This window comes from Vreelandella lionensis (genome assembly GCF_002087295.1).
GTDB lineage: Bacteria > Pseudomonadota > Gammaproteobacteria > Pseudomonadales > Halomonadaceae > Vreelandella > Vreelandella lionensis.
This window is the reverse complement of record NZ_MWVI01000097.1, coordinates 1-54,521: the sequence shown is the minus strand read 5'-3', so window position 1 is coordinate 54,521 and position 54,521 is coordinate 1. Positions and strand designations below refer to the sequence as shown.

At 55.9% G+C, this 54,521-nt stretch carries 56 protein-coding genes, 22 pseudogenes, 1 CRISPR repeat array and 1 riboswitch (1 of these 80 running past the window's edge); of the genes and pseudogenes, 55 read left to right on the top strand and 23 right to left on the bottom strand.

All coding sequences use genetic code 11. The features are described 5' to 3' along the window. From fusA to B4967_RS15370, 32 genes and pseudogenes are all read left to right on the top strand, one after another. Positions 1-2,094: pseudogene (gene fusA / locus B4967_RS15525) on the top strand (elongation factor G); it begins 30 nt to the left of the window's first position. Between the two features lie 29 nt (positions 2,095-2,123). Continuing rightward, positions 2,124-3,318, top strand: a pseudogene (gene tuf, locus B4967_RS15520) (elongation factor Tu). A gap of 159 nt (positions 3,319-3,477) precedes the next feature. Beyond that, positions 3,478-3,789, top strand: coding sequence for a 30S ribosomal protein S10 (gene rpsJ, locus B4967_RS15515; protein ID WP_083026211.1), 312 nt, complete (start codon positions 3,478-3,480; stop codon positions 3,787-3,789). Positions 3,790-3,940: 151 nt separating this feature from the next. Next, positions 3,941-4,579 (top strand): annotated as a pseudogene (gene rplC / locus B4967_RS15510) (50S ribosomal protein L3). A 15-nt stretch (positions 4,580-4,594) separates the two neighbouring features. Beyond that, positions 4,595-5,201 (top strand): annotated as a pseudogene (rplD, locus tag B4967_RS15505) (50S ribosomal protein L4). Then, entirely contained in the window at positions 5,198-5,494 is a 297-nt protein-coding gene (gene rplW / locus B4967_RS15500) for a 50S ribosomal protein L23 (protein WP_083026210.1), read from the top strand. Before rplD ends, rplW begins: the two are co-directional and overlap by 4 nt. Before the next feature lie 17 nt (positions 5,495-5,511). Then, positions 5,512-6,341 (top strand): annotated as a pseudogene (gene rplB / locus B4967_RS15495) (50S ribosomal protein L2). A gap of 33 nt (positions 6,342-6,374) precedes the next feature. Next, complete coding sequence (gene rpsS / locus B4967_RS15490; protein ID WP_083026208.1) at positions 6,375-6,650, top strand: 30S ribosomal protein S19; 276 nt, start codon at positions 6,375-6,377, stop codon at positions 6,648-6,650. Between the two features lie 18 nt (positions 6,651-6,668). Next, on the top strand, positions 6,669-7,001 hold the full coding sequence (gene rplV, locus B4967_RS15485; protein WP_083026206.1) for a 50S ribosomal protein L22: 333 nt from the start codon (positions 6,669-6,671) through the stop codon (positions 6,999-7,001). 11 nt (positions 7,002-7,012) lie between these two features. Next, positions 7,013-7,716, top strand: a pseudogene (gene rpsC, locus B4967_RS15480) (30S ribosomal protein S3). 15 nt (positions 7,717-7,731) lie between these two features. Then, positions 7,732-8,145, top strand: a complete 414-nt coding sequence (gene rplP / locus B4967_RS15475) for a 50S ribosomal protein L16 (protein WP_007112000.1) — start codon at positions 7,732-7,734, stop codon at positions 8,143-8,145. Next, positions 8,145-8,336 carry a 50S ribosomal protein L29 gene (gene rpmC / locus B4967_RS15470; protein WP_062373720.1) on the top strand — a complete coding sequence of 64 codons (192 nt, stop codon included), beginning with the start codon at positions 8,145-8,147 and terminating at the stop codon, positions 8,334-8,336. The genes rplP and rpmC overlap by 1 nt, the downstream gene beginning before the upstream one ends. Position 8,337: 1 nt before the next feature. Then, a pseudogene (gene rpsQ, locus B4967_RS15465) lies at positions 8,338-8,599 on the top strand (30S ribosomal protein S17). 50 nt (positions 8,600-8,649) lie between these two features. Then, positions 8,650-9,022 (top strand): annotated as a pseudogene (gene rplN, locus B4967_RS15460) (50S ribosomal protein L14). Between the two features lie 14 nt (positions 9,023-9,036). Then, entirely contained in the window at positions 9,037-9,351 is a 315-nt protein-coding gene (gene rplX, locus B4967_RS15455; protein WP_083026204.1) for a 50S ribosomal protein L24, read from the top strand. Between the two features lie 18 nt (positions 9,352-9,369). Further along, entirely contained in the window at positions 9,370-9,909 is a 540-nt protein-coding gene (gene rplE / locus B4967_RS15450) for a 50S ribosomal protein L5 (RefSeq protein WP_083026202.1), read from the top strand. A 10-nt stretch (positions 9,910-9,919) separates the two neighbouring features. Further along, a pseudogene (gene rpsN / locus B4967_RS15445) lies at positions 9,920-10,223 on the top strand (30S ribosomal protein S14). Positions 10,224-10,255: 32 nt separating this feature from the next. Next, positions 10,256-10,649, top strand: a pseudogene (rpsH, locus tag B4967_RS15440) (30S ribosomal protein S8). 9 nt (positions 10,650-10,658) lie between these two features. Beyond that, positions 10,659-11,189 (top strand): 50S ribosomal protein L6, encoded by a 531-nt coding sequence (rplF, locus tag B4967_RS15435; RefSeq protein ID WP_083026201.1) that lies wholly within the window; start codon positions 10,659-10,661, stop codon positions 11,187-11,189. A 9-nt stretch (positions 11,190-11,198) separates the two neighbouring features. Next, positions 11,199-11,549 (top strand): 50S ribosomal protein L18, encoded by a 351-nt coding sequence (gene rplR, locus B4967_RS15430; RefSeq protein ID WP_044628825.1) that lies wholly within the window; start codon positions 11,199-11,201, stop codon positions 11,547-11,549. A gap of 11 nt (positions 11,550-11,560) precedes the next feature. Beyond that, the gene (gene rpsE, locus B4967_RS15425) at positions 11,561-12,061 is read left to right on the top strand and encodes a 30S ribosomal protein S5 (RefSeq protein WP_083026199.1); all 501 of its coding nucleotides are present in this window, start codon (positions 11,561-11,563) and stop codon (positions 12,059-12,061) included. A gap of 6 nt (positions 12,062-12,067) precedes the next feature. Beyond that, the gene (gene rpmD, locus B4967_RS15420; RefSeq protein ID WP_009723888.1) at positions 12,068-12,250 is read left to right on the top strand and encodes a 50S ribosomal protein L30; all 183 of its coding nucleotides are present in this window, start codon (positions 12,068-12,070) and stop codon (positions 12,248-12,250) included. 3 nt (positions 12,251-12,253) lie between these two features. Then, positions 12,254-12,688, top strand: coding sequence for a 50S ribosomal protein L15 (rplO, locus tag B4967_RS15415; RefSeq protein WP_083026198.1), 435 nt, complete (start codon positions 12,254-12,256; stop codon positions 12,686-12,688). Next, positions 12,689-14,014, top strand: a pseudogene (gene secY / locus B4967_RS15410) (preprotein translocase subunit SecY); the annotation flags it as partial. Between the two features lie 34 nt (positions 14,015-14,048). Beyond that, positions 14,049-14,162, top strand: coding sequence for a 50S ribosomal protein L36 (gene rpmJ / locus B4967_RS15405; RefSeq protein WP_083026196.1), 114 nt, complete (start codon positions 14,049-14,051; stop codon positions 14,160-14,162). 121 nt (positions 14,163-14,283) lie between these two features. Beyond that, complete coding sequence (gene rpsM / locus B4967_RS15400) at positions 14,284-14,640, top strand: 30S ribosomal protein S13 (RefSeq protein WP_083026194.1); 357 nt, start codon at positions 14,284-14,286, stop codon at positions 14,638-14,640. Positions 14,641-14,692: 52 nt separating this feature from the next. Then, positions 14,693-15,080 (top strand): annotated as a pseudogene (gene rpsK / locus B4967_RS15395) (30S ribosomal protein S11). A gap of 12 nt (positions 15,081-15,092) precedes the next feature. Beyond that, positions 15,093-15,713, top strand: a complete 621-nt coding sequence (gene rpsD / locus B4967_RS15390) for a 30S ribosomal protein S4 (RefSeq protein ID WP_083026188.1) — start codon at positions 15,093-15,095, stop codon at positions 15,711-15,713. 125 nt (positions 15,714-15,838) lie between these two features. Beyond that, positions 15,839-16,833 (top strand): annotated as a pseudogene (locus B4967_RS15385) (DNA-directed RNA polymerase subunit alpha). A gap of 39 nt (positions 16,834-16,872) precedes the next feature. Beyond that, the gene (gene rplQ / locus B4967_RS15380) at positions 16,873-17,259 is read left to right on the top strand and encodes a 50S ribosomal protein L17 (RefSeq protein WP_083026186.1); all 387 of its coding nucleotides are present in this window, start codon (positions 16,873-16,875) and stop codon (positions 17,257-17,259) included. Positions 17,260-17,479: 220 nt separating this feature from the next. Continuing rightward, positions 17,480-18,839: pseudogene (locus B4967_RS15375) on the top strand (D-alanyl-D-alanine carboxypeptidase). A gap of 108 nt (positions 18,840-18,947) precedes the next feature. Beyond that, a pseudogene (locus B4967_RS15370) lies at positions 18,948-19,821 on the top strand (DMT family transporter). A 3-nt stretch (positions 19,822-19,824) separates the two neighbouring features. On the opposite strand, the gene B4967_RS20510 reads toward B4967_RS15370, so the two are convergent. From B4967_RS20510 to B4967_RS15345, 7 genes and pseudogenes are all read right to left on the bottom strand, one after another. Beyond that, positions 19,825-20,208, bottom strand: a complete 384-nt coding sequence (locus B4967_RS20510; protein WP_279384722.1) for a dioxygenase family protein — start codon at positions 20,206-20,208, stop codon at positions 19,825-19,827. Beyond that, positions 20,208-20,564, bottom strand: a complete 357-nt coding sequence (locus B4967_RS20505; protein ID WP_279384721.1) for a dioxygenase family protein — start codon at positions 20,562-20,564, stop codon at positions 20,208-20,210. Before B4967_RS20505 ends, B4967_RS20510 begins: the two co-directional genes overlap by 1 nt. 75 nt (positions 20,565-20,639) lie before the next feature. Next, positions 20,640-21,254 carry a thiamine phosphate synthase gene (gene thiE / locus B4967_RS15360; protein WP_083026184.1) on the bottom strand — a complete coding sequence of 205 codons (615 nt, stop codon included), beginning with the start codon at positions 21,252-21,254 and terminating at the stop codon, positions 20,640-20,642. Then, positions 21,244-22,053 (bottom strand): hydroxyethylthiazole kinase, encoded by an 810-nt coding sequence (gene thiM, locus B4967_RS15355; protein WP_083026182.1) that lies wholly within the window; start codon positions 22,051-22,053, stop codon positions 21,244-21,246. The genes thiE and thiM overlap by 11 nt, the downstream gene beginning before the upstream one ends. A gap of 24 nt (positions 22,054-22,077) precedes the next feature. Continuing rightward, a riboswitch (TPP riboswitch) is annotated at positions 22,078-22,169 on the bottom strand. Positions 22,170-22,232: 63 nt separating this feature from the next. After that, the gene (locus B4967_RS19815) at positions 22,233-22,436 is read right to left on the bottom strand and encodes a hypothetical protein (protein ID WP_243470638.1); all 204 of its coding nucleotides are present in this window, start codon (positions 22,434-22,436) and stop codon (positions 22,233-22,235) included. Beyond that, on the bottom strand, positions 22,423-22,578 hold the full coding sequence (locus tag B4967_RS19810) for a hypothetical protein (protein ID WP_243470637.1): 156 nt from the start codon (positions 22,576-22,578) through the stop codon (positions 22,423-22,425). The genes B4967_RS19815 and B4967_RS19810 overlap by 14 nt, the downstream gene beginning before the upstream one ends. A gap of 139 nt (positions 22,579-22,717) precedes the next feature. Beyond that, positions 22,718-23,092 (bottom strand): annotated as a pseudogene (locus B4967_RS15345) (DUF2237 family protein). 206 nt (positions 23,093-23,298) lie between these two features. Here B4967_RS15345 and gloA point away from each other — a divergent pair. Together gloA and B4967_RS15335 are read left to right on the top strand one after the other, a co-directional pair. Then, positions 23,299-23,832, top strand: a complete 534-nt coding sequence (gloA, locus tag B4967_RS15340; RefSeq protein ID WP_083026180.1) for a lactoylglutathione lyase — start codon at positions 23,299-23,301, stop codon at positions 23,830-23,832. Between the two features lies 1 nt (position 23,833). After that, positions 23,834-24,199 carry a DUF6164 family protein gene (locus B4967_RS15335; protein WP_083026179.1) on the top strand — a complete coding sequence of 122 codons (366 nt, stop codon included), beginning with the start codon at positions 23,834-23,836 and terminating at the stop codon, positions 24,197-24,199. Here the strand turns inward: B4967_RS15335 and B4967_RS15330 are convergent. From B4967_RS15330 to B4967_RS15310, 6 genes and pseudogenes are all read right to left on the bottom strand, one after another. Beyond that, the gene (locus B4967_RS15330) at positions 24,180-24,872 is read right to left on the bottom strand and encodes a cupin domain-containing protein (protein WP_083026177.1); all 693 of its coding nucleotides are present in this window, start codon (positions 24,870-24,872) and stop codon (positions 24,180-24,182) included. The genes B4967_RS15335 and B4967_RS15330 overlap by 20 nt on opposite strands. Positions 24,873-25,004: 132 nt before the next feature. Continuing rightward, a complete protein-coding gene (locus tag B4967_RS15325; protein WP_083026175.1) occupies positions 25,005-26,084 on the bottom strand; it encodes a metal ABC transporter solute-binding protein, Zn/Mn family in 1,080 nt (359 codons plus the stop codon). A gap of 44 nt (positions 26,085-26,128) precedes the next feature. Next, positions 26,129-27,020 (bottom strand): annotated as a pseudogene (locus tag B4967_RS15320) (metal ABC transporter permease). Continuing rightward, a complete protein-coding gene (locus B4967_RS15315) occupies positions 27,004-27,738 on the bottom strand; it encodes a metal ABC transporter ATP-binding protein (RefSeq protein WP_083026173.1) in 735 nt (244 codons plus the stop codon). Before B4967_RS15315 ends, B4967_RS15320 begins: the two are co-directional and overlap by 17 nt. Then, positions 27,735-27,884 (bottom strand): hypothetical protein, encoded by a 150-nt coding sequence (locus tag B4967_RS18170; protein ID WP_192859219.1) that lies wholly within the window; start codon positions 27,882-27,884, stop codon positions 27,735-27,737. The genes B4967_RS15315 and B4967_RS18170 overlap by 4 nt, the downstream gene beginning before the upstream one ends. Before the next feature lie 202 nt (positions 27,885-28,086). Continuing rightward, entirely contained in the window at positions 28,087-28,755 is a 669-nt protein-coding gene (locus B4967_RS15310; protein ID WP_083026171.1) for a hypothetical protein, read from the bottom strand. Positions 28,756-28,972: 217 nt separating this feature from the next. Between B4967_RS15310 and cas3 the strand changes: the two genes are divergently transcribed. Further along, positions 28,973-31,591, top strand: coding sequence for a CRISPR-associated helicase Cas3' (gene cas3, locus B4967_RS15305; RefSeq protein ID WP_340638798.1), 2,619 nt, complete (start codon positions 28,973-28,975; stop codon positions 31,589-31,591). Positions 31,592-31,596: 5 nt separating this feature from the next. On the opposite strand, the gene B4967_RS15300 is transcribed toward cas3, so the two are convergent. Then, complete coding sequence (locus B4967_RS15300) at positions 31,597-32,028, bottom strand: DUF29 domain-containing protein (RefSeq protein WP_016915813.1); 432 nt, start codon at positions 32,026-32,028, stop codon at positions 31,597-31,599. Between the two features lie 90 nt (positions 32,029-32,118). On the opposite strand from B4967_RS15300, the gene casA reads away from it, so the two are divergent. The 16 genes and pseudogenes from casA to B4967_RS15240 all read left to right on the top strand — a co-directional run bounded on the left by casA (position 32,119) and on the right by B4967_RS15240 (position 42,596). Beyond that, a complete protein-coding gene (gene casA, locus B4967_RS15295; RefSeq protein WP_083026169.1) occupies positions 32,119-33,819 on the top strand; it encodes a type I-E CRISPR-associated protein Cse1/CasA in 1,701 nt (566 codons plus the stop codon). Beyond that, a complete protein-coding gene (locus B4967_RS19805; protein ID WP_243470636.1) occupies positions 33,819-33,965 on the top strand; it encodes a hypothetical protein in 147 nt (48 codons plus the stop codon). Before casA ends, B4967_RS19805 begins: the two co-directional genes overlap by 1 nt. Before the next feature lie 24 nt (positions 33,966-33,989). Beyond that, a complete protein-coding gene (gene casB, locus B4967_RS15290) occupies positions 33,990-34,484 on the top strand; it encodes a type I-E CRISPR-associated protein Cse2/CasB (protein ID WP_279384731.1) in 495 nt (164 codons plus the stop codon). Positions 34,485-34,635: 151 nt separating this feature from the next. After that, on the top strand, positions 34,636-34,851 hold the full coding sequence (locus tag B4967_RS19800; protein WP_243470634.1) for a type I-E CRISPR-associated protein Cas7/Cse4/CasC: 216 nt from the start codon (positions 34,636-34,638) through the stop codon (positions 34,849-34,851). A gap of 140 nt (positions 34,852-34,991) precedes the next feature. Continuing rightward, a complete protein-coding gene (gene cas7e / locus B4967_RS19795) occupies positions 34,992-35,525 on the top strand; it encodes a type I-E CRISPR-associated protein Cas7/Cse4/CasC (RefSeq protein WP_243470633.1) in 534 nt (177 codons plus the stop codon). A 118-nt stretch (positions 35,526-35,643) separates the two neighbouring features. Then, positions 35,644-36,393 (top strand): type I-E CRISPR-associated protein Cas5/CasD, encoded by a 750-nt coding sequence (gene cas5e / locus B4967_RS15280; protein ID WP_083026167.1) that lies wholly within the window; start codon positions 35,644-35,646, stop codon positions 36,391-36,393. Then, on the top strand, positions 36,393-37,082 hold the full coding sequence (cas6e, locus tag B4967_RS15275; RefSeq protein ID WP_083026165.1) for a type I-E CRISPR-associated protein Cas6/Cse3/CasE: 690 nt from the start codon (positions 36,393-36,395) through the stop codon (positions 37,080-37,082). Before cas5e ends, cas6e begins: the two co-directional genes overlap by 1 nt. 8 nt (positions 37,083-37,090) lie before the next feature. Then, complete coding sequence (locus B4967_RS19790; protein WP_243470632.1) at positions 37,091-37,246, top strand: hypothetical protein; 156 nt, start codon at positions 37,091-37,093, stop codon at positions 37,244-37,246. Continuing rightward, positions 37,247-38,011, top strand: a complete 765-nt coding sequence (gene cas1e / locus B4967_RS15270) for a type I-E CRISPR-associated endonuclease Cas1e (RefSeq protein ID WP_243470631.1) — start codon at positions 37,247-37,249, stop codon at positions 38,009-38,011. Continuing rightward, positions 38,012-38,305, top strand: a complete 294-nt coding sequence (cas2e, locus tag B4967_RS15265; RefSeq protein WP_083026163.1) for a type I-E CRISPR-associated endoribonuclease Cas2e — start codon at positions 38,012-38,014, stop codon at positions 38,303-38,305. Positions 38,306-38,830: 525 nt separating this feature from the next. Further along, positions 38,831-40,060, top strand: coding sequence for a glycosyltransferase family 4 protein (locus B4967_RS15260; protein WP_083026161.1), 1,230 nt, complete (start codon positions 38,831-38,833; stop codon positions 40,058-40,060). Positions 40,061-40,096: 36 nt separating this feature from the next. Further along, positions 40,097-40,606: a phosphatase PAP2 family protein gene (locus tag B4967_RS15255; protein WP_243470630.1), complete on the top strand. Its 510-nt coding sequence runs from the start codon at positions 40,097-40,099 to the stop codon at positions 40,604-40,606. 833 nt (positions 40,607-41,439) lie between these two features. Then, positions 41,440-41,571: an entericidin A/B family lipoprotein gene (locus B4967_RS15250; protein ID WP_044628799.1), complete on the top strand. Its 132-nt coding sequence runs from the start codon at positions 41,440-41,442 to the stop codon at positions 41,569-41,571. Positions 41,572-41,577: 6 nt separating this feature from the next. Then, positions 41,578-42,104, top strand: a pseudogene (locus B4967_RS15245) (YqiA/YcfP family alpha/beta fold hydrolase). Positions 42,105-42,199: 95 nt separating this feature from the next. Continuing rightward, positions 42,200-42,367 (top strand): DUF6435 family protein, encoded by a 168-nt coding sequence (locus B4967_RS17945; RefSeq protein ID WP_139794523.1) that lies wholly within the window; start codon positions 42,200-42,202, stop codon positions 42,365-42,367. A 4-nt stretch (positions 42,368-42,371) separates the two neighbouring features. After that, positions 42,372-42,596, top strand: coding sequence for a hypothetical protein (locus B4967_RS15240; RefSeq protein WP_074211171.1), 225 nt, complete (start codon positions 42,372-42,374; stop codon positions 42,594-42,596). Here B4967_RS15240 and ntrC read toward each other — a convergent pair. The 4 genes and pseudogenes from ntrC to glnA all read right to left on the bottom strand — a co-directional run bounded on the left by ntrC (position 42,593) and on the right by glnA (position 47,340). Then, positions 42,593-44,020, bottom strand: a pseudogene (gene ntrC / locus B4967_RS15235) (nitrogen regulation protein NR(I)). The gene B4967_RS15240 and the pseudogene ntrC sit on opposite strands and share 4 nt — an antisense overlap. Continuing rightward, positions 44,017-45,074 (bottom strand): annotated as a pseudogene (gene glnL, locus B4967_RS15230) (nitrogen regulation protein NR(II)). Before glnL ends, ntrC begins: the two co-directional pseudogenes overlap by 4 nt. Positions 45,075-45,280: 206 nt before the next feature. Then, positions 45,281-45,814 carry a DUF4124 domain-containing protein gene (locus B4967_RS15225; protein ID WP_083026294.1) on the bottom strand — a complete coding sequence of 178 codons (534 nt, stop codon included), beginning with the start codon at positions 45,812-45,814 and terminating at the stop codon, positions 45,281-45,283. Positions 45,815-45,933: 119 nt separating this feature from the next. Further along, positions 45,934-47,340: a glutamate--ammonia ligase gene (glnA, locus tag B4967_RS15220; RefSeq protein WP_074211174.1), complete on the bottom strand. Its 1,407-nt coding sequence runs from the start codon at positions 47,338-47,340 to the stop codon at positions 45,934-45,936. A 555-nt stretch (positions 47,341-47,895) separates the two neighbouring features. Here glnA and B4967_RS15215 point away from each other — a divergent pair. Then, positions 47,896-48,519, top strand: coding sequence for a glycosyltransferase family A protein (locus tag B4967_RS15215; RefSeq protein ID WP_083026159.1), 624 nt, complete (start codon positions 47,896-47,898; stop codon positions 48,517-48,519). Between the two features lie 53 nt (positions 48,520-48,572). Here B4967_RS15215 and B4967_RS15210 read toward each other — a convergent pair. Continuing rightward, positions 48,573-49,601, bottom strand: a pseudogene (locus B4967_RS15210) (acyltransferase family protein). 102 nt (positions 49,602-49,703) lie between these two features. On the opposite strand from B4967_RS15210, the gene B4967_RS21105 reads away from it, so the two are divergent. Both B4967_RS21105 and B4967_RS15205 read left to right on the top strand, forming a co-directional pair. Further along, positions 49,704-50,054 (top strand): alpha/beta hydrolase-fold protein, encoded by a 351-nt coding sequence (locus B4967_RS21105; protein ID WP_340638792.1) that lies wholly within the window; start codon positions 49,704-49,706, stop codon positions 50,052-50,054. Continuing rightward, positions 50,027-50,623, top strand: coding sequence for an alpha/beta hydrolase-fold protein (locus B4967_RS15205; RefSeq protein WP_340638791.1), 597 nt, complete (start codon positions 50,027-50,029; stop codon positions 50,621-50,623). The genes B4967_RS21105 and B4967_RS15205 overlap by 28 nt, the downstream gene beginning before the upstream one ends. Here B4967_RS15205 and B4967_RS20500 read toward each other — a convergent pair. From B4967_RS20500 to B4967_RS18090, 4 genes and pseudogenes are all read right to left on the bottom strand, one after another. After that, on the bottom strand, positions 50,600-50,839 hold the full coding sequence (locus tag B4967_RS20500) for a diguanylate cyclase domain-containing protein (RefSeq protein ID WP_279384730.1): 240 nt from the start codon (positions 50,837-50,839) through the stop codon (positions 50,600-50,602). The two genes, B4967_RS15205 and B4967_RS20500, sit on opposite strands and share 24 nt — an antisense overlap. Before the next feature lie 58 nt (positions 50,840-50,897). Further along, a pseudogene (locus tag B4967_RS20495) lies at positions 50,898-51,389 on the bottom strand (diguanylate cyclase domain-containing protein); the annotation flags it as partial. 25 nt (positions 51,390-51,414) lie between these two features. Continuing rightward, on the bottom strand, positions 51,415-52,035 hold the full coding sequence (locus B4967_RS15195; protein WP_161491531.1) for a PAS domain-containing protein: 621 nt from the start codon (positions 52,033-52,035) through the stop codon (positions 51,415-51,417). Continuing rightward, positions 52,001-52,237, bottom strand: a complete 237-nt coding sequence (locus tag B4967_RS18090; protein ID WP_161491530.1) for a PAS domain-containing protein — start codon at positions 52,235-52,237, stop codon at positions 52,001-52,003. Before B4967_RS18090 ends, B4967_RS15195 begins: the two co-directional genes overlap by 35 nt. Positions 52,238-52,380: 143 nt before the next feature. Here B4967_RS18090 and B4967_RS15190 point away from each other — a divergent pair, with 143 nt between their 5' ends. Continuing rightward, positions 52,381-52,662 carry a hypothetical protein gene (locus tag B4967_RS15190; RefSeq protein ID WP_340638790.1) on the top strand — a complete coding sequence of 94 codons (282 nt, stop codon included), beginning with the start codon at positions 52,381-52,383 and terminating at the stop codon, positions 52,660-52,662. 1,213 nt (positions 52,663-53,875) lie between these two features. Continuing rightward, positions 53,876-54,145: direct repeats of the CRISPR family, unit length 29 nt; unit sequence CGGTTCATCCCCGCAGGCGCAGGGATCGG. Positions 54,146-54,521: the final 376 nt, after the last annotated feature.

Sequence of the window (54,521 nt, the reverse complement as noted above, 5' to 3'; positions counted from 1 at the left end):
CGCAATATCGGTATCGTCGCTCACGTTGACGCGGGTAAAACCCACGACAACTGAACGCGTACTGTTCTACACCGGTCTTTCCCACAAGGTGGGTGAAGTACACGACGGTGCAGCGACCATGGACTGGATGGAGCAGGAGCAGGAGCGTGGTATCACTATCACCTCAGCTGCAACTGCCTGTTTCTGGCAGGGCATGAGTAAGCAGTTTGATGAGCACCGCATTAACATCATCGACACCCCCGGGCACGTTGACTTCACTATCGAAGTTGAGCGTTCGCTGCGTGTTCTTGATGGCGCGGTCGTTGTACTGTGCGGCTCCTCCGGCGTTCAGCCGCAGACCGAACAGTATGGCGTCAGGCTAACAAGTATGAAGTTCCGCGCATGGTCTTCGTCAACAAGATGGACCGTACCGGCGCTGACTTCTTCATGGTTGTTAACCAGCTGAAAGAGCGTCTCAACGCTAATGCTGTGCCCATTCAGATCAACTGGGGTACGGAAGAAGACTTCAAAGGAGTTATCGACCTGATCGAGATGAAAGCCATCTTCTGGGACGAAGAGAGCCTGGGCATGAACTTCGACCTCGTCGATATTCCGGCTGAACTGCAAGAAACAGCTGAGAAGTATCGCGAAGAGATGGTTGAAGCTGCCGCTGAAGGCTCTGAAGAGCTGATGGACAAGTACCTTGAAGAAGGCGAGCTAACCGTCGCTGAAATCAAGGCTGGTCTGCGCGCGCGTACCCTGGCCAACGAAATCGTTCTGGTTACCTGTGGTTCTGCGTTCAAGAACAAAGGTGTTCAGGCGGTTCTGGACGGCGTTATCGAATACATGCCTTCGCCGACGGAAGTTAAGGCGATTGAAGGTGGGTTGGACGATAAAGACGGCACCATTGCTACCCGTGTGGCGGATGACAGTGCGCCGTTTGCGGCGTTGGCTTTTAAAATCGCCACCGACCCCTTCGTTGGTACGCTGACCTTTATTCGCGTTTATTCGGGCGTTCTGAAATCTGGTGACGGCGTTTATAACTCTGTTAAGCAGAAGAAAGAGCGTGTTGGTCGTATCGTTCAGATGCACGCCAACTCCCGCGAAGAGATCAAAGAAATACTGGCAGGCGACATCGCCGCTTGTATCGGTCTGAAGGACGTCACCACCGGTGACACCCTGTGCGATATCGACAACAAGATCGTTCTCGAGCGCATGGAGTTCCCGGATCCGGTAATCTCGGTTGCCGTTGAGCCGAAGTCCAAAGCTGACCAGGAAAAAATGGGCGTTGCACTGGGTAAACTAGCCCAGGAAGATCCCTCTTTCCAGGTTAAGACCGACGAAGAAACCGGCCAGACCATTATTTCTGGTATGGGTGAGCTGCACCTGGACATCATCGTTGACCGTATGCGTCGCGAGTTCAAGGTAGAAGCGAACATCGGTAAGCCGCAGGTTGCCTACCGCGAAACGATTCGCGGCAGCGTCGAGCAGGAAGGCAAGTTCGTACGTCAGTCCGGTGGTCGTGGTCAGTACGGTCATGTGTGGCTGCGTATTGAGCCGCTGACTGCAGAAGAGAAGGGGGAAGGCGAAGACGAAATTTTCTTCAAATTCAACTCTGAGATCGTAGGTGGTGTGGTTCCGAAGGAATACGTGCCTGCGGTTGAGAAGGGTGCTTATGAGCAGCTCAAAAACGGCGTCATCGCGGGTTACCCGATGATCGACGTTAAAGTGTCGCTGTTCGATGGCTCCTTCCACGACGTGGACTCCAACGAGACTGCGTTCAAGATTGCTTCTTCTATGGCAGTGAAAGAAGGTGCCAGGAAGGCCAAGGCCGTGCTGCTGGAGCCGGTGATGAAGGTCGAAACCGTGACCCCCGAAGAGTTTATGGGTGACGTCATGGGCGACCTGAGCCGTCGTCGCGGTCTGGTGCAGGGCATGGATGACTCTTCTTCTGGTCAAGTCCTTCGTGCAACGGTGCCACTGGGTGAGATGTTCGGTTACGCAACCGATCTGCGCTCACAGACCCAGGGCCGTGCGAGCTACTCTATGGAGTTCGCGAAGTACGAGGAGGCGCCCTCCAGCGTCGTTGAAGCCGTCATCAATCAAAACGGTTAACCGTTAGCTAGCGTAAAGAGGTTATAGCAGTGGCTAAGGAAAAATTTGAACGTTCCAAACCGCACGTCAACGTCGGCACCATCGGTCACGTCGACCACGGTAAAACGACTCTGACAGCGGCCCTGACCCGTGTGTCTGCTGAGGTTTTCGGCGGCGACTGGCGTGAGTTTGATACCATCGATAACGCTCCGAAAGAGCGTGAGCGCGGTATCACCATCGCTACATCTCACGTTGAGTACCAGTCTGAAGAGCGTCACTACGCTCACGTTGACTGCCCGGGACACGCTGACTACGTCAAGAACATGATCACCGGTGCTGCCCAGATGCACGGCGCGATCCTGGTATGTTCTGCCGCTGACGGCCCCATGCCGCAGACTCGCGAGCACATCCTGCTGTCTCGCCAGGTTGGCGTTCCGTTCATCGTTGTGTTCCTGAACAAAGCGGACATGGTTGATGACGAAGAGCTGCTCGAGCTGGTCGAGATGGACGTTCGTGAACTCCTCGACGAGTACGACTTCCCGGGCGACGACACGCCGATCATCACTGGTTCTGCCCTGATGGCGCTGAATGGTGAAGACGAGAACGGCATGGGTACTACTGCGGTAGCTAACCTGATCAAAGCTCTGGATGAGTACATCCCTGAGCCGGAGCGTGCTATCGACCAGCCGTTCCTGATGCCGATCGAAGACGTATTCTCTATCTCTGGCCGTGGTACTGTTGTTACCGGTCGTGTAGAGCGCGGTATCGTTAAGAGCCGGTGAAGAAGTGGAAATCGTGGGTATCCGCGACACCACCAAAACCATCGTTACTGGCGTTGAAATGTTCCGTATGCTGCTCGACGAAGGTCGTGCGGGTGAGAACGTTGGCGCCCTGCTGCGTGGTACTAAGCGTGATGACGTCGAGCGTGGTCAGGTTCTGGCCAAGCCGGGCACCATCAACCCGCACACTACCTTCGAAGCAGAAGTATACGTACTGTCCAAAGAAGAAGGTGGTCGTCACACGCCTTTCTTCAAGGGCTACCGTCCGCAGTTCTACTTCCGTACCACTGACGTAACTGGTACTTGTGAACTGCCGGAAGGCGTTGACATGGTAATGCCGGGCGACAACGTGAAAATGGTTGTTACCCTGATCGCTCCGATCGCTATGGACGACGGTCTGCGCTTCGCTATTCGCGAAGGTGGTCGTACCGTTGGTGCTGGCGTTGTGGCCAAGATCGTTAAGTAATCTGATTACTTGATGATGAGAGGGGGCTCTTGTGAGCCCCCTTTTCTGCGCACCAATCGCAAATGTATGACATGTGCTTTTGGCGTGCCTATAATGCGCATCCTTTGAATGCGTGGGTAGACGGCTCGCGCCGTCGACATCCATTGGAGTTTAGGGCAAATGCAGAACCAAAAGATTCGCATTCGGTTGAAAGCGTTCGACCATCGCCTGATCGATCAGTCCACAGCGGAGATCGTTGAAACCGCTAAGCGTACTGGTGCTCAGGTTCGTGGGCCGATTCCGCTGCCAACCAACCGCGAGCGCTATACCATTCTGATTTCACCGCACGTCAACAAAGATGCGCGTGATCAGTATGAGATTCGTACTCACAAGCGTGTGCTCGACATCTTTGAGCCGACCGAGAAAACTGTTGATGCGCTGATGAAGCTCGATCTCGCCGCTGGCGTAGACGTGCAAATCAAGTTCGACTAATACACTAGACACTTCGCGGCCCAGCGCTCACCGTTTTTAGTATGTGAGCAGCAGCCGCCGCGCCGTGAGGCGCCACACAATGTGCTAGTGGAATGCTCTGGAAAGGGCAGCCATAGCGGGTGATAGCCCCGTACACTATAGGAGACTGAGTATGACTATCGGTTTAGTCGGTAAAAAGGCCGGGATGACCCGTGTCTTTACCGAAGATGGCGCATCCGTGCCCGTGACCGTTATTGAAGTTGATCCTAACCGTGTAACGCGCGTTAAGACCATTGAGTCTGACGGCTACGCAGCGGTTCAGGTGACTACAGGTTCTCGTAAAGCCAAGCACCTCACCAAAGCGCAAGCTGGACAGTTTGCCAAGGCGGGTGTTTAGGCTGGTCGTTCACTGATGGAATTCCGTCTTGCAGAAGGCGAAGAAGCTCCTGAAGTGGGTGGCGAACTCACCGTATCCCTCTTCGAAGCTGGTCAAATGATCGACGTGACCGGCACCTCTAAGGGTAAAGGCTTCCAGGGTGCTGTTAAGCGCTGGAACTTCCGTACCCAAGACAACAGCCATGGTAACTCCCTGTCGCATCGCGCGCCGGGTTCTATCGGCATGTGTCAGACACCTGGTCGCGTATTCAAAGGCAAGAAAATGGCCGGTCAAATGGGTAACACCCGTTGCACCGTACAGAGCCTTGAGATCGTCCGTGTCGACGCCGAGCGTAACCTGCTGCTGATCAAAGGCGCAGTACCGGGTGCTACCGGTAGCGACGTTATCGTTCGCAGCGCCGTGAAAGCTGGCTGAAGGGGATAATTACCAATGAATCTGAATCTTGCTGCAGGCACGGGTACCGTTGAAGTAGCCGACGCCACTTTTGGCAAAGAATTCAACGAAGCGCTGGTGCACCAGGTCGTTACCGCCTACTTGGCTGGTGGCCGTCAGGGTACACGCGCTCAAAAGAACCGTTCCGACGTACGTGGTGGTGGTAAGAAGCCGTGGCGTCAGAAGGGTACCGGTCGTGCACGTGCCGGTACTATTCGCTCTCCGCTGTGGCGCAGTGGCGGTGTTACTTTTGCGGCGCGTCCTCAGGGACTTCAGCCAGAAAGTTAACCGCAAAATGTACCGCGCGGCGATGCGTTCCATCCTGTCTGAGCTGGGACGTCAAGAGCGTTTAGTCGCTATTTAAGAGTTCAGCGTAGAAGCGCCGAAGACCAAGCAGGTAGCTGCCAAGCTGAAAGAGCTCAACCTTGAGAAAGTGTTGATCGTCACTGAAGAAGTTGACGAAACGCTCTATCTGGCCGCACGCAACCTTCCCCACGTCGATGTGGTGGATGTCGCTGCAGCTGATCCGGTGAGCCTGGTTGCCTTTGATAAGGTCCTGGTCACCGTCTCCGCCCTGCGTAAATTCGAGGAGAAGCTGGCATGAACCAGGAACGCGTATTCAAGGTTCTGCTTGGACCGCACGTGACCGAAAAGGCCGCGATGGCAGCCGAGCGCAACCAGTACGTTTTCAAGGTGGCAAGCGATGCTACCAAGCCCGAGATCAAGAAAGCCGTTGAAGCACTGTTCGGCAAGAAGGTCGGCAGCGTTCAGGTGCTGAACGTTAAGGGTAAAACAAAGCGTACTGCTCACGGCGTTGGCCTGCGGAAGGGTTACCGCAAAGCGTATGTGCCCCTGGCTGCGGGTGAAACGCTCGAAGACTTCTCTGGCGCCGAATAAGGGCAGGAGTACGGATAATGGCAATCGTCAAGACCAAACCCACAGCCTCCGGTCGTCGCCACGTCGTCAAGATCGTTGGTGAGGAACTGTACAAGGGCCGTGCTTATGCACCGCTTTTGGAAAAACAGTCCAAGTCCGGTGGCCGTAACAACTACGGTCGCATCACCACCCGCCACGTGGGCGGTGGTCACCGTCATCACTATCGGTTGATCGACTTCAAACGCACCAAAGATGGCATTCCTGCCACTGTTGAGCGTCTGGAGCACGACCCGAACCGCAGTGCGCACATTGCGCTGCTGAAGTATGCCGATGGCGAGCGTCGTTACATCCTTGCCCCGAAAGGTGTCAGCGCGGGTGACGTGCTGGAATCTGGTGTTAACGCGCCCATCAAGAAAGGCAATGCCTTGCCTCTGCGTAACATCCCGCTGGGTTCTACCGTTCACGGTATCGAACTGAAGCCGGGTAAAGGCGCGCAGATTGCTCGCAGTGCCGGTACTAGCGCTCAGCTGGTTGCTCGTGAAGGTAATTACGCCACCCTGCGTCTTCGCTCTGGCGAAATGCGCAAGGTTTTGGCTGAATGCCGCGCAACCTTGGGTGAAGTGAGCAACTCCGAGCACAGCCTGCGTCAACTTGGCAAGGCCGGTGCGAAGCGCTGGAGAGGGTGCGTCCGACTGTTCGCGGTGTCGCGATGAACCCGGTGGATCACCCGCACGGTGGTGGTGAAGGCCGCACCAGTGGTGGTCGTCACCCGGTATCCCCATGGGGCGTGCCGACTAAGGGTCACAAGACGCGTAAGAACAAGCGCACCGACAAGCTGATCGTTCGTCGTCGTAATAAGACACGTTGATCTAAATTGCCAAGACATTAAGAGGTAACGGCTGTGCCACGTTCACTAAAGAAAGGTCCCTTCATTGACCTTCATCTTTTGAAGAAGGTAGAGGCTGCAGTGGAGAAGAACGACCGTAAACCGATCAAGACTTGGTCGCGTCGTTCGATGATCCTGCCAAACATGGTAGGCCTCACAATCGCTGTCCATAACGGTCGCCAACACGTCCCGGTGCATGTTTCCGAGGACATGGTTGGTCACAAGCTGGGCGAATTCGCTGCTACTCGCACTTATCGCGGGCATGCGGCGGACAAGAACGCCAAACGGTAAGCCAGAGAGGATTAAGAGATGGAAGTCACAGCTAAGCTGAGTGGCGCTGCTTTAGCCGCACAGAAGGCCCGTTTGGTGGCTGACCAGGTGCGCGGTAAACCGGTCGCCGAAGCTCTTGACCTGCTGACCTTCTCCCCGAAGAAGGCTGCCAAACTGGTCAAGAAAGTGCTTCAGTCCGCCATCGCGAATGCGGAAGAAAACAACGGCATGGACATCGACGAGCTGCGTGTCTCGACCATCTGCGTCGATGAGGGCATGACGCTTAAGCGTATCAAGCCGCGCGCCAAAGGCCGTGCGGATCGTATCTTGAAGCGCACCTGCCACATCACCGTCAAGGTAGCCGAGAAGTAGGAGTCGACCAGATGGGTCAGAAAGTCAATCCAACAGGCATTCGACTGGGCATCGTCAAAGACCATGCTTCTGTCTGGTATGCCGAGCGCGGCGCCTATGCCGATAAGCTCAACAACGATCTCGAAGTGCGCAGCTTCCTGGAAGAGCGTTTGAAAAACGCCTCCGTAAGCCGCATTCACATCGAGCGTCCGGCTAACAATGCCCGCATCACCATTCACACTGCCCGTCCGGGTATTGTGATTGGTAAGAAAGGTGAAGATGTCGACCGTCTGCGTCGCGATCTCACCGAGATGATGGGTGTTCCGGTTCATGTGAACATCGAAGAAGTTCGCAAGCCGGAGCTGGATGCCAAGCTGGTTGCTGCTAACGTAGCAGGTCAGCTTGAGCGTCGCGTTATGTTCCGTCGTGCGATGAAGCGCGCGGTACAAAACGCAATGCGTCTTGGCGCTGGCGGCATAAGATTCAGCTGTCAGGTCGTCTGGGTGGTGCCGAAATCGCACGTACCGAATGGTACCGCGAAGGTCGCGTTCCGCTGCACACTCTGCGTGCGGACATTGACTACGCCACTTACGAAGCTCACACCACCTACGGCGTCATCGGCGTCAAAGTGTGGATCTTCAAGGGTGAAATCCTCGGCGGTATCGAGGAAGTACGTGCCAAGGCTAAGCAACAGCAGCCTGCCGGCAACGCGCCCAAGAAGAAAGGTTCCAGGTAAGGGGAGAGCGAGTCGATGTTACAGCCCAAGCGTATGAAATTCCGCAAGATGATGAAAGGCCGCAACCGTGGCCTGGCGCATCGCGGAAGCAAGATCAGCTTCGGGGAATACGGTCTCAAAGCAACTGGTCGTGGCCGCATTACTGCGCGCCAGATCGAAGCAGGCCGTCGTGCGATCACACGTCACGTTAAGCGTGGCGGTAAGATCTGGATCCGCGTTTTCCCTGACAAGCCGATCTCCAAGAAGCCGCTCGAAGTTCGTATGGGTAAGGGTAAAGGTTCAGTTGAGTACTGGGTAGCCCAGATCCAGCCGGGTCGGGTTCTGTATGAAATTGAAGGTGTATCCGAAGAGTTGGCCCGTGAAGCATTTGAACTGGCCGCCCAGAAGATGCCCCTGTCCACCACCTTTGCGAAACGGACGGTGATGTGATGAAAGCCCAGGAAATTCGTGAAAAGTCCGTAGGAGAGCTCAAAGAGCAGCTCCTCGAGCTCCTCCGCGAGCAGTTTAACCTGCGCATGCAGAAGGCCACAGGCCAACTGAGCCAGACTCATCTGCTCAAGCAGGTCCGTCGGGATATCGCCCGCGTTAAGACTATGCTCAACGAGAAGGCAGGTGATTGAGATGGCCGAAGAGAAGAAAACACGTACGCTGACCGGCAAGGTGGTCAGCGACAAGATGGATAAGTCCATCGTCGTTATGATCGAGCGTCGTGAGCGTCACCCGATCTACGGAAAATACGTTAAGCGCTCCACCAAGCTGCACGCCCAATGATGAGGCGAACCAGGCAAAGGCAGGCGATACGGTTTCCATTCAGGAGTGCCGTCCGCTTTCCAAGAAGAAAGCCTGGACGCTGGTCGAGGTGGTCGAGCAGGCTAAAGGTTAATTCCTAGGTCTGTCCAACCAGTGCAGTCAGATTAGGTTTGGAGAAAACCGATGATTCAGACTCAGACAATGCTGGATGTCGCCGACAACAGCGGAGCGCGCCGGGTGCAATGCATCAAGGTGCTAGGCGGTTCACACCGTCGTTACGCCCGCGTTGGTGACGTCATTAAAGTAACGGTGAAAGAAGCTTATTCCGCGCGGTAAGGTCAAAAAAGGCCAAGTGCTGAAAGCGGTAGTAGTTCGCACCCGTAGTGGCGTCCGTCGTAGTGACGGTTCGCTGATCCGTTTCGATGGAAATGCGGCAGTTTTGTTGAACAACACCAACGAACAGCCGATCGGCACGCGTATCTTCGGGCCGGTAACTCGTGAACTTCGTAATGAGAAGTTCATGAAGATCATTTCCCTAGCGCCTGAAGTGCTGTAAGGAGCGAGGCGGATATGCAAAAGATCAAACGTGACGATGAAGTCATCGTGATCGCCGGTAAGGATAAAGGCAAGCGTGGCACTGTTAAGCGGGTATTAGAAAACCGCTTCGTGGTGTCCGGTGTGAACATGATTAAACGTCACACCAAGCCTAATCCCATGGCGGGTAATCAGGGCGGTATCGTCGAGCGTGAGGCTCCGATTCACGCGTCCAACGTGGCCATCTTCCATTCGGAGACCGGTAAGGCGGATCGCGTCGGCTTCCAAGTTAAGGAAGACGGTACCAAGGTACGTATCTACAAGTCGACGCAGACGCAGATCGACGCCTAACGCGAGTCGGGTAGCAAAATGGCGAACTTGAAAGAACGTTATCAAAACGAGGTGGTGGCTCAACTCAAAGAGCAGTTCAGCTACGCCAACGTAATGCAGGTACCCCGGATCACGAAAGTGACTCTGAACATGGGTATAGGCGAAGCGGTCAGCGATAAAAAGCTGATCGACAATGCCATCGGCGACCTGGAGAAACTCTCTGGTCAAAAGCCGCTGGTGACCAAGGCACGCAAGTCCATCGCGGGCTTCAAGGTGCGCGAAGGTTGGCCAATCGGTATCAAAGTAACGCTGCGCTCCGCGCGCATGTGGGACTTCCTGGACCGCTTGGTAAACATTGCGATGCCTCGCGTGCGTGACTTCCGTGGTCTCAATCCGAAGTCTTTTGACGGTCGCGGCAATTACTCTATGGGTGTGCGTGAGCAGATCATCTGCCCAGAGATCGAGTATGATAAAATCGATCGCGTACGGGGGCTGGACGTCACTATCACTACTACCGCCAACACCGACGAGGAAGGTCGTGCGCTATTAGCTGCACTGAACTTCCCGTTCAAGAAATAAGGGTTGGATCATGGCTAAGAAAAGTATGGTAGAGCGTGAGCTCAAGCGTACTCAGCTAGTCGAGAAGTATGCGGCTAAGCGCGCAGATCTCAAGAAAATCATCTCGGACGTGAACGCTTCTGAAGAAGATCGTTTCGAGGCGACGCTGAAGCTGCAGCAACTGCCGCGCGACTCAAGCCCGGTGCGTCAGCGTAACCGCTGCCGCGTGACTGGCCGTACGCACGGTTTTTACAACAAGTTCGGTCTCGGCCGTAACAAGCTGCGTGAAGCCGCTGCGTGGCGACGTCCCTGGTCTGAAAAAGTCCAGCTGGTAACGCCACGTAGAATCATCAGGAGCGCACATTAAATGAGCATGCAAGACACTCTGGCGGATATGTTTACCCGTATCCGCAATGCGCAGATGGCCACCAAGGAGACGGCTACCATGCCGTCCTCCAAGCTGAAAGTTGAAGTGGCCCGAGTGCTAAAGGAAGAAGGCTACATTACCGACTTTACGGTGGCTGAAGGCGTTAAACCCGAGCTCACCGTGACTCTCAAGTATTTTGAGGGCAAGCCGGTTATTGAGCACATTCAGCGGGTTTTCCAAGCCGTCTCTGCGCCAGTACAAGGGCAAGGACAACCTGCCTAAGGTCGCCGATGGTCTGGGTATCGCGATTGTCACCACCTCTAATGGTGTCATGACCGATCGTGCCGCGCGCCAAGCAGGCGTCGGTGGCGAAGTCATCTGCACCGTATTCTAGGAGGCTGGAATGTCCCGCATAGCGAAATATCCGGTTAAAGTGCCTGCCGGCGTTGAGGTTAAAATCAATGCCGACCAGCTGACCGCCAAAGGCGGCCAGGGCACACTATCTATGACTGTTCACCAAGACGTGGTGATCGGTCAGGAAGATGGTCAGCTGACCTTCGCCCCGAGTGAGTCTGCCAAGAGCTGGGCAATGGCCGGTACTACCCGCGCCTTGGTTCAGAACCTGGTAACGGGCGTATCCGAGGGTTTCACAAAAACTCTCGAAATTGTTGGCGTCGGTTATCGTGCCCAAGCTAAGGGCCAGACGCTCAATCTTTCACTGGGCTTCTCGCACCCGGTCGACTACGAACTGCCTAAGGGTGTTACAGCGGAAACGCCGAAAAACACCGTGATCGTGCTGAAAAGCGCGGACAAGCAGATGCTCGGTCAGTGCGCCGCGGAAATCCGCGCCTTCCGTCCGCCTGAGCCGTATAAAGGCAAGGGTGTTCGGTACGCCGACGAGCAGGTGCGTCGCAAAGAAGCCAAGAAGAAGTAAGGCAGGGTTATGAACGCGAAGAAAGAATCTCGTCTCCGTCGTGCCCGCCGCGCTCGCGCCAAGATCCGCGAGCTGGGCGTGTATCGCCTGTGCGTCAACCGTACCCCGCGTCACATCTACGCGCAGATTATCTCGCCGGATGGTGGCAAAGTGCTAGCCAGTGCTTCTACGCTGGACAAAGCACTGCGCGAGGGTGCGACCGGCAACACAGACGCGGCCTCTAAGGTCGGTGCTCTGATTGCTGAGCGAGCTAAAGAAGCAGGCATCACCCAGGTGGCCTTCGACCGTGCTGGCTTTAAGTATCACGGTCGCGTCAAGGCTCTGGCCGACGCCGCTCGTGAAGGCGGCCTGGAATTCTAAAGGGTTTTACGATGGCGAAGAACGAACAGCAAAGCGGCGATCTGCAAGAGAAGTTAGTGCAGGTCAACCGCGTCGCCAAGGTGGTCAAAGGTGGTCGTATTTTCGGCTTCACCGCACTGACCGTCGTTGGTGATGGTAAAGGTCGTGTCGGTTTCGGTCGTGGCAAGGCGCGTGAAGTGCCGGTCGCAATCCAGAAAGCGATGGACCAAGCTCGTCGCAACATGGTCAAGGTTAACCTTGCAGGCCACACACTGCAGTACCCGGTAAAAGCCCGTCATCGCGCTTCCAAGGTGTACATGCAGCCGGCCTCTGAAGGTACCGGTATCATCGCCGGAGGCGCCATGCGCTCTGTACTAGAGCTAGCCGGTGTCCACGATGTACTGGCCAAGTGCTACGGTTCCACCAACCCGGTTAACGTGGAACGGGCGACTGTCAAAGGTCTCTCCTCCATGCAAGCACCGGAAGACGTGGCCGCTAAGCGCGGTCTGTCTGTCGAAGCGATCACGGGGTAAGGCACCATGGCAGCAACGATCAAGGTTACCCAGATCCGCAGCACCATCGGCGTTTTGCCCAAGCACAAGGCTACTATGAAAGGCCTGGGTCTGCGTCGCATCGGTCATACGGTTGAGCTGGAAGACACCCCTGCCGTGCGCGGCATGATCCACAAGGTTAACTACCTTGTGCGCGTTGAGGGAGAGTAATCCATGAAACTCAATACCCTGAGCCCGGCACCGGGCTCCAAACCCGCTGAAAAGCGCGTTGGCCGTGGTATCGGTTCCGGTCTTGGTAAGACCGGCGGCCGTGGCCACAAAGGTCAGAAATCTCGCAGTGGCGGTAGCGTCAAGCCTGGTTTCGAAGGCGGTCAGATGCCGCTGCAGCGTCGTTTGCCGAAGTTTGGCTTCACGTCTGCTAAGTCGCTGGTATCTGAAGAAGTACGCCTGGCTGAGCTTGCCAAAGTTGCCGGAGACGAAGTCACTATGGAAACTCTGAAGCAAGCCAACGTGCTGAAGGATGCTACGCAACACGCGAAGATCATCCTTTCTGGCGAACTGAATAAGGCGGTTACCGTTCGTGGTATCAAGGTCACCAAAGGTGCCCGTGAAGCGATCGAAGCCGCTGGCGGCAAGGTAGAGGACTAAATGGCCAAGTCAGGAAATATGCCGGCGATGGGCAGCGGTCTGAGTGAACTGTGGGCGCGTTTGCGCTTCGTGCTCCTCGCCATCGTGGTGTACCGTATTGGTGCCCACATTCCCGTTCCCGGTATCAATCCTGACCAGCTTGCTGCCTTGTTTAGGGAGCAACAGGGCACCATCCTAGGCATGTTCAACATGTTCTCGGGTGGCGCCCTGGAGCGCATGAGCGTCCTCGCCTTGGGCATTATGCCTTATATATCGGCGTCGATTATCATGCAGCTTATGACTGCGGTCTCCCCTCATCTTGAACAGCTCAAGAAAGAGGGCGAGGCTGGCCGCCGCAAGATCAGCCAGTACACCCGCTACGGCACGGTGATACTGGCACTTGTCCAGGCTACCGGCATGTCCGTGGGTCTGGCTAGCCAAGGCATCGCTTACAGCGCTGACTTCAGCTTCTATTTCACTGCGATCATCACATTTGTGTCAGGCGCGGTGTTTATGATGTGGCTAGGTGAGCAGATCACTGAGAAGGGTATCGGCAACGGCATATCGCTGCTGATCTTCGCAGGGATCGTCGCTGGGCTGCCCAGTGCCGTGGGGCAAGCGTTTGAGCTTGCTCGCAATGAAGGGGCCTGGAATGTTCTTCCGCTGTTAGCGCTGTCAGTGCTAGGTATTGCCACCGTTGCGTTTGTGGTGTTCATTGAGCGCGGTCAGCGCCGCCTTAAAGTGAACTACCCGCGACGCCAGGTCGGCAATAAGATGTATGCAGGCCAAAGCAGCTACTTACCTTTGAAAGTAAACATGGCGGGTGTTTTTTCCAGCTATTTTTGCTTTCGTATTCTTCTCTTCCCGGCCTCTATCGGTCAGTGGGTGGGTGCTGGTGAAGGGATGGAGTGGTTGTAGCGTGCATCACAAACGTTAGGCCCCGGCCAACCGCTTTACATCTTGCTTTTCGCGGCGGCAGTGGTATTCTTCTGCTTCTTTTACACAGCGCTGGTCTTCAACCCCAAGGATGTGGCTGACAATTTGAAAAAGTCAGGCGCCTTCCTGCCGGGCATTCGCCCCGGCGAGCAGACCGCTCGCTATATCGACCAGGTGATGACTCGTCTCACTCTGTTCGGTGCCTTGTATATCACTGCGGTTTCCTTGATGCCCCAGTTCCTGATCGTAGCGTGGAACGTACCGTTCTTCTTCGGCGGAACGTCGCTTCTGATCGTGGTAGTGGTCATCATGGACTTCATGGCCCAGGTGCAGTCGCATCTCATGTCGCATCAATATGACTCAGTGATGAAGAAGTCCAACCTGAAAGGCTACGGTAGCGGCGGCATCATGTGCCGAGGCGCGCCGTTGCGAATTGGAGAGAACGATGAAAGTTCGAGCTTCCGTAAAGAAGATGTGCCGTAACTGTAAGATTATTCGTCGCAATGGCGCTGTTCGCGTCATTTGCATCGAACCGCGGCACAAACAGCGTCACGGCTAAACCTGGGCTGTATTAAGCCGGTGCCGGCATACCCCTTGCCTTAGGGCTCTTAAAGGGGTATGCTGTTGCGCCTTTTGTAGATGAATAAACGAGCAAGCCGCTCAAATTTCGGAGTAAGCTGATGGCGCGTATTGCAGGCGTCAATATCCCGGACAACAAGCATGCGGCGATCTCGCTGACCTATATCTTCGGGATTGGCCGTACTCGCGCTCAGCACATCTGTGCTGCTGCCGGTATCGCGCCGACTGCCAAGATCCAGGATCTGTCTGGCGACGAGCTGGATACCCTGCGTTCTGAAGTTGGTAAGTTTACCGTAGAAGGCGACCTTCGTCGTGATGTCACGCTTAACATCAAGCGTCTCATGGACTTAGGCTGCTACCGTGGTCTGCTTCATCGTCGTAGTCTTCCGCTGCGTGGTCAGCGGACTAAGACTAACGCGCGTACCCGTAAGGGCCCGCGTAAGCCGATCCGCAAATAACACGCAGGCTCTTTAATAGAGAGCTGACGTTAAGACAGGAATAGACATCAACATGGCTAACCCGCGTACTAACCGTAAACAGGTTAAAAAGCAGGTAGTGGACGCCGTAGCGCACATCCATGCCTCTTTTAACAACACGATCGTGACGATCACAGACCGCCAGGGCAACGCTCTCTCTTGGGCAACAGCCGGTGGTTCGGGTTTTCGTGGTTCTCGCAAGAGCACCCCGTTCGCTGCTCAAGTAGCAAGTGAACGTGCAGCGACTGCTGCAGCCGAGTATGGTGTGAAAAACGTAGACGTGCTGGTCAAAGGCCCCGGTCCCGGCCGTGAATCCGCCGTGCGCGCACTGAATGCCGCCGGCTTCCGCGTGCAAAGCATCGTAGACGCGACGCCCATTCCCCATAATGGCTGCCGTCCGGCCTAAGAAACGCCGCGTTTAAGGAGACAGATTCATGGCTCGTTATATTGGACCTAAGTGCAAATTGTCTCGTCGTGAAGGCACCGACCTCTTCCTGAAGAGTGGCGTGACTCCCTTCGAGAAAAAGTGTAAATCCGAGCAAATCCCGGGTGTACACGGCCAGCGTCCGCACCGTCTTTCCGACTACGGCTTGCAGCTTCGTGAGAAGCAGAAAGTACGCCGTATGTATGGCGTACTCGAAAAGCAGTTCCGCAAATACTACAAAGAAGCCGCTCGCCTGAAAGGTGCGACCGGTGAAGTATTGCTGCAACTGCTTGAATCCCGACTGGACAACGTCGTCTACCGCATGGGCTTCGGCTCGACTCGCTCTGAAGCGCGTCAGCTGGTCAGCCACAAGGCGATTTCCGTGACAGGCCGCACCGTTAACGTTGCTTCCTACCAAGTGAAGCCCGGTGACGTTGTTGCTATCCGTGAAAAGGCGAAGAACCAAGCCCGTATTCAAAACGCGTTGAGCATTGCTGCCAACCGTGGCGACATCGCTTGGATCGAAATCGACGCCAAGAAGATGGAAGGCACTTTCAAGGCTCTGCCTGAACGCGGTGACCTGTCTGCCGACATCAACGAAAACCTGATCGTCGAGCTGTACTCCAAGTAAGCAGTTTGATTTACGTTTCTGCTTCTGTAGGCCTGGGCGGGATAGCAAAGCTAACCGCCCAGATGCTCTTGAGTATTGTGCTTTAGAGTACTCAGTATCCGTTTGGCAGCCTGAAAGGTGTTCATATGCAGCGTTCAGTGACAAAGTTTCTTCGTCCTCGCGACATCAAGGTCGAAGAAATCAGCGCACATCATGCCAAAATCGTTCTCGAACCGTTCGAGCGCGGCTTTGGTCACACCCTGGGGAATGCACTTCGTCGCATTCTGCTTTCATCCATGCCCGGCGCTGCCGTGGTAGAGGCTGAAATTGCCGGTGTAGAGCACGAATACAGTGCGCTCGAAGGGGTGCAGGAAGATGTCATCGAAATCCTCCTGAACTTGAAAGATGTTGCGATCAAGATGCACAGCCGCGATGAGGCGGTGCTCTCGCTGAACAAGCAGGGCCCAGCCGTCGTCACCGCTGGCGCCATTGCGCTTGATCATAGCGTCGAAATCGTCAACCCGGACCACGTCATTCACACGTCAATGAAGGTGCCGAGCTGAAAATTCAGCTTAAGGTATCGCTGGGTCGTGGTTACGAACCGGCTGACGCTCGTGGCTCTGATGAAGAGACCCGTGCTATTGGCCGCCTGCAGCTGGATGCCACCTTCAGCCCTGTTCGCCGCGTTTCCTACTCGGTCGAAGCCGCTCGTGTTGAGCAGCGTACCGACCTCGATAAGCTGATTATCGACCTGGAAACTGACGGTACCCTGGATCCGGAAGAGGCTATCCGTCGCAGTGCGACCATTCTGCAAGAGCAGCTGGCCGCCTTCGTCGACCTGGAAGCTGACAAAGAGCAGGAAGTCGACGAGGAAGAGGATCACGTTGATCCTATCCTATTGCGCCCCGTAGACGATCTTGAGTTGACCGTACGCAGCGCTAACTGCCTAAAAGCCGAGAATATTTACTACATCGGTGATCTGATTCAGCGCACAGAAGTGGAGCTGTTGAAGACCCCGAACCTCGGTAAAAAGTCTTTGAATGAAATCAAAGATGTATTGGCGGCGCGTGGCTTGTCCCTCGGTATGCGGCTGGAAAATTGGCCACCCGCTAGCCTGAAGGACGACAAGGCCTCCGCGTGAGTGTCGACTTGAGTCCCAGTTTGGTAAGGAATCACAACCATGCGTCATCGTAAGAGTGGTCGTCATCTGAATCGTACCAGCTCGCACCGTCAGGCCATGTTCAAGAACATGTCTGTCTCGCTGGTCGAACATGAAGTTATCAAGACAACCCTGCCTAAGGCCAAGGAACTGCGTCGCGTTATCGAGCCGCTGATCACCCTGGGTAAGCAGGATAGCGTTGCAAACCGCCGTCTGGCGTTTGCTCGTACGCGCTCCAAAGAAGCCGTCGGCAAACTGTTCAACGAGCTGGGTCCGCGTTACGCCGAGCGTCCGGGTGGTTACATCCGTATTCTCAAGTGCGGTTTCCGCACTGGCGACAACGCCCCGATGGCTTACGTTGAGCTAGTAGACCGTCCGGTAGCTGAAGAAGAAGCTGTAGCTGAGTAAGGCTATCCCTTCTTTTTTAGCAAAATGAAAACCGACCCTTTTGGGTCGGTTTTTTTTATGCTTCTACGCTGGAAATACCTAGGCTTATGAGTGTTAATCAAACATGTGCAGATCAATTTATGCAGTAGGCATGCTAGGCTAAAGCAGCAGCCGTAAGAGCGGTAAACGGCATCGCGGCGTGTTCAATCAGCAAGAGGTCGGTATGGCAACAACACGGAGAATGGGCGCAGCGTCTTGGGTAGCTCAATGGCTGTTAATAGTGCTCGTCGTGACGTTCGTTGGCAGCGCTAGTGCCCAGGGAAACCCGCGTTATGCAGGCATTGTGGTCGATCTGGAGAACGGCGAGGTAATGTACGCTGAAAATGCTGATGAGCCGCGCTACCCCGCATCGCTAACCAAAATGATGACGTTATATTTAACGTTTGAAGCGCTGGAAAATGGCACGCTGAGCCTCAATCAGCCGCTGTCCGTCTCGGCCCAGGCAGCGGCCATGCCCGCGACCAAACTATGGCTCTCGGCAGGTAGCTCTATCCCGGTGGATACGGCCATTCGCGCCTTAGCAGTGCGTTCTGCCAACGATGTGGCGGTCGTGGTGGCAGAGGCACTAGGAGGCAGCGAGCAACGCTTTGCGAACCTGATGACGGCGACGGCGAGTGAGTTGGGCATGAATGCCACTACCTTCCGCAATGCTTCGGGCTTACCGGATGATCTGCAAATCACCACCGCGCGAGATATGTTGACGCTCTCGGTGCGGGTGATGCAGGACTTTCCCCAGTATTACCACTATTTCGGTTTGCAGGAGTTCACCTACCGCGGTACTCGCCATACCAGCCACAACCGATTGGTGCGTGACTACCCAGGGGCCGATGGCTTAAAAACTGGTTTCATTCGCGCCTCAGGCTTTACCGTGGCCACCACTGCTGTCCATTATGGCCGCCGTATGGTAGCCGTAGTGATGGGTGGATTCAGTTCCTCTTCCCGTGATACCCATATGGCAGATCTGCTAGACCGCAGCTTTATGCGTGCGTCGCTAAGAGATCAACGCTCATGGCTTGCTGATACCAGTTTCTCAAGTGAGTTTATGGGGTTTGCGGGACCAGCCCAACCGCTTACTCAGCCTCGCTCACAACCGATGATGGCTAATGTCTCCGCCACGTCGCTATCACCCACACGGCCCATGTCTAACAGTACGCCGGCACAAACCGTTGAGGCCCAGCTTCTCCAAGCGGAGGCCGCACGTGAGGAGGCACCAGAAGCTGCCTCGCAAGATCCACTGCAAGCCTTTATTGAGCAGGAGCGCGTGCTGGCGACGGCATCTCCCACTGCGCAAATGGCCTCTGCTGGCTGGGGCATTCAAGTAGGTGCCTTTAGCCAGGCGGCCCAAGCTGAGCAATTGGCTCGCCAAGCCGTGCAGCGCTTACCCAACAGTGTCGGCGGGCGCGTAGCGATCGACCCACTTCAATAACAAGCCACGGTATTTCGCCCGTGTGGTCTCGCTAAACGAATCCCAGGCGCGGCAAGCTTTCCAAACGCTTCAGGCGCAGGGCATGGATTGTATGGTGGTCAACGCAAGCCTTTAACCACCGCAGTGGTTCACCGCCCCGCTAATGTACGTTGGCGGGGCTTTTTATTGTATGTCGATGATATCCGAGTAGGACCATAACAATAGCAACACAAGGAGCATGTTTATGACGCCATCCTTAAAAGGCATACTTTGCATGTGCTTAGGCGTGCTGTTTTTAGCACTAGGGGACGCAGTATCAAAGGGGTTAGGGGCGGTGCACTCCCCGATACAAATTATTTTTTTCCGCACGCTGGTATCGTTACCGCTCATTGCTCTGTTGGCTTATTTTAGCGGCGGGCTACGTAAGCTGCGCACAAAGCGGCCAGGCGGTCATCTTCTGCGTGGGGTGATCTACACCGCCACCATGGTGTGCTTTGTGTGGGGGGTAACCCTGTTACCCTGGCAGAAGCCACCGCCATTGCGTTTGTCGCACCGCTATTTGTCACGCTGCTATCCGTGCCGCTTTTAGGTGAGCGTATTGATCCGCCAGTGCTTGTAGCATCACTGGTAGGCTTTGTGGGCGTGCTGATTGTAGTTCGGCCGGGCGGAGATGCGTTTCAACTAGGCGCCATGATTTTGCTGGCCGCAGCGGTATTTTATGCCCTGATGATGGTCACGGCGCGGCGCTATGGCGCGAACGAGCACCTCTGGGCCATGGTGTTCTACATGACCATGGTGCCGCTGGTGGTCACCGCAATCAGCTTGCCCTGGGTATGGCAAACGCCGCAGCCCTGGCACTGGCTAGGCTTTGTAGTTCCGGCGTGTTAGGCGTAGGGGCCACGGCATTTATTACTCTTGCGTTTCGCTATGCACCTGCAGCCATTGCGGCACCGTTTGATTACACCGCGATGCTCTGGGCAGTGCTGCTAGGCTGGTGGTTCTGGGGTGAACTGCCCGACCTCTGGGTATGGGTCGGCAGCGTACTGATTATGATCAGCGGGCTCGCCATTGCCTACCATGACCGACGCACCACTTTGAAGCGCCGCCCCACAGCGTAAGCGCTAGGCAAACTGATAGACATCCATTGCCAGCACGCCGTGCTCAACACTGTGGTGTAGCTGGGTGGCGGCGCTGCCGCCTGCTCCCATAGCCGCCAGCAGCGGCTGGAAGTGCTCTGGCGTGGGATGATTGCGCTTGGCGTCTGGGGCGGTTTGCCAGTTGGCCAGCGCGTCACGATCGCCCTCGCGCAGCCGTGCATTAACCCACTCGGCAAAGCTACCTACCCAGGCCGGTATCTGGCTACCCTGTGGCTGAAGCTCATAGAGGTTATGGGTCAAGCTCCCCGAGCCAACCACTAAAATATCCTCCTGGCGCAGCATTGCCAGCTGCTCGCCCAGGGCTATCAGCTCGGTATTACTCCAACGGCTGGGAAGCGAAAGCGACACTACCGGCCGTCAGCGTCAGGGTACATCAGTGAGAGTGGCACCCAGGCACCGTGGTCCAGGCCGCGCTCCACGGGCGTGGCGCCGAGCTGCTTGGCCAGCCGTTGGGCCAGCCCAGGGTTACCAGGAGCAGGGTACTGAACCGCAAACAGCGCATCAGGAAAGCCGCCAAAATCGTGGATGGTGACAGGCTTTACGCTGCTGCTGACCTGCAAGTGTGGGGTCTCCCAGTGCGCGGAAACGACCACCACGGCCTTAGGGCGTAGGGTTTGGCCCAACTCCCGTAAAAAGTGATGGGCGGGGGTGGGCGTTAGGGCAAGCATGGGCGAGGCATGGGAAATAAACAGGCTAGGTAGCATGGGGAAAGCTCCACGGAGATGGCCTGCCAAACTCAGCCACTACGTTGGCAAAGGCGGTGAGGTGGATAAACGGACTCATCCGGCGCGAAACGCGAGAGCCGCTTGGTGTGGGTCGTACTGGCCGCAAATTGCTGAAATCACCGCGATGCCGTTCGCGCCTGTCGCACTGACTTGAGCAGCGTGTTCGGCTTTTAAGCCGCCAATCGCCACGCTGGGCAGGGGGCAGGCGCTGGCAAGCTCTGCTAAGCCATCAAAGCCAATCGGCTGAGCGTGATCCTGCTTGCTCACGGTAGCAAACACCGGCCCCAGTCCCACGTAATCCAGCAGCGCCACGGGGGCGCTTTGCAGCTGTTCCAACGTATTGATCGACAGCCCAATAATGGCCTGGCGCCCCAGTGCCTGGCGCGCCTCTTGAACGGCGGTGTCGCTCTGGCCAACGTGCAGGCCATCGGCGCGGCTGGCGATGGCGACGTTTAAGCGGTCATTAATGATCACGGGCACACCTCTACCTTCCAGCAGTGCTTTCAGCCGTGTTGCCTGGGCAATCATGGCCTTATCGCTGGCATGCTTATCGCGCAGCTGCACCATGGTCACGCCCCCCTTCACGGCGGCTTTCACGGTCGATTCAAGCCCCGTTTCGGCGCATAACGCAGCATCGGTGACTAAATAGAGCGAAAGATCAAACGGCATGGAGCGTCTCCAGCTGGCTAAGAGAAGAGAGATCGTCAGGGGTAAGGGCATACAGCGCATCCAGTAGCGCGACCTGAAAACTGCCCGGCCCACTGGCCTGCTGCCCCGCACGGCTTCCGGCAATGCTGAAGCACGCCAGCGCAGCCAGCGTTGCCGAAAGTGGATGGGCCTGGTTGGCGGCCAAAAACCCCGCTACCAAAGCGCTTAACCCGCAGCCCAGGGTGGTTACGCGCGGCATTAGCGCGTGGCCGCCCGTTAAACGGTAGTGGTGGGTGCCATCGGTAATAAAATCGGTTTCGCCGGTCATGGCAACAATGCAGCACTGCTGCTTTGCCAGCTTGATCGCCGCTTGGGCGGCATCCTCCGTTGTGGTGGTGACATCGACGCCGCGACCTTGGCTGGCTAAGCCAGTGAGCGCCATGACTTCCGATGCGTTGGCGCCAATGACGTTAGGCCGATGGGCAAGCAGCGCGGTGCAGACCTGCTGACGAAAGGCGGTGGCCCCGACCGCTTCTGGGTCTAACACCCTCGGGGTGCCTGTTTCTTTAGCCGTGCGAGCGGCAAGCTGCATCGACTCTGCCCAAGGGGTAGAGAGCGTGCCAATGTTAATGGAGAGTGCGCCCGCTATTGCGGTGAATTCAGCCACCTCTTCAGGGGCATGCAGCATGGCAGGCGAGGCGCCCGTAGCCAGCAGCAGGTTAGCCGTGCTGTTCATCGCAACATAGTTAGTCATGCAGTGAACAAGCGGCGTGGTATCGCGCAGAGTGACGAGCATCTCGCCAAGCGGGGGGTGGGTCATAGCATCCTCCCGGCGGAGGAGGTGGTGAAAAGCACCACGACTACCTACGCCGGCGTTATCCGGTTCAGGTTCAAAGGGTGCTTCTCAGCCGCCAAGCGGCGCCCCTGTCGTTGGGGGTACTATCCTAGCCTTGAGCGAGGCTGTAAAGCCCCAGTGCAGCCGCTACTTTTCAGCAACGATTAGCGGAAGGCGATGCGGGTGCCGTAGGTCAGCATTTCATCTGGGGTAATTGCACGGCCAGAGACACCAATCATCTCATCGCCGCACTGGTCAGCGCAGGTGAGCACGCCATGGGTAAGCCCCAACTGCCCCAGGGTATCGCGAATCTCCCCTGTGCCAAGAAAAGTACGAACGCGGCCGTGGGCATCGCTAAGATCCGACACCCGCATTAGCGTGATGGAAGCGAACCTTATAGATACCGTCCATGGACTCCACTTCGACAATCGGCGAAAAGCCGGTTTGAATCGCGTGGGCTAACTGCTTCAACGTTAGGCGGTCGCCAAGCGTCATATCGATTGCGGTCATGGCACACTCCCATCGGACGCCGCCATTGGGGCATCGCTAACTAAATTGTAGAGTTATTGAAATAGAAGTGTAGAGAGGTTGCATAGAAATTCCAGTGGCTAATTTTCACCAATGAAGTCGCAATAGGTAGCGGTACAGATTAATGCACCGCATCCAACGCATGCTGCTGTAGCTTAATCAGTGGAATAATCTCCAGGGTGCGCTCGTTCGTGCCGGAAAGAATCACCGGCGGTGCCAGCCCTACCTCGGCAGCTTCGGCCCAGCGGTGGGCGCATAAGCACCCGCGGTCGCCTGGGGTCCGGCCCGGAAAGCCCTACTCCGGGCGAGGGGGAACCCAATTGTTTCCCTGTGCTTTAGAAAAGGCTAAAAACTCCTCAGTAACCAGCGCGCATACCGAATGCACTCCCACATCGTCAGGGCCAACGCGGCAAAACCCATCGCGGTAGAAGCAGGTTTTAGGAGAGTGGCAGCAGGGTGTTAACGGCTCACCTAGTACGTTTCGATCGCGGGACATAAAGGCTCCTTGGGTGAGGGCTGGAAATATACAACCTGCGCCCTCATAACAGGGGGAAGTAAGCAAAATGATCAATACGCAAATAGCGGTAGACAGCTTGACGCTGTTAGCAGCCTAAGCCTTGTACAAAGTAATATGTTCGTCAAAGAATTTGCGTTATATCAGCATACTTTTCATGATGCCCCAACCCGCAATAGGAGAGTTGTATGTCGTTTCAAGGTGAACAGCACCCAGGCGTTGCCCCCGTTGCCCCGCAAACTCAGGGTTTTCGCTTAAATCACACCATGCTGCGGGTAAAAGACCCGGAACGCGCCCTGGCGTTCTACTCCAAAGTGTTCGGTATGCAGGTGCTGCGCCGGCTGGACTTTGAAGAGATGCAGTTTTCGCTCTACTTCCTCGCCAACGTGGAAGCCAGCGACAGCGTGCCGGAAGAAACCCAAGCCCGCACCGCCTGGACCGTTAGCCAGAAAGGCCTGTTAGAGCTGACCCACAACTGGGGCACCGAAACCCAGCAGGATTTTGCCTACCACGATGGCAACGCTGAGCCCCAGGGCTTTGGCCATATCTGCTTCAACGTGCCGGATTTAGAAGCCGCCCAGGCGTGGTTTGATGAGCACGACGTAACCTTCGTGAAGCGTGCCGACCAGGGCAAGATGAAAGACGTTATCTTCGTGAAAGACCCGGATGGCTACTGGATTGAAGTGATTCAAGCCGACCGCATGGCAGCCATGGGCGACTAAGATGGCCCATTTGCTGTTTCGGTTGCGCCATGTAACCGATGAAGAGGCCATGGAAGTCCGCCAACTGCTGGATGAGCATGGCTTTGATGTGTACGAAACCCAGGCGGGCTTTTTCCGCCTGGGGGTCGATGCCATTTGGCTGCGCAACCCTGCCCAGCGTGACGACGCAGAGGCCGCATTGGCCGAGTATCAGGCCGAACGCCAAGCTAACGCACGCCAAGCCCATCAAGAAGCGCTGGCCCGCAATGAAGCGCCAACACTCTGGCGGCGCTTAGCGGAGCACCCGTTTCAGGTAACGCTGGTCATGGTGGCGGTGGTTCTGATTGCGCTGCTCACTCTGCTGCCATTTATTGGCCTGGCGCGCTAGCCTGGGAAAGGGCGTCAGATAGGTGCCCGCGCTTAACGTACATCATCACACCGTGTTGGCCTGCACGAAGCTGCGGGGCCGCACCAGGTGGATAGCGGCACCAACTGCCTTTCGGGTCTTCGCTGCTCGCGTCGCACAGCGAGCCTTCCAGCACCAATAGCTCTAAGCCTCCGGGCAGGGCAGGGTAGTCGATGGTGGTATCGCTCTCCCAACGCTCCAGGCTGACCCGCTCATCGCCAAAGGTGTGCAGCATTTTGTAGGTAATGCCCGGCCGACGGTCAGGCTGCCAGGGCAAGCGGTGGGCAGGAATCGCCAGTTGGAGCAGGTCGTTCTCATCAAACTGATGCAACTTAACCAGTATCAGCGCGCCCTCTTCGCCAATCTGCGGCGTATGGCCAGTGCCAATCGGGTTACGCAGGTAGCTGCCAGCGGGGTAGCGGCCATGCTCATCCGCAAACACGCCCTCTAGCACGAGAATTTCCTCGCCGCCGTCGTGGGTGTGGTGGCTGAACTGGCTATTAGGCGCGTAGCGTACCAGGCTAGTGGCTCGGGCCACTTCATCGCCGATGCGATCCAGCATCATTTGTTCTACGCCCGCACTGGGGGAGGCCACCCAGCGGTACTGCTCCGGCGTGACACAGGCAAAGTGGCTAAAATCGGCGTTTAGGCGCATGGCATTGGCTCTTTGCAGTGGTTTAAACAGCGTTAACGAAAGTCGGTGATGCAAGTCTCCCCATCCAACGCGAAAAATGCAATGCAAAAAAATACCGCCGGGTTGGCGGTATTTTTGTCTTCACGGTATGAATCAGTGGCTATGACCATGATCGTCGTGGTCGTGGTCGTGGTCGTGGTCGTGGTCGTCATGATCATGATCATCATGGCCCGGCTCTGCAAGAGCGTCGTGCAGCCACTGCGCATTGTGGCGCATCATGCCCAGGTACGTACTGGCATCGCCTTCACTGGCCAGCGCATCCGCGTAAAGGGTGCCTGCCATGGGTAGGCCAGTCCCTTCCGCCAACTGCGTAATGATCGCTTGGTTGGTCATGTTCTCGTGGAACAGCGCTTGCACGTTCTCTTGCTCAATCACATCCACCAGGGCCGCCATGCTGGCGCCGCTGGGGTCGGCTTCGGTAGAGAGCCCGACCGGCGAGAGGAAATTGACACCGTAGGCGCTTGAGAAATAGCCAAACGAATCGTGCCCGGTGATCACGCTGGCCGACGCAGGAATCTCGCTGAGCAGCTCACGAATCTCGGCATCAACGCTATCCAGCTCTGCCAGGTAGCGCTCGGCGTTGGCTTGGTAGCTCTGCGCGTTGGCGCTATCCGCCTCGATCAAGCCATCACGAATGTTGGTGACGTAAACCTTGGCCTGCTGCAGGTCCTGCCAAGCGTGAGGATCTTCGTCTCCATGTTCGTGGCCGCTATGGTCATCATGAGCATGATCGTCGTGACCGTGTTCCTCATGCTCGTGCTCGTCATGATGCTCATGCTCATGCTCATGCGCATCGTGACCGTGCTCATCATCGCTGTGCGCTGCAAAGGCGCGCGGAGAAAGGCCGTCGGTGGCGGTGACCATCGGGCCGCTGTAGTCGCTGGAGTCAATCAGGCGCTCCATCCAGCCCTCAAACAGCAAGCCGTTGAAGACCACTAAGTCAGCCCCGGCTAGCGCACGGGCATCGCCAGGGCTGGGGGAGAAAACGTGGGCATCGCCATCAGGGCCCACCAGCGGGCTGACCGCTACATGCTCTCCACCGACGTTTTCCACCATATCCGCCAAAATAGAAAAGCTGGTGACAACCTGCACCCGCTCGTTCGCCATGGCGGCAGGCAGTGCCAACACGGCCGAAACGCCCACCAGCCAACGCGATGAAGAGAAAAGCGACATAACATGCTCCTGATTTAAGAAATAACCGTATGAACATCAACCCGCTAGTGCGACTGCTCCAGCGCCAAAGGCGTGGTTTTGCGTCGTAACTTAGCGGCCAAGCTGTGGTAACGGCCAAACAGCGCCGAGAGTAAATACCCCACCCCGGCCAGCAAAATAATGCTGGGGCCTGAGGGCGTGTCCAAATGAAACGACAGCAGCAGCCCGCCGGTACTGGCCAGCATTGCTAACACCACGGCAATCCCGATCAAGCCTTCTAACCGCTTGCTCCAAAACCGACCTGCCGTAGCGGGTAGCATCATAAAACCAACGGCCATCAGCGTGCCCAGGGTTTGAAAGCCCGCCGTTAAGTTCAGTACCAGCAGCCCTAAAAAGACGCTATGAACCCAACCGCTGCGACTACTTTGGCCGCGTAAAAACAGCGGGTCTAAACACTCCACCACCAGGGCGCTGAAAATAATCGCCAGAGTGATCACAATCAGCGTACTGATCGAGGCAATCAGCAGCACCGCCGTCGAGTTAATCGCCAAAATGGAGCCGAACAGCACGTGGGTAAGACCCACACTGCTGCCACCCATCGAGATAAGCATGACCCCAGCGGCCAACGAAATAATAAAAAAGCTCGCCATGGCCGCATCTTCCCGCTGGCCGCCCATTTTCGAGACCGCCCCCGCCAGCAGCGCCACCATCACCCCAAACAGCACGCCGCCCACACTCACCACCGGCAGCGAAAAGCCCGCCAGTAAAAAGCCCAGCGCCACGCCGGGTAAAATCGCGTGGGCCATGGCATCGCCAATCAGGCTCATGCCGCGCAGCACCAAAAACACCCCCAAGCGGCGGCGAGGCCAATGAAAGGGCAAGGCCGCCGACCACGGCACGGCGCATAAAGCCATAATCAAACGGTGCAATGAACCATGCATCAAGCAGTGCCAGCATGACGGCCTCCTAAGGTAAACGGCACCACTTGGGCCGGGGCATGCTGGTGGTTGAGCGCGCTGGGAGCGACCCAACGGCCATGGCCGCCATTCAGCATCAACACCTCATCCGCCAAGCTGCGCAGGTGGTCCATATCGTGCAGCACAATAATGATCGTGACGCCCTCGTCAGCCATCTGGCGCAAAATGCGAATCAAAATATCGACCGTATCGCTATCTACGTTGGCAAACGGCTCGTCTAGCAGCAGCAGCTCGGCTTCCTGCATTAGCGAGCTGCCAATTAGCGCCCGCTGGCGCTGGCCGCCGGAAAGCTCGCCCAGCGGGCGGTGAGCCAAGTGAGAAATCCCCAGGCGCGCCATAATCTCGCGGCCTTTGCGATAGTGGGCCGCACAGTAGCCTTTCATCGCCCCGTGGCTTGGCCAACTGCCGGTCATCACCAGCTCTTCCACGCTCATGGGGAAGGTGAGGTCTAACGCCAGCTGCTGGGGCAGCCACGCCCGGCGCGCTTTATCCCCCGTGCATACCACCTTGCCGCTAATCGGCCGAAGCTCACCCATAATGGCCTGAATCAGCGTGCTTTTACCGGCACCGTTCGCGCCAATGAGTGCGGTAATCGCGCCGGGCTTAATATCGCCATCCACATGTTCTAACACCGTGCGACGGCCCTGGGCCAAGTGCAGGTCGTGCAGCTGCAAACGCGAAGAGGAACGTTCACTCAAAACGGCCACCCGCCTGCCCACACCACCAGCCCCCAAAGCGCCAGCAACGGGAACACGACAAAGCCCAACCGCTTAGTGGCAGACAACGACATCAGCGAAAAATGACAAGGGCCTTCCTTGTTATGGCCATGCATGTGCTCACTCATCGAGCGTCCTCGCTATCGAATAAATAAGTTATAACATAACATTTGGTGAAACCAAAAAAAGTGGCGGATATTTTACGCGCTCACAGCCCGCTGACAACGGTAAGCGCGCTAATCTTCCGCCCACTCCAAAAGTGCCTAACAAAGTGACAATGGCAATGCAGGCACGGAGCGTAGATAAATAGCCTAGAGAGGAGGTAACGACCTAATAGCGCCAGGTAGCGCCAATCTGCTGGGGCGATACCATCAGCGCGTATTCGCCTTCTAACGTGATGGGGCCAAGAGACACGCGGGCAGGCTGAAAGCGGTTAATCGCGCTGGAGGCCTGATTAGGCTGCGTCCAAATTTGCAGTTCATTAATCAGCATGCCTGTAGCGAAGTTGATGGCACCATCGCGCTCGCGACCGTCAGCGGCAATTCCCCCCCCCGCCACAGTGTTCACCACCAGCGAGCTAACACGCGCCTCAAACCCACGGCGCTCCCGCTCCGCCTGGGCCAGTTGCAACCCCACAGCTTGAACGCCGCTTAATTCGCCCTGCGCTTTAAGGCGCTCGTGGTCTACCAGCGCCGCCTGATGCGGCTGGCGATCCGTCAACATACCGCCCAGGGCTAACGCCGATTTTACGACTCCTACGCGGGCATCAAAACGGTCGTCCGGGTCGTTGGCTTCGCTGGCTTGGTAAGCATCAAACGCAAGGCTTGCGGCATAGATGCCCGTCCAACCCGCATCCCACCACTGCGCGTGCTGGGCCCCCCGCTCAAACACCTCATCGTAAGCTGCCCAATCGGCACTGGTTTGTGCCTGAGCAGGCAGCGACAGCAGCAGCGCCGCCCCCGCCGCCAAGGTACCCCGTGAAAGTTGACGTAAGCGCATAACAGAACACCTAAAAGCCGTGAATTAGCATTAAGCGTAGCACGACGATAGCGCAGGGCCGGGGTGAATCAGACGGGCTAAGAATGGCGAAGATTAATGGCGTTATAAAGCGAAGGATGATTAGATAGGAGCATAAAATAAAGATTAGGGAGGTAACGGTGACTTACTATCGTTATTGGGGGAAAGGCAAAAGCCAAGGGGGAGGCGGTAGAATGTCATTTACTGCCTTACCAACAGCCTGGATGTAGCGGCTGTTGGTTGGTTACTGCTTTCACCTGATAGACCGCTAACGCAACGCCTAGCAGCGCAGCTAAGTTTAGAGCCTAAGCAGTTGCGTAACTTGCTAGTTTTTTGGCTAGGCTTGCACGATATCGGTAATTTTTCACGCTCCTTTCAAGGTCTTTTTCAGCCTTTATCGAGCCTGGGGCTGGCTCCTCCTGTCGCCCAATACACCTATACACAACGCCATGACCGCTTAGGGGCCGTCATTTGGGATGCCAAGTGGCCTGATTGGTTTGAAAATGGCACGTTACAGTGGCCTGCTGGATGGGGCCGCACTGAGCGAAAGGCGCTTCGCATAGTTCTCCCTGTTCTTACGGCTCCTTTCTTTGGCCACCATTGCCAGCCAGTGAACGCAGGTAGCATCGAAGTAGATACGTTTTTTTGCAGCGACGAATATTCAGATGACCTAGAAGCATCACGGCAGTGTATTGCTGATTGGGCCAATATTGTGCCGCCTGATTGGCCTGTAGAGCATTTATGTTCTGAAGAGTGGGTTTATGCGCTGCAAACGCTTAGCTGGAGCATTGCAGGCTGGGCGACATTAAGTGATTGGCTCGGCTCGAATAAAAATCACTTTCCTTATCTGCAAGAAAAGCTTCCTCTCACTGATTATTGGCAAATCGCTTTAGCCAATGCTGAAAAAGCGCTGCAGGAAACAGGCTTTAACAGCATTTCCAAACCATTACCTTACGCAGGTATGACCGACTGGTTTGGCAAACAATCCATCAAGCCAACACCCTTGCAGCAAGCTGCCGAGACAATAGAAATCGCAGATATGCCGCAGCTATTTATCTTGGAAGATGTTACGTGTGCAGGGAAAACGGAAGCTGCCTGCATTCTTACCCAGCGCTTGTTAGCGGCAGGCCACGGCGATGGGCTCTATTTTGCACTGCCCACCATGGCAACTTCTAACGCGATGTATTCACGGCTAGGCTATTTGCATCGACGCTTTTATACCGCTGAATCTTCTCCTTCTTTTGTTCTCGCCCACGGTGCGCGTGACTTAAACGACGATTTTATCGCCGCCGTTGCCACATCTCAGCCTACCGATTTGGATTACACCGCTAGCGAACTGTCGGCTACCAGTCGCTGCAATCAATGGCTAGTAGATTCACGTAAAAAGGCGCTGCTAGCGGAAGTCGGCGTAGGCACCATCGACCAAGCGTTAATGGCCATTTTGCCGTTTCGCCACCAATCGCTGCGTTTATACGGGCTGGCGCGCAAGGTGCTCGTCATTGATGAGGTGCACGCCTACGACAATTACATGCAAACACTGCTCAGCCAACTGTTGGCTTACCATGCCCGGCAAGGCGGTAGCGCTATTCTGCTAACGGCCACGCTACCCCATGCCATGCGCAGTGCCTTAATGGCGGCTTGGCAAACGGGGCTTGGACAGCCGACAACGCAACCGCAAAAAGATGATTTTCCGTTATTGACCCATGTGAGTGTAGGGCAGCCGTTGGAGTTGCCTCTGGGCTCGCGCACAGAGGTGTCCAGAAGCGTTGAAGTCGCTTGGTTAAACGAAGAAGAGCAGGCGATAGAGGCGGTGCTGGAAGCAGTGGAGGCCGGTGAGTGTATCGCTTGGGGGGGCAATACAGTAGATGACGCTATTCGCGCATTCGAAGCCATCGCCGCCCGACACCCTGACCCAGAGCGCTGCCTGCTGTTCCACAGCCGCTTTGCCATGGTGGATAGGCAACGCATTGAGTCCCAGGTCATTGAGCGTTTAGGCAAAGACTCAACGCCTGATATACGCAAGGGGCAAGTGTTGATCAGTACCCAGGTATTTCAGGAGTCTCTCGACTGCGATGTCGATGTGATGCTCCGCGATATTGCCCCTATTGATCTACTTATCCAGCGGGCAGGACGCTTACAACGCCACCAGCGTGGTGAACGCTGCCTGCCGCGCCTGCTGGTACTAGCACCGCCTTGGGCAGATGACCCCGATGAACATTGGCTCAAGCGCACGCTGCCCGGCACTCAGGCGGTTTACCGCGACACATCGTTAAGTTGGTTAACCCAGCGGGTACTGCGTCGCCTGGAAGCAATCCGTATGCCCGAAGAGGCGAGAGATCTCATTGAAAGTGTTTATGGCGCTGTATCTGACGATATTCCTGATGCCCTGCAAGCAGCGCGCTACGAGCAAAAGGGAATGCAGAGAACGGCGGGCTCAATGGCTAATTTCAACGCGCTCAACCTGGAAGCGGGCTATATAAAAAGCGATCAGTGGCAGGAAGAACAAGAGATAGGCACAAGGTTGGTAGATGAGCCTACGGTTAATGTCGTGCTGCTGTCACTCACCGACGATAACGAGCTGGCGCTGTGGGGGGGGGAGAGTCGCCATGCCGATATGCTCAGCCAAGTAAAGTTACGCCAGAGCCAAGCGACAAAGCTCACATCCCTATCAGGCCGCTATGAAAGCCAATGGCTTACCCTTCAGGAGCGCTATAAAGCGCTGAAGTATACCCAGCCCTGGCTGCCCAGCGATGATCCTAATGGCGACTACGACACCCAGTGGGGAGTTAGGTTGCGCAGTAAGGAGCCAGCGCCATGAATCTTTCAATGTTCGCTGGGTTGAAAGCTCATGGCTTCTTCGAAGCTGTACAGGCACTGCTCCGGGAATTCCTGCGGCTCTCGGTCAGTTTCAATCGCAGCGGCACGGCGAGCATCGTCATAAGCCTCGCTCATCAGCTCTGGCAGAGATGCCTTCAGGCTAGGGTTATCTTTCAGCAGGCGATTCACCTTGGTTTGAGCATCCTGAATCGTCAGCCGCCAACTACGCGAACGCCGTTCCGGCTGGTGATCCCACTTCAGCAGGTGCATCAGCAAGCGGGCCAACTGGCTAATCAAGGCGCGTCGCTCGCTTTTCCCCATGCTCTCAATCTCCTCGGCAAGATGCTCCAAATCCAGCTTGTCCACTTTTCCAGCGCGAAGGAGCCCGGCCTGTTCAAGCGCCCAGGCGTAGGCATCCTGCTCGTAATGAATCGCCATTTTCCTGATCCTCTCCCCGCCTCATGACTAATCCTAATATTTTTCAGTGTAAACGAAGCGCCGACACCAGACGACACTATCGAGGTGTACATGAATTTACTTGAGGACTCCTGGCTACCCTTTCTATTGAGAAATGGGAAGGTAGAGTATCGCCCTCCCTCTGCGTTAGCCGATCCCGACGTCATCAACCTCGCCCTGCCGCGAGCAGACTTTCAGGGGGCGGCCTACCAGTTTTTGATCGGCCTGCTACAAACGGCGCTGCCGCCGAAAACCCATGACGACTGGCTTGATTGGTTAATGGAGCCACCCAGTGTTGCAGCGTTGGATAAAGCATTCGCGCCTTTCAGTAGCGCTTTTGAGCTGGACGGCGATGGCCCCCGCTTTATGCAGGACCTTGATCCGCTAGACGATGTGAAAAACGCGACCGTCAGCGGTTTATTGATTGATGCTCCTGGCGCTAACGGCATCAAAAATAATACTGACTTTTTCGTAAAGCGTGGTCGCGTTGAGGGTATGTGTGATACCTGCGCGGCCATAGCGCTCTACACCATGCAGATTAACGGCCCGGCGGGCGGCGCTGGTATCCGTGTGGGCTTGCGTGGCGGGGGTCCGCTGACAACGCTGGTGATGCCGGAGTCATCCGATGCCAGCCTGTGGGAGCGGCTGTGGCTAAACGTCGTTACACAGCAAGAAGCCACCCAGAAAGGGCAGCAGTGGACAACACCGGACCCCGAAGAACCATCGCTCTTTTTCTGGATGGCCAATACGCGGGTAAGCGATAAAAAAGGCACCGAGGTGCTACCTGAAGATACCCACCCCCTTCACGCTTACTGGTCAATGCCGCGCCGCTTTCGGCTGCTATTTGAAGAAGCAGATGAATGCCCATGTGATATTTGCGGACGAAAAAACCAGCGAGTAGTGCGCGAACTTCGCGCTAAAAAACAGGGGGCCAACTACGACGGACCTTGGCTACACCCGCTAACACCCTACCGACGTGACCCCAACAAGCCCAATGAACTGCCGCTTTCCAGTAAGGGCCAGCCGGGTGGGCTTGGCTATCGCCATTGGTCAGGCTTTGTACTGAACGATGAAGAAAGCAGTGGCGCAATCGCGGCTGCGGCGCTGAAAAGTTACATCGACAAACAAAAGCTAGTGACACAAGAGCGAGCGCATGGCGAAGACATTCAGGCGTTGCTGAGGCAAGCGCGTCTATGGGTGTTTGGCTACGACATGGACAATATGAAGCCGCGCGGCTGGTATAGCATTGAAATGCCCCTAGTGGAAATACCACAAGGCCAGCAGGAAAAGCTACGTGCCTGGGTTCAACAACTGACCGAGCTGTCGCGCAATATCGCTTGGATGGTGCGTACCCAAGTTAAAAACGCTTGGTTCTCACGGCCATCGGATGCCAAGGGCGATATGAGCGCCATTGATAACCAGCTTTACGATGCCACCGAGCCTGAATTTTTTAAAGTGTTGCTAGCGCTTCAGCAGGTGCTGCAACAAGACTTGCCGCCACCGCATATCCCTCCTGACATTGCTGAGCGTTGGTACTTCGCCCTTAAGCGTGAAGCCATGCGTGTATTCGAAGACCTAGCCCTAAGCGGTTCCCAGGAAAGCATGGATCTTGAACGTGCTACGGCTGCCCGTCGGCAGCTGCATAGCTTTCTTGGCGGCAAGAGCAAAGGTAGCAAAGTGGTAAGTAACTTTATCCAACAGGGTGATTTTGACCCCTACGGGAAGGCCAAGCGTAATGCGGCCTCTGCTGCAACAACGACAGGAGACGCCTGATGAGTGATGTGGAGACGCCGGAAACAATCGAAAAAGAAGATATTTTGTCCGAGGCGGAGAAAAAAGCGCTCGTCGCTGTGAAGTTGGAGGAAGCCGCCGCCCTGCGCCGCTGGTGGCAGCGGTTGACGTTAACCCCACAGGCTTAGAAAGCATTCACCCCCCAGCCACCACTGCCCGGTGGTGTACGAGCGGTACTGCGCCGTTGTGATACCGCCGAGGCCGCCATGTTAACCCAAGGTTTTCGTGAGCTAGGGGCGATGCTGCCGGAAGCGACGAAACAAACGGATTATCGCGATGAAAAGCTACCAGTGTGGGCATGCATTGCGTTAATCGCAGCGGAGTTACGCGAAGAAAAGAAGGGCGCATCGTTGGCCTTACGCCTTGGTCAGCAAAAAGAGCAAACCGGGAAACCGCTGATGAGCGAGCTGCGTTTTCAACAGCTACTTTCCTGCCGAACGCCTGAAGAGTTTATCCAGCGCTTACGACGGGCGCTGGCGCTTGCAGATAAGAAAGATATCAGTGTCGAGCTGCTAGCGAGCGTTATCTCACTCTGGTGGCAGGAGCATCGTGGACGTTTATCTGCCAAGCCTACTCACCGTCTTGGGTTTGTACTGGCAAATGACTATTTTGCTGCAACGTCTCGCTATAGCCATGGCAGCGACTGATTTTTACGACTGACGATCAACCTTTCTAGCTTCATATAGACATCACGAACGGAGTTATTTATGAGCCACTTTATTCAACTGCACCTGCTGACTTCTTATCCGCCCGCCCAACCTCAACCGCGATGATTTAGGTCGCACCAAAACTGCTTTGATGGGTGGCGCTAAGCGCCTACGTGTTTCATCGCAAAGCCTCAAGCGTACTTGGCGTACTTCTGCACTCTTTGAAGAAGCACTGGCGGGGCATGTGGGTACGCGCACCAAGCGTTTAGGCTCTGGAGCCTATAAAGAACTGAAAGAAAAAGGGCGAGGAAAAAACTGCAGCGGCGAGCGCAGAAAAAATAGCGGGCGTATTTGGCAAGCTGCGTAAAGTAGAAAAAGGCGAAGCTAAAGAGTTTGAGATTGAACAATTAGTGCACGTTGGCTTGGAGGAGCGCCAAGCGATCAGCGCATTGGTTGAAACGCTGGCGGCAGAGAAGCGCGAGCCAAACGATGATGAATTAAAGGCTCTTGCGTCACAAACCTGCCGCCGCCGATGTGGCGCTGTTTGGTCGTATGTTAGCAGCGGTGCCTGAATATAACGTCGATGCCGCCTGCCAAGTCGCCCACGCGATTACTGTGCATGCTGCCGAAGTGGAAGACGATTACTTTACCGCTGTTGATGACTTAAATACGGGTGATCAAGACCGGGGTGCGGCGCATATTGGCGAATCGGGTTTTGGTGCTGGACTGTTCTACCTCTATATCTGTATCGATCGCCAGCAGTTGGTTGAGAATCTGCAGGGTAATAGTGAGTTAGCTGACCAAGCGATTGCTGCAATGGCAGAAGCCGCTGTCAAAACCTCCCCCAAAGGTAAGCAAAACAGCTTTGGTTCCCGCGCCCACGCGTGCTATGTGCTGGCGGAAAAGGGCAACCAGCAGCCGCGCTCACTTTCCACCGCTTACCTGCGGCCCGTGACAGGACAGGATCAAACGCTTGATGCAATAAGAGCCTGGAGCGCCAAGCGCAAGCGTTTGATGATGCTTATGAAGCAGGGCCGATAGCCGTTTCGTCATCAGTGCTGAGCCTGACTATGAAGGACCGCAGCTAAAAGGTGAGGTTAAGAAAGGCAATCTTGCTGAACTGATCGCTTTCTTAAAAACCGACCAGTAAGGGGGCGGCATGACCGACTATCTTATTTTTCGGCTCTATGCGCCGCTTGCCAGTTGGGGGGAGGCTGCCGTTGGTGAGACGCGCCCTACGGCGACTTATCCGGGTAAAGGGGCTGTTTTGGGATTGCTGGGGGCCGCCCTAGGTCTTCGTCGTGATGACGATACAGGCCAAATGCAGCTGCGTGAAAGCATTGCCATGGGCGTAAAACAGTACACCCCCGGTATGCTGATGCGCGACTACCACACGGTGCAGATGCCCGCCGCACAGTCAAAAGTGAGCTATCACACCCGCAAAGAAGAGCTAAACGCGCCGCGTGATGTGCTGAAAACGCTCCTCTCAAGCCGGGATTATCGCTGTGATGGCCTATGGACAGTAGCCGTATGGCTAACGCCAACAGCAACCCTCACGCTTTCTGAACTTGAGCAAGCGCTAAAAACGCCCCATTACCCGCTTTATTTAGGGCGTAAATCCTGCCCGCCCTCTGCGCCACTTGCACCTCAATTACGGCAGTGCGCCACGCTTAAGGAAGCCCTGGATGTGGCGTTTCCTAAGCTGGCGGTTAACTGTCAAGAAGACAGAAAGGCACTGCGTTTTCCCGATGAAGCGTTATACGTATGGGAAGGCGAGGCGAGCGGTTTAGATGGCAGCCAAGTGGCAGAGTACAACGATGTATGGGATTTGCCGCTAAATCGACGCCGCTGGCAGTTTGGCCCTCGGTTAGAGGTTCGCCGTTCAGTGGCAGCAGAGGAGGCACGCTAATGTATCTCTCCCGCGTACGTGTGGACTTGAACGGACTGTCTCGCGAAAAGCTGTTTGATGTGATGAATGCAGAAGCCTATACCGCGCATCAGCTTTTGTGGCAGCTATTTCCCGAGTATGAAGGCCCTCGCCCGTTTCTTTTCCGGCAGGAAATAGAAGAAGCCGAAGAGGGTAGAGCCATAAAAGGGTTACCGCTCTTTTATGTTCTTTCAGACCGCGAACCTGTATCAGTGGCAGGCTTACTTACCGCAGAGAGCAAACCTTACGCACCAGAGCTTAACGTGGGCGATAGGCTGGCATTCCGCCTGCGTGCTAACCCCACGATGGCAGTGCATGTGCCGGGGCAACGTGGCCAGCGCGCCGATGTGTTAATGGCCGCCAAAAAGCCATTCCCGCCGGGGCAGCGTACTAGCCCAACCTGCGTTGATGCGATGAATAGTAAGGCCCGCGAATGGCTCGAAAGCCGTGCTGAAACGTGGGGCTTTCGCCTACCGGTTACGCCTGAGCTAGGTGCCTACCGCCAACACGTATTGAACAAAGGCAGTGGAAAGCCAGTTCAATTCTCGACGGTGGACTATGAAGGCCTGCTAGAAGTTACCCATCCAGGAAAGCTGATCGAAACCATGGCTCACGGCATTGGGCGCGCCAAGGCATTCGGTGGAGGTTTGCTACTATTGCGCCGACCTTAGGAGACAACATGGGCTTTATTCCGCTAAAGCCCATTCCCGAAAAAGATCGGATGTCGATGATCTTTATCGGGATGGGTCAGATAGACGTGCGCGACGGTGCTTTTGTCGTTATTGACGAAGTAAATGGCGAGCGTATGCATATTCCGGTTGGTTCAGTAGCCTGATTGCTGCTGGAACCGGGCACACGGGTTTCCCATGCCGCCATTAAGTTGGCGGCAACGGTAGGCACGCTACTGATTTGGGTAGGCGATGCTGGCGTACGGCTCTATAGCGCCGGGCAACCGGGCGGCGCACGGTCAGACAAATTGCTCTACCAAGCCCAGCTGGCGCTAGATGAAAAGCTGCGCCTAAAAGTGGTGCGCAAAATGTTTGAGCTGCGTTTTGGTGAAGAGCCACCTTCTCGTCGCAGCATCGAGCAGTTACGCGGCATGGAAGGTGCAAGAGTTCGTAAAACGTATCAACTGTTAGCCAAACAGTACGGCGTTAAATGGAACGGACGCCGTTACGACCCAAAACAGTGGGATGCCTCGGATGTTGCTAACCAATGCCTATCCGCAGCAACGGCCTGCTTATACGGAATTACCGAAGCCGCTATTTTGGCAGCAGGCTACGCCCCAGCGATTGGATACCTGCACACCGGCAAGCCGTTGAGCTTTGTGTACGATATTGCCGACATCGTGAAGTTTGAAACGGTGGTGCCTGCGGCGTTTAGGGTTGCTGCACGTAATCCGCCTATGCCGGAAAGAGAAGTCCGTATCGCTTGCCGCGATGCATTCAAGCAATCCCGCATACTCCAGCGCTTAATCCCCATGATCGAAGATGTGCTTGCCGCTGGTGATATTCAGCCGCCACCGCCAGCACCCGACGCAGTGCCGCCTGCGATACCAGAACCACCTTCGGTCGGCGATGCAGGGCATAGGAGCGGATAAATGGCGATGCTCGTAGTGGTTACAGAAGCCGTGCCCCCACGCCTACGTGGCAGGTTAGCAGTGTGGCTTTTAGAGATCAGAGCTGGTGTTTACGTGGGTGTTGTTAGCAGGCGCATTCGCGAAATGATTTGGGAACAGGTCGAAGCGCTAGCTGAAGATGGCAACGTCGCCATGGCCTGGGCCAGCAACCATGAATCAGGGTTTGAGTTCCAAACTTACGGTGAAAACCGCCGAGAACCCATCGACCATGATGGTTTGCGTCTGGTGCGCTTTTTACCACCACAAGTTAACTAGCTGATTTTATTTGATCTTTAATAATTTAGCCTGATTAAAAGTAAGCAAAATAGCTGGTGGATTTTTTATCTGCTATTTTCTTCTTGTAGATCAATTATCTACAACACCCGCGCCTGCGGGGATGAACCGCTGCTCGTATCTAGGTTTAAAGCCATTGCGCCACACATCGATAACTAACCACCCCATAGTAGCCCCGATCCCCGCGCCTGCGGGGATGAACCGAGTGATCCCCGCGCCTGCGGGGATGACCCGCGGGTGGCTCGGTGGTCTTCGTCTGGATCCCACCGGATCCCCGCGCCTGCGGGGATGAACCGTCGATCAGTGACGACCGATCCCCGCGCCTGCGGGGATGAACCGTTCTACCTGGCGTTATTGGTGCTGACGACTCGTGGACTGGCCAAAAACACTCAGCGCCTCACTTACTGCATGATGGCTGTCTGTCATCGCTTGTTCACTTGCCTGTCTTGGCAGTGTCATTGTGCCCGCGCAACATAATGAGAAACGTGATAAAGGGATGAATCGCTCATGCGGCTCTGTATCGTTAGCGAAACATGGTCTCCAGAAATTAACGGCGTTGCGCATACTCTCAACCGGATATGTCGTGAGCTGCAGCGGCTGGGCGTCACAATGGATGTGATTCGCCCTAAGCCTAAGGCACCCGGCAGTGCCGCCTATGCCACCCAAGAACTACAGGTTAACCACCTGGCGCTGCCCGGCTATCGTGATGTTCAGGTGGGATTTGCTCGCCCGTCCACGTTGCAGCGGTTTTGGCAACAGCACCGGCCAGATGTGATTTATTTAGCCACCCAAGGCCCGCTCGGCTGGGCAGCTCGCCAGGCAGCGCAACAGTTGAGCATTCCGCTGGTGGCAGGTTGGCACACCAACTTCGATCATTACTGCCATGATTACGGCGCCTCTTGGCTCTCTGCCGCGACTCGCCGCTATTTGCGCTACTTTCACAATGGCTGCGCACTGACACTAGTGCCCACTCATCAGCAAGCCACAGCTTTACGCCAACAGGGTATCCATGAAGTACAGGTGCTCGCTCGGGGGATTGATGGGGAAAAATTCTCTCCAGCTCACCGTAGTGCAGAGCTGCGTAAGCAGTGGGGAGTTAGCGAGCACCAGCCGGTCGCCCTCTATGTCGGGCGACTCGCACCAGAGAAGAATCTGGCCCTGCTACAAGAAACGCTGCAAGCCATGCGCAATGTGCGCCCCGATATGGCACAGGTGATCGTTGGTGATGGCCCAGGGCGTGCACAGTTAGAGAAGGCACTCCCTGACGCACATTTCACCGGATTTGTGGATAAACATGAGCTAGCTTGCCACTACGCCAGTGCTGATATGTTTGTATTTCCTTCGCTGTCGGAAACGTGGGGCAACGTAGTAACGGAGGCAATGGCAAGCGGCTTGGCGGTAGTTGCTTATCGTCATGCAGCCAGCGCGGAGCTGATCCAAAACGGCCATAACGGGGTGACCGTAGCGCCTAACGACGCCCACGGCTTTCAAGAAGCGGCCGTGGCACTGTGCCAACACCCCGCCGATTACGCACGAATAGGAAGAGTTGCCCGTTTACGCGCGCTAGAACAAAGCTGGTCGGGCATTGCTGAGCAGTTTCTGCGCTACCTACACCATGCCCAGGAGGCCCACCATGCGAGCTCGCCCGCTTGTCGTATTCGATCGTCCTTGACCTGTGGGAGTGGCGGTTTTGCCAACGGGTCACGCATCTCTCGCTCTACCGCCCCTGGCGGCTAACGCTGAAAACAGCCAGTAAGGTTAGGCGACTGGCCGGTGTGGGTACTGCTGATTGCTGCCCAGCCCTGGCTTCAACCTGATGGCACGTGGCGGATGATGCAGTACTCGCTGATCGCCCTGGTAGCTGTCACGGTTTATAAGCTGGTCAAAACCAAGCTGTGCCGAGAGCGCCCCTTTATCACTTACCTGGGAGGCGTACACTGCGGTGAACCCGCTCGAGATCGCTACAGTTTCCCCAGTGGCCACACCATGCACGCCGTCATGTTCAGCGTATTAGTGGCCGCCCACACCCCCTGGCTGCTGCCGATTGTTCTTCCACTCAGCCTACTCATTGCAATTTCTCGAGTGGGGCTAGGGCTGCATTATGTCAGCGATGTACTGGTTGGTGGCGGTGATGGGCTATGGCTTTGCACTGCTGAGCCTTTATTGGATGGGGTAAGAGTCTCTACATGCCAACATGCAAAAGCCACCCAAAAAAAAGGTGGCTTTTTATTTATTATTCAATTACTTACATATCAGGCGGCATGTCGTCGCGATCCTCTGTAGCCGTCATAAATGATTGTTTTAAACATCATGTACAGGCCCACCCCCGAAAACCCTAGAAACAGCACGAACATGCAGAACATCAATACCATCACCATAGCGCTTGTCCCTGTCAGTGTGCGGCCGATGCGTTGACGTCTTATAACCGCTGATTTTGGTTTACCCGAAAGGATAGACCAAAATACTTTGCATATCTGTACAGGAACTATGCAACACCCCTAAGGCGAGAAAAAACGTTATATAAATCAATGTATTAATGATTGAAAAATAAACGCAAAAAAACCACCTCACAGTTGCGAGATGGCTGTTTTGCATCGCTGCCACTCCTTGGCTTCGATGATCAGCACGGCCTTATGCTGATAAGAGTGAGCAGGCTAAGAGTCCATTCACGTCCATGATGCTTACTGGGCCTCCTGCCCTCCTCTACTGTCTATTAGCCCTGCTCACGCTTTGATGGGTTGGAACTTGGTTGCTAACAGTGAAATTGGTTAAATCATCAATGGTGACACTATAAGTATTAACACTTATAACACTGCAGGCATTGGGCCAATCATACCAATAAATAAAAAATATCTTTAATATCAATAAATTAAACAAAAAAATAAAAGCCCAGCCTAACCGAAATTGACAGAAAACTCAGGGATGACATGGGTAATATTGACACATGCGACAAATGCGCACGGTTCACATCTATGCTAAGGAGAGATAAGCAGCGTTGGTAAAACGTTCCACCTCATGGCTACTTACCGGGTGGCAACCCGCACCAACAGCGCTTATGTTACTCATCACACCATGACGCCCCAGCGGGGCATTATTTAGTAGAGAGGAAAGACCCAATGAAACGCACCATTGCGCTTGGCATACTCTTACTGGCCACACTACTCACCATTAGCGGCTGTAACACAGTTCGCGGTATGGGCCAGGATATTGAGCAGGGTGGTGAAGCCATTCAGCGTTCGGCGGATTAAACCATGATGATGACCGTCTACCTTTCACATGGCTTGGAGAGTGGCCCAGGGGCACTGAAAATGCAGGCGCTCAAGGGTATTGCTGAACAGCTTGATGACTGTGAGCCGGTCGTCATGGATTACCGGGGCATGGACGAGCCAGCCGAGCGATTGAAACACCTTACCGCTACTCTGCTGGCTCGTGGTGATGACCCCGCCCGCTGTGTATTAGCAGGCTCAAGCTTAGGGGCTGGCTCAGCGCTGCCGCCAGTACGCAAACACCGGTGTTGGGCTGTTTTTTACTCGCCCCCGCGCTTGGCCTGCCTGAGTACCCAGAGACCTCACCGACGATTCAAGCCCAGCATACGCATATCATTCATGGCTGGCGCGATGATGTGGTACCCCCAGGCCCAGTGATTGAGCGTGCCCGCCTACAGCGCTTGTCACTGCGAATGATTGATGACGATCATCGCCTGCATAGTAGCCTGGACACTATCCTGGACGACTTTACACGCTTCTTAGCCCAGTGTGCGGACGCCCGCCCACCGGTTTAGCCTCAGCAACGCACCGGAAAACGAAAAACGCGTACAGCAGTCGACATAAGCACCCAAAACCTATGCAAATAATATACACCAAAAGGATAGTGCACATGTTTGGACTATTTAAGCGCGACCCAAAAAAGAAGCTTCAACAAGCGTACGAACGCAAGCTGCAAGCGGCGATGGAAGCTTCCCGCAACGGCGATATGCGCGCCAACGCCACACTGACAGAAGAGATTCTTGCCGACATCAACCGCCTTAAGGCTCAAGAGGGCTAACGCGGTGCGCACCGGTTTGGGTTTGGCTGCGCTGCTCACAGGCACCTTAACCACGCACGCCTACGGAAGCTGCCGCCATGGTGTGGGGCATCAGCTAGAAGGGCTGGGGATTCAACACACTTTCAGCCTGCTGCCCTGGGAACAGGCTGAGTGCGACCTCCCCGAGCCAACACTGGCTGATGCCGTGTTTGTACTCCCTGCCCCCATTTCCGCCGAGCCGATGCCCTAGGCGTCATCCGCCAACGCAGGCAGCAGCGTTTTTAGTTTACGGGTAAGCGTATTACGCCCCCAGCCCAGCAGCTCAGCGGCCTCGCCTTTGCGACCACCGGTATGCTTGAGTGCAGTTTCAATCATAATGCGCTCGAAATCGGGTACCGCCTCTTCCAGCAGGTGCGTATGGCCTTCTGCCAAAGCATGATCAGCCCAATCGCGAAATGCTGAACGCCAATCACCGTGAACGCTACTTTCCGACGCACCGACCGTGCGTAGCTCTGGCGGCAGGTCTTCTACCAGGATTTCCCGGCCAGAGGCCATGACCGTTAACCAACGGCAGATATTTTCCAGCTGACGTACGTTGCCGGGCCACGGCAGCCGGGTTAAGTGCGCCTCTGCCTCAGGGGTCAGCACTTTGATATCGGTGGAAAGCTCTTTCGCCGCTTCGGCCAAAAAATGCCGGGTTAGCCGGGGAATATCTTCGCGGCGCGCGGCAAGGCGCGGTAGATGAACGCGAATCACGTTCAGACGGTGGAACAAGTCTTCACGAAAGCGCCCATCATCTACCAACGACTCTAGGTTCTGGTGGGTTGCCGCGATAATCCGCACATCAACTTTTACCGGGGTATGCCCGCCCACGCGGTAAAACTCGCCGTCGGCCAGCACGCGCAGCAGACGGGTTTGCGTCTCGGCGGGCATATCGCCGATTTCATCCAGAAACAGCGTGCCACCGTTGGCCTGCTCGAAGCGCCCTTGGCGCTGGGCAGCCGCCCCAGTAAACGCGCCTTTCTCATGGCCAAAAAGCTCGGACTCTATTAAGTCACGAGGAATTGCCGCCATATTCAAAGCAATAAACGGCTTGCCCGCCCTCGGGCTGTGCTGATGCAGCGCCTGGGCGACACGCTCTTTACCGGTGCCCGACTCACCGTTAATCAGTACCGTAATGTGCGAATGGGAGAGCCGCCCAATGGCGCGAAAGACTTCCTGCATGGCGGGCGCTTCACCGATGATCTCGCGCTTAGGCCTTCCGGCACGCTCACCGGCCGCTGGCGTTCACGGGCGTGGGCTACCGCACGGCGTACCAGCGCCAGCGCCTCATCCACATCAAACGGCTTGGGCAAGTACTCAAACGCCCCCCCCTGATAAGAGGCCACGGCGCTGTCTAAATCGGAGTGAGCGGTCATGACAATGACCGGCAGGTCCGGGTGGGCTTCGCGAACCCGTGACATTAAATCCAGCCCATCAATCCCCGGCATGCGAATATCGGTCACCAGCACATCCGGTGGGCTTTCCAGCAGCCGTGCCAGCGCTGTGTCGGCACGCTCAATACACTCGACCTCTAGGTCCGGCTGCGCCAGTGCGCGCTCCAGCACCCAACGGAGCGCGGTCATCATCGACAATAACCACCCGTGCAACATCGGTACGTGTCGCCTCAGTCATGACGCTTCTCCGGTGCAATTAATAACTAATGGAATCAGTAAACGAAATTCGGTATGTCCAGGTCGTGAGTCGCATTCGATCAATCCTTGATGTTGGTGCAAAATTGACTGAGCAATGGATAGCCCCAAACCGCTGCCTTCCGCGCGGCCAGACACCATCGGGTAAAAGAGGGTTTCGCGTAGGCTTTCAGGAATGCCAGGGCCGTTATCAATCACGCCGACTTCGCTCACTAGCCGGTGCCGCTCGGCGCCTAAAGTGAACTGGCGCCGGGCACGGGTGCGTAGAATCAGCTCCGGTGAGGGGGTCTCTGCATCGCTCATGGCCTGCACCGCGTTACGCGCCACGTTCAATACCGCTTGAATCATTTGCGACTCATCACCGGAAAGATCCGGCAGGCTGGGGTCGTAATCACGGTTGACGGTGACATGGGGATGCTCGGCAATCAGCAGCGCTCGCACTCGCTCCAGCACTTTATGGATATTGACCGGCTCATGTTTAATGATGCGGTTCGGGCCCAGCATAGAGTCCACCAGATCTCGCAGGCGGTCGACTTCTTCCACGATGATATGGGTAAATTCCCGCAGCGCCGGGTCGTCTAAATCACGCTCCAGCAGTTGCGCCGCACCGCGAATGCCGCCTAATGGGTTTTTCACCTCGTGGGCCAAGCCCCGCGCCAGCACCTTAATGGTCTCTTGGCGGGTGGTGAGCGCCTCTTCGCGGGAAATCTGCATCAAGCGGTCTCGCGGCTCGACTTCCAGCAGCAGCTCATCGGCTGGAGGGGCGTTACCGTATAGTCCACCGTGAGTGGCTCACTATTGAGCGGCGTGATACGCGCTTCCCGCTGGGTATAGGGGTGAAAGGCATCCCGCGCTTTGGCCAATACCTCATCAATACTTTCCCCACCGCCTAGCAAGGTATCTAGGCTAATACCCTGTACACGGCTAAAGCTCACCGCTAGCAGCGCTTCCGCCGCTGGGTTCATCCAGCGGACACGGAGTTCACCGTCGAGCAGTAGCACTGCGGTGGTGAGATGTTCTAATAAGCGCTGATACATGGCGTGTCCTGAAACGTCGCTCTAATAATAGTGTGATGAACACTAGCGTGATGGGATCGTTGAGAGAGGAACTGCAAAAAGCGCGCCAATTAAGCACAAACGGCGGCATGCACGGCTGATGGGCAGCCGGTGTGGGCACAGCGAGCCGTTATAGCGCACTGCCGAACAAATTCAGATACTCCTATGCACCATTGTAGTGCATTGCACTATTCAGCAATAAAAATAGTCACCGGATCGGTGCGGTGTTGAATACGCCCTTGGCTATCCAACAGTTCGGCCTGCAGCTGTTGTTGTCCCGCTGGCAAGCCCGCCAGCCAGAACGCATCGCTATGCAGGGCAGATTGGCTTAGCTCGCCATTCACGAGCAGTTGAATTTGGTGGTCGTCGCGTAGCGGCGGCGAAACCGCCACTTCAACCGGCGTCATATTACTTCGCAACGAGGCCCCCGCCGCTGGGTTAGCAATCGCAAAGCGGTCATAGGGCATAAACGGTTGGCCAGGATTCCCCTTGGCGCGGGGAGACGGAGAAGCAGGCCGAGCAGCGGTAGGCACGCTTGGCAGCGGGGCCAGCGTGATCGCTTTACCACCGCGCTCTGGGTTGTCAGTAAACGTCACGTTGCCCTGCGCATCCACCACGCGATACACCGTTTGAGCCTGCGCAGCGCTTACCCACAGGCCCAGCAGCAGCGCAGCCCCTGTGGACAAACCACTTTTTTGACGCAAACGCCATCTACTGATCATTACTTTCTCACCCTTATGTTGCTCCAACAAAAACCCCGCCGAGGCGGGGTTTTTCAGGCTACTCACACCGCAAGGGTGGATGTTAGCACTCTTGTTAAAACGGTGTTTAGCAACCGTTCTTAGCAAGAGTAGTACATGTCGAACTCGATCGGGTGAGTGGTCATGCGAATGCGCTCCACTTCTTCCATCTTCAGCTCGATGTAGGCATCGATCATTTCCTCAGTAAATACGCCGCCTTCGGTCAGGAAAGCACGGTCAGCATCGAGTGCTTCCAGTGCTTGGTCCAGGCTGTTGGCAACGGTCGGTACGGATTTGCCTTCTTCCGGCGGCAGGTCGTACAGGTTCTTGTCCATGGCATCGCCAGGGTGGATCTTGTTCTTGATACCGTCGATACCCGCCATCAGCATCGCTGCAAACGCCAGGTAGGGGTTAGCGGTCGGATCAGGGAAGCGAGTCTCTACACGCTTGCCTTTCGGGCTAGCGGTGTAAGGAATACGGATAGAAGCTGAACGGTTACGGGCACTGTAGGCCAGCATGACCGGTGCTTCGAAGCCCGGTACCAGACGCTTGTACGAGTTGGTAGACGCGTTGGTGAAGGCGTTCAGGGCACGAGCGTGCTTGATGATACCGCCGATGTAGTACAGCGCCATTTCAGACAGGCCCGCGTACTCGTCGCCAGCAAACTGGTTCTGACCATCTTTCCAGAACGACTGGTGTACGTGCATACCAGAACCGTTGTCGCCTACCAGCGGTTTCGGCATGAAGGTAGCGGTTTTGCCGTAAGCGTGCGCCACGTTGTGGATCACGTACTTCATTTCCTGAACTTCGTCAGCTTTCTTCACCAGCGTGTTGAATTTAACGCCGATTTCGTTCTGACCCGCGTTGGCAACTTCGTGGTGGTGAACTTCCACGGTCTGGCCAATCGCTTCCAGGGTGTTACACATCGCGCCACGGATATCGTGGAAGCTATCGACCGGAGGAACCGGGAAGTAGCCGCCTTTCACACGCGGACGGTGACCCAGGTTGCCGCCTTCTACTTTATTGTCAGTTGCCCAAGCGCCTTCATCAGACGTGATTTTGTACATAGAGCCCTGGATATCGGACTTCCAGTGCACTTCGTCAAAGATGAAGAATTCCGGCTCTGGGCCGAAGAAGGCGGTGTCGCCCAGACCGGTAGACTGCAGGTAAGCTTCTGCACGCTTAGCGATAGAGCGCGGGTCGCGATCATAGCCCTGCATGGTAGCAGGCTCGATGATGTCGCAACGCAGGATCAGGGTAGCGTCTTCGGTGAAGGGGTCCAGGAAGCCGGTGCCGTCTTCCGGACGCAGGATCATGTCGGATTCATTAATGCCTTTCCAGCCTTCAATAGAAGAGCCGTCAAACATTTGGCCGTTTTCAAAAAACTCTTCATTCACGTCGCGTGCCGGTACGGTGACGTGCTGCTCTTTACCGCGCGTGTCGGTGAAACGCAGATCTACCCACTTAACATCATGTTCTTCGATTAGCGCGAGAGTCTTGGCTGACATAGTGTCCTCCGGTATGAGCGTGGCTTAAAGCTTGTAACTGTAAGCTATCGATAAAAGTGTTATTCAACAAATCGTTCAACACGCAGCTGCATGTGGCGCGTTTGTCTTTTTTGTTCGCTTAACGTTTGCCTGACGATGGATAACAAAACGCCCAGCGATCATTTCAGACCGGCTATCGTTGTAGCATGCCGAGAGGCTTCTGCATACGATCTAATAGCTGGTGACAAAACTATCTACAATGTATAAGCACAGAGCATGCCAACTCTGCACCATTATGGCATCAAAAATTTATAATGCTTTGTTTTTAAAATACAAAAACCTATGAAGAGATGCCTCTTCATGTAGCAAAGGCCTTTTGGTTGCGCACAAAAGCGCCATTATTTTTTTATTGGCGCACCATAAAAGCTCATAAAAAGGTATCAGTGCACCAAGTTGGTTCAAAAAACCCAGCGCCTAGCGAGCTACCGTCAGAAAACTTTATCTTGCTACGCAAATAAACCAACACCTACAATAAATTACATTCAGACAGGTTTCATAACAAAGGAAGCCGCTTACATGAGTACGGTTTGCTTTATCGTTGACGCAACAGTGACAGGAGCCTTGCTACCGCGACACCTACGTTCCATCCGAGAGTCGGGCCTTGCAGAGCATGTGGTGCCAATTATTGTGACGTGCAATCAGGTAGATGAGCGTCTATCGTCCATTGAGCAGCGCTACCATGTGCACTGCTTAATCACGCCCTCGCAAACGCTAGGCGCACGGATCAACCGGGCAGCCTATGTGAGCCAAGCGGAATGGGTGATGATTGCGCTGGATAAACAGCCCCTGGCAGCACAGCTGTGGTACCTACTCTACCCACAGCTACACACCCTAGCGCTAGACGCGCTCTTGATTAGCGCTACCACTCCTCGGTTATCTGAACGCCTGCTGCAGCGCTTTTTTGGTGCGTCCACAGCGGTGCCGCCCTACGTCGCCATTCGCCGAACATGGTTTGAGCGCTTAGGCGGGTTTGACCCCGAGCTTGAAGCGCCAGCACTGCAGGACTTCTTACAGCGCCTGTACGCTTGCCCAACGCGATTAAAAACCATCAGCGGTGAAGCCTTAGGCCTTGCGCGGGGTTCGCCAACTAGACGCGGCACCCACTCCCCCTCTTCCCGCTTGCCGCCCCCCTCCTCCTAAGCACGCCCGCTTTATCCTGATAACGATTTTCGCCCGCGCTATTTCTCGGCCGTTTATACCTTCAGCCGTTTGCCAAAAAGCATTGCCCCCAGGGTAGTAGTATTCACCGCTTTATTCAGCAGTACCGACCCCACGCTACCTATCAATATCAGCAGCAAACCATACGCAACCACGGGCAGCGTGGCAGGGCCCACCAGCACATCGGTGATGACAAAAAACATCGGGTGCGCCAGATAAATCCCAAAGGAGTAGGCATTGATATAACGCACCCACCCCGGCGCTTGGCGGCCTTTCAAGCCACGCATAAGCGCCAGTGTGAACAGCACAAAAAAGGGAATGACCCACACTTCCTTAGAAGAGAAGGCCAGCCAGTGGGCAAAGGTCGCCAGCACGATCAAGCCGACGAACAGCGCAAGCCAGCGCGGCTGGGAAAGGGTTTGTAGCCAAACAGGGCGCTCATTCAATGTTGCTGAAGGCGTTAACGGGTAGTAGCGCACCAGCACCAGCGCTAAGAAAAACAGATACACCCAGCCAAGCGGCGCAACCCACAGCAAATAGCCGGGGGGGTCAATCTCAAACCAGTAGGCAAAGCCCCAATACGCCATACTCACCACACAAGCCACCCACAGCCACGGCACGGGGTGAATACGCCACAGCTGCCAACGGGTAAACGCCCAGTAGGCCGCATAAAACTGCATGGCAATAATCAAAAAATAGCCATGCCAACCCGCGTAGATAAAGTAGGCCTTTGCGTTTTCCCAAAAGCCCACAGCGTTATCACTTCCAGCTAAGCGCCACCACTCGGCGGTAGAGTAGATCAACCCGTAGGCCAAATAAGGCAGCATGACGTACTTAACGCGGTTGAAGCAGAAAGCCGGGCGGCACCTGCTTATCGTAACGGACAGCAAACACAAACACCGAGATAAACAGAAACACTGGTGTACCCAGCACCAGTGGAATGCGCATCAGGTCGGTCGCCACGTTATCTACCCGCTGGTTAATATGATCTAACCAGTGAAACAAAAAAACGGCCACACAGAGCCGTATGCACGCAGCCAGTAAATCTCCTCGACTTTCTGCATTTCCCCTCCCGCCAAGCCACCGCTGCTAAGCTCATGTGAATGAACATCCCGGCTTACAGCGTTGTCCGACCTCTTAAACGTTCGTAAATTCCTGGAGGCTATGTGCTTAAAAAACCGAAAATAGCGCGCGGCACACGCTGGGCAGGATATGTATGTAGCTTATTTGGCTGGCTAGCGCTGAGTAACATAGCGCTAGCAGGCGACGTTTCCCGAGAGCAGTTCTTTTCATCCACGCTGGGCTACGACTACCCCTACACCATCTATCTACCGGATGGATATGACACAGCGGCGACAACCCCCTACCCCGTGGTTTACCTTCTGCACGGCTCGTTTGGTAACGAGCGGGACTGGGCCACCCGAGGCAACCTACCCCAAATAGCCGACGCCTTATTGAGGCCGGGCATTTACCGCCCGCTGTGTTTGTTATGCCCGGCAGCCGCAGCTGGTGGGTAGATGGCCACAACGAAGCAGCCCGCAGCGCCTTCTTTAACGACCTGCTGCCCCATATCGAAACCACGTACCACGTAGGAACCACACGCCCGTTACGCGGCGTAGCGGGGCTTTCAGCGGGCGGTTATGGCGCGGTGAACTTCGCACTAGAACGCCCCGATATGTTTGCCGCCGCCGCCGCGCTTAGCCCAGCAAGCTACGTGCCCGTACCGCCTAGCAACTCCTCCGCCAACCGGCACCCAGCCTTTTTAAATGAACAGGGCCAGTTTGACCGCGCACTATGGGAACAGCTTAATTACACCGCGCATTTAGAGCCCTACCGCCTTCAGGTCACACCCCGCCCAAACGCCGAACACAGCGACACCCCGCCCGTGCCGCTGTACATTAGCGCCGGGCGCAGTGATGTGTACGATGCAGAATTTCACGCCCGCCAGCTACGCCAAGCCATGGAGCGTATTCAACCAGGCCAAGTGCGGCTGGACCTTTCCCTGGGGCCCCACCTGGCGGGTATGGCGGGCCACCTTACCCGCCGCGCTCAACTTTATGTTTCAGCACGTCGGCGCATCCGTTGAACCAATCGGCGAGTAAAGCACCGCCCGGTGACGACCCTCCGCTTTCGCCTGATACATTGCTTGGTCGGCACAGTGAATCAGCGCCGCTTCCTCCTGAGCGTGAAGCGGAAACAGCGCCACGCCTATACTCGCCGACACGCCAACCTCCCCTACCGATAGCGCAAACGGCTCTGCCAACGCCTGACAAAGCTGATTCGCCAACCGCCAATGCCTCATCATCCCTTACCGGGCCACCCAGCAGAGCCACAAACTCATCGCCACCAATTCGCCCCACCATATCCGTGCCACGTAACCTCAAGCGCATACGCTGCGCCACTTCTCGCAGCAGCTGGTCGCCCACCGCAGGGCCCCAGCGGTCATTCACCGGTTTAAAGTTATCCAGATCGATAAACAACAACGCCAAGGAATCCCCCTGGCGTTGCGATTTGACCAAAGCATCGCTCAGTTGGCTAAAAAAGATCGCCCGGTTCGGTAGGTCGGTAAGGGAGTCGTGCTGGGCTAAATGCAGCACTTTCTGCTCCATCTCCCGGAGGGGCGTAATAGCGTGAGAACTCCCCAAAAAACTCGACACGTTCCCCTGCTCATCCAACAGAGGCGCACCGTTAGTGAAGTGCCACCGCCACTCACCGTTAGCATGCTGCACCCGGTACTCAATCACCCCCTGAGGCTGGCCCGTGTGATACACCTGAGCGATATGACGGCGGCACGCTTCTAAATCATCCGGGTGCAAAATCTGGCTGATATTGCGCCCCCATATCTCCGCCACCGGATGCCCCAAAATACGCGGCCAGTTAGGCGACACATAAGTAAGGCGTGCCCTCGGCACTCAAGGTGTAAATGATATCGTTGGCCTGCTCGACCAACTGACGAAAACGCTGCTCGCTCGACTTTAAGGCAGTCTCAAGCGCCTTGCGCTGAGTGATATCGTTAGCGTAGCCCGTCCACAGCACGCTGCCATCCGGCTCGCGACGCGGCCGATCTATCGCCTCTATCCACAGCATCTTGCCGCTGCGGTGAAATATGCGGAACTCTTGCTGCCAAGGCATCAACGTTCGCGCGCTTTCCGACGAACTCTCAAACACCGCCTCACGATCATCAGGGTGAATGCTATTCAGCAGCGTTTGCGCATCCGCCAGCGCCTCTTCCACGCTCACCCCAAACAGCTCCACCACGCGCTTACCCACATAGGCGTAGCGCCATTTGCCCTCTACGGAGTAATGCAGCTGATAAATAAAGCCCGGCAGCTGAGAAAGCAGCGTATCCAACGATTCACTAAAGGGCAGCGACCCTTGCAGCAGCGTGCCATGCACCGCCCGATAGCTACCTTCCACCACGGGCGAAAGCTGCAAATGCCAATGGCGGGCAGCCTCCCCCCAGCTAAACCGGTAACGCGTAAGGAGCCCGTTTGGCATCGCATGTCTGAATAGCCGCCCACACATTGCTAGCATCCAAACGTAAGCAGCGTAACACGGCCGTTTCGCTATTGTCTCCCGCCAAACCCGCCACTCGACGAAAGGCCTCATTCGCGTGAACGTTCATTGAACCCCATGCCGAACGATCAACAACAAACAGCGGTGTTACCGACTGCTCAAACAGCGCACGGTACGGTTGCATCGCGGCCTCTCCCCTATTCCTCTGAATAGGTCTGTTAAGCGCCCAGCTTAGGGCTGTCTATTCACATTGGCCGAGTTCTGCCAACGCACACTACACTTAACGAGCCTTCTTATTTTTATTCACCCACAGTAAGGACACTCACCATGCACAAGCACATTGAATGGGACGAGCCCGGCAGCGCCAGCGTAGCAGCCTTCTTCAAGGACGACCCCGAACACACGCCCCCCTACCCAGGTGCCGTGCTTTCCGCCCGTTACCAAGGCCGCATCGTGCGGGTCAAAGTAGAAGCCTACCGCGAAGAAGATGCCGTGAGCATTGGCAGCGTGGCCGCCATTCTCGACCAACGCGGCCACCGTTTTCAGTCACACCAAAATCTCAACGTTGGCCGATATGGTGCGACTCCCCGACGACAAACGCGCCATTGAACGCTGGGAAGAGGATGAGGAGAAGGAGTAGTTGCGGAATTTCTGATGCGCGGCCCACGCACCGTACAGCGATGCCTCAACCAAGCAACTAGCATGACAGCCTTTATTTTTACAGCTCATCAATATCTATTCGTTAGAGTGTGGGAGATCGAGTCTCCCCATCCGCACCAATTAAATATCTTCCCCGCTAGCGCGGGGAACGGACAAAAGCAGAAGCCCGCATGTACCGCGAAAACGGTTCATCCCCACTAATGTAGGGAACACACCAACCTCAATGAGTACTCGACGGTTCATCCCCGCTCGTGCGGGGAGCGGATACCGGCAATATCGCTGACGTGGTAAAGCGTCGGTTCACCCCCGCAGGCGCGGGGATCGGCCCCGTTATAGTAGAACCATAAAGATCATATGTCGGTTCATCCCCGCAGGCGCGGGGATCGGAGCTGGTTCATCCCCGCAGGCGCGGGGATCGGGCCATCCGGGGCCACTATCGCCGCAAACTGGTCTTTCCAGCAGCCGCGCTTGTCGTCCCATCCGGTTCATCCCCGCAGGCGCGGGGATCGGCGCTGCTGCGTACTCGTCGGCCTGCCGCGTTCATCCCCGCAGGCGCGGGGATCGGATAGTGTTGCCTACTGACGAAATGGGGCGGGGGTTCATCCCCGCAGGCGCGGGGACCGGATGCGGCGCTTTAGCAAAAACGATGATTTCATCCCCGCAGGCGCGGGGATCGGAGCTTTTAAAATCAAATTTCTTGTATGCGTTCATCCCCGCAGGCGCGGGGATCGGATACGCCTTACTGCGAAACAGTAGCACCCATGCGGTTCATCCCCGCAGGCGCGGGGATCGGAGCTGGTTCATCCCCGCAGGCGCGGGGATCCGGCTACCGTCCGCAATGTTAAGAAAAATGGTTCATCCCCGCAGGCGCGGGGATCGGGTAAGGAACGGTGAGCTGACGAGTATGGACGGGCGGTTCATCCCCGCAGGCGCTGGGATCGGCCTGCGAACGATGCCGCCCAAGTGCCCGACTTCGGTTCATCCCCGCAGGCGCGGGGATCGGAGCTGGTTCATCCCCGCAGGCGCGGGGATCGGTTGGCCTGCGTTATTTCAATCGGCCCGGTTCATCCCCGCAGGCGCAGGGATCGGCGCTTAAGTGCCCAGCCGTTGCCAACAGCGCGCAGGGATCGGTCGTCGAACCACTCTTTAATCTCAAGCCGAATCGGTTCATCCCCGCAGGCGCAGGGATCGGTCGTCGAACCACTCTTTAATCTCAAGCCGAACCGGTTCATCCCCGCAGGCGCAGGGATCGGTCGTCGAACCACTCTTTAATCTCAAGCCGAAGCGGTTCATCCCCGCAGGCGCAGGGATCGGGGATTCATAGCTGTAAAACACGCAGCGCGGTTCATCCCCGCAGGCGCAGGGATCGGTAACCGGGCTTACAGAATCAGCGAGCGGCTGACCGGTCCATCACCGCAGGCGCAGGGATCGGCTGATACCAACGCGGGTTCAACATTTCAGTTCGCAGGGATCGGTCGTCGAACCACTCTTTAATCTCAAGCCGAACCGGTTCATCCCCGCAGGCGCAGGGATCGGTCGTCGAACCACTCTTTAATCTCAAGCCGAATCGGTTCATCCCCGCAGGCGCAGGGATCGGCCAGACCGGCGGTGCGCTTTAACGCCGCGTGCGGTTCATCCCCGCCGGCGCAGGGATCGGTCAATCGGTGCCGGTGGCGTTTGGCTCTAATGCGGTTCATCCCCGCAGGCGCGGGGATCGGAGCTGGTTCATCCCCGCAGGCGCGGGGATCGGGCCACTGCCGCCCTGGAGATCCTCAACCCCAACGGTTCATCCCCGCAGGCGCGGGGAT

What these genes read in the sequence shown, in the direction of transcription:
- B4967_RS19810 (WP_243470637.1), bottom strand. Translation starts at nt 22,578, where the DNA reads ATGACCGCAATCGATATGACGCTTGGCGACCGCCTAACGTTGAAGCAG.
- rplR (WP_044628825.1), top strand. Translation starts at nt 11,199, where the DNA reads ATGAACGCGAAGAAAGAATCTCGTCTCCGTCGTGCCCGCCGCGCTCGC.
- rpmJ (WP_083026196.1), top strand. Translation starts at nt 14,049, where the DNA reads ATGAAAGTTCGAGCTTCCGTAAAGAAGATGTGCCGTAACTGTAAGATT.
- rpsJ (WP_083026211.1), top strand. Translation starts at nt 3,478, where the DNA reads ATGCAGAACCAAAAGATTCGCATTCGGTTGAAAGCGTTCGACCATCGC.
- rplE (WP_083026202.1), top strand. Translation starts at nt 9,370, where the DNA reads ATGGCGAACTTGAAAGAACGTTATCAAAACGAGGTGGTGGCTCAACTC.
- B4967_RS18170 (WP_192859219.1), bottom strand. Translation starts at nt 27,884, where the DNA reads ATGAGTGAGCACATGCATGGCCATAACAAGGAAGGCCCTTGTCATTTT.
- rplX (WP_083026204.1), top strand. Translation starts at nt 9,037, where the DNA reads ATGCAAAAGATCAAACGTGACGATGAAGTCATCGTGATCGCCGGTAAG.
- rplV (WP_083026206.1), top strand. Translation starts at nt 6,669, where the DNA reads ATGGAAGTCACAGCTAAGCTGAGTGGCGCTGCTTTAGCCGCACAGAAG.
- rplQ (WP_083026186.1), top strand. Translation starts at nt 16,873, where the DNA reads ATGCGTCATCGTAAGAGTGGTCGTCATCTGAATCGTACCAGCTCGCAC.
- rpsD (WP_083026188.1), top strand. Translation starts at nt 15,093, where the DNA reads ATGGCTCGTTATATTGGACCTAAGTGCAAATTGTCTCGTCGTGAAGGC.
- B4967_RS20505 (WP_279384721.1), bottom strand. Translation starts at nt 20,564, where the DNA reads ATGCTACCTAGCCTGTTTATTTCCCATGCCTCGCCCATGCTTGCCCTA.
- B4967_RS15330 (WP_083026177.1), bottom strand. Translation starts at nt 24,872, where the DNA reads ATGCGCCTAAACGCCGATTTTAGCCACTTTGCCTGTGTCACGCCGGAG.
- B4967_RS19800 (WP_243470634.1), top strand. Translation starts at nt 34,636, where the DNA reads ATGGGTGGCGCTAAGCGCCTACGTGTTTCATCGCAAAGCCTCAAGCGT.
- B4967_RS15225 (WP_083026294.1), bottom strand. Translation starts at nt 45,814, where the DNA reads ATGATCAGTAGATGGCGTTTGCGTCAAAAAAGTGGTTTGTCCACAGGG.
- rpsM (WP_083026194.1), top strand. Translation starts at nt 14,284, where the DNA reads ATGGCGCGTATTGCAGGCGTCAATATCCCGGACAACAAGCATGCGGCG.
- B4967_RS15195 (WP_161491531.1), bottom strand. Translation starts at nt 52,035, where the DNA reads ATGCCAAACGGGCTCCTTACGCGTTACCGGTTTAGCTGGGGGGAGGCT.
- B4967_RS17945 (WP_139794523.1), top strand. Translation starts at nt 42,200, where the DNA reads ATGTTTGGACTATTTAAGCGCGACCCAAAAAAGAAGCTTCAACAAGCG.
- cas6e (WP_083026165.1), top strand. Translation starts at nt 36,393, where the DNA reads ATGTATCTCTCCCGCGTACGTGTGGACTTGAACGGACTGTCTCGCGAA.
- rplW (WP_083026210.1), top strand. Translation starts at nt 5,198, where the DNA reads ATGAACCAGGAACGCGTATTCAAGGTTCTGCTTGGACCGCACGTGACC.
- B4967_RS15205 (WP_340638791.1), top strand. Translation starts at nt 50,027, where the DNA reads ATGCCCGGCAGCCGCAGCTGGTGGGTAGATGGCCACAACGAAGCAGCC.
- rplO (WP_083026198.1), top strand. Translation starts at nt 12,254, where the DNA reads ATGAAACTCAATACCCTGAGCCCGGCACCGGGCTCCAAACCCGCTGAA.
- B4967_RS19805 (WP_243470636.1), top strand. Translation starts at nt 33,819, where the DNA reads ATGAGTGATGTGGAGACGCCGGAAACAATCGAAAAAGAAGATATTTTG.
- B4967_RS15335 (WP_083026179.1), top strand. Translation starts at nt 23,834, where the DNA reads ATGGCCCATTTGCTGTTTCGGTTGCGCCATGTAACCGATGAAGAGGCC.
- rpsE (WP_083026199.1), top strand. Translation starts at nt 11,561, where the DNA reads ATGGCGAAGAACGAACAGCAAAGCGGCGATCTGCAAGAGAAGTTAGTG.
- B4967_RS18090 (WP_161491530.1), bottom strand. Translation starts at nt 52,237, where the DNA reads ATGCAACCGTACCGTGCGCTGTTTGAGCAGTCGGTAACACCGCTGTTT.
- cas2e (WP_083026163.1), top strand. Translation starts at nt 38,012, where the DNA reads ATGGCGATGCTCGTAGTGGTTACAGAAGCCGTGCCCCCACGCCTACGT.
- B4967_RS15215 (WP_083026159.1), top strand. Translation starts at nt 47,896, where the DNA reads ATGAGTACGGTTTGCTTTATCGTTGACGCAACAGTGACAGGAGCCTTG.
- B4967_RS15250 (WP_044628799.1), top strand. Translation starts at nt 41,440, where the DNA reads ATGAAACGCACCATTGCGCTTGGCATACTCTTACTGGCCACACTACTC.
- rpmC (WP_062373720.1), top strand. Translation starts at nt 8,145, where the DNA reads ATGAAAGCCCAGGAAATTCGTGAAAAGTCCGTAGGAGAGCTCAAAGAG.
- thiE (WP_083026184.1), bottom strand. Translation starts at nt 21,254, where the DNA reads ATGCCGTTTGATCTTTCGCTCTATTTAGTCACCGATGCTGCGTTATGC.
- rplF (WP_083026201.1), top strand. Translation starts at nt 10,659, where the DNA reads ATGTCCCGCATAGCGAAATATCCGGTTAAAGTGCCTGCCGGCGTTGAG.
- glnA (WP_074211174.1), bottom strand. Translation starts at nt 47,340, where the DNA reads ATGTCAGCCAAGACTCTCGCGCTAATCGAAGAACATGATGTTAAGTGG.
- B4967_RS20500 (WP_279384730.1), bottom strand. Translation starts at nt 50,839, where the DNA reads ATGAGGCATTGGCGGTTGGCGAATCAGCTTTGTCAGGCGTTGGCAGAG.
- gloA (WP_083026180.1), top strand. Translation starts at nt 23,299, where the DNA reads ATGTCGTTTCAAGGTGAACAGCACCCAGGCGTTGCCCCCGTTGCCCCG.
- B4967_RS15325 (WP_083026175.1), bottom strand. Translation starts at nt 26,084, where the DNA reads ATGTCGCTTTTCTCTTCATCGCGTTGGCTGGTGGGCGTTTCGGCCGTG.
- rplP (WP_007112000.1), top strand. Translation starts at nt 7,732, where the DNA reads ATGTTACAGCCCAAGCGTATGAAATTCCGCAAGATGATGAAAGGCCGC.
- cas5e (WP_083026167.1), top strand. Translation starts at nt 35,644, where the DNA reads ATGACCGACTATCTTATTTTTCGGCTCTATGCGCCGCTTGCCAGTTGG.
- casA (WP_083026169.1), top strand. Translation starts at nt 32,119, where the DNA reads ATGAATTTACTTGAGGACTCCTGGCTACCCTTTCTATTGAGAAATGGG.
- thiM (WP_083026182.1), bottom strand. Translation starts at nt 22,053, where the DNA reads ATGACCCACCCCCCGCTTGGCGAGATGCTCGTCACTCTGCGCGATACC.
- B4967_RS15300 (WP_016915813.1), bottom strand. Translation starts at nt 32,028, where the DNA reads ATGGCGATTCATTACGAGCAGGATGCCTACGCCTGGGCGCTTGAACAG.
- rpmD (WP_009723888.1), top strand. Translation starts at nt 12,068, where the DNA reads ATGGCAGCAACGATCAAGGTTACCCAGATCCGCAGCACCATCGGCGTT.
- B4967_RS15310 (WP_083026171.1), bottom strand. Translation starts at nt 28,755, where the DNA reads ATGCGCTTACGTCAACTTTCACGGGGTACCTTGGCGGCGGGGGCGGCG.
- B4967_RS15190 (WP_340638790.1), top strand. Translation starts at nt 52,381, where the DNA reads ATGCACAAGCACATTGAATGGGACGAGCCCGGCAGCGCCAGCGTAGCA.
- B4967_RS15260 (WP_083026161.1), top strand. Translation starts at nt 38,831, where the DNA reads ATGCGGCTCTGTATCGTTAGCGAAACATGGTCTCCAGAAATTAACGGC.
- B4967_RS19790 (WP_243470632.1), top strand. Translation starts at nt 37,091, where the DNA reads ATGGGCTTTATTCCGCTAAAGCCCATTCCCGAAAAAGATCGGATGTCG.